The organism is Streptomyces sp. NPDC007264, from assembly GCF_042869095.1.
Lineage (GTDB): Bacteria > Actinomycetota > Actinomycetes > Streptomycetales > Streptomycetaceae > Streptomyces.
The window spans coordinates 108,855-162,768 of the sequence record NZ_JBIAFD010000016.1; the positions used below are offsets into that span (position 1 = coordinate 108,855).

At 72.8% G+C, this 53,914-nt stretch carries 57 protein-coding genes and 1 riboswitch (2 of these 58 only partly in view); of the genes, 29 read left to right on the top strand and 28 right to left on the bottom strand.

Annotation, left to right across the window (positions count from 1 at the left end; translation table 11 throughout):
• Positions 1-1,064 carry the 3' portion of an 8-amino-7-oxononanoate synthase gene (locus ACFYMU_RS25475; protein WP_388377428.1) on the top strand. It extends 64 nt beyond the left edge of the window, so only the last 1,064 of its 1,128 coding nucleotides appear in the window; the start codon falls outside the window, past its left edge; its stop codon occupies positions 1,062-1,064.
• A gap of 148 nt (positions 1,065-1,212) precedes the next feature.
• Here ACFYMU_RS25475 and ACFYMU_RS25480 read toward each other — a convergent pair whose 3' ends face one another.
• Both ACFYMU_RS25480 and ACFYMU_RS25485 read right to left on the bottom strand, forming a co-directional pair.
• Positions 1,213-1,437 carry a DUF397 domain-containing protein gene (locus tag ACFYMU_RS25480; RefSeq protein WP_388377431.1) on the bottom strand — a complete coding sequence of 75 codons (225 nt, stop codon included), beginning with the start codon at positions 1,435-1,437 and terminating at the stop codon, positions 1,213-1,215.
• A gap of 9 nt (positions 1,438-1,446) precedes the next feature.
• Positions 1,447-2,307, bottom strand: coding sequence for a helix-turn-helix domain-containing protein (locus ACFYMU_RS25485; RefSeq protein WP_388377434.1), 861 nt, complete (start codon positions 2,305-2,307; stop codon positions 1,447-1,449).
• A 251-nt stretch (positions 2,308-2,558) separates the two neighbouring features.
• Between ACFYMU_RS25485 and ACFYMU_RS25490 the strand changes: the two genes are divergently transcribed.
• A complete protein-coding gene (locus ACFYMU_RS25490; RefSeq protein ID WP_388377437.1) occupies positions 2,559-3,017 on the top strand; it encodes an ATP-binding protein in 459 nt (152 codons plus the stop codon).
• Between the two features lie 134 nt (positions 3,018-3,151).
• Here the strand turns inward: ACFYMU_RS25490 and ACFYMU_RS25495 are convergent, their stop codons facing one another.
• The 4 genes from ACFYMU_RS25495 to ACFYMU_RS25510 form a co-directional block, all read right to left on the bottom strand.
• Positions 3,152-3,688: a DUF6328 family protein gene (locus ACFYMU_RS25495; protein WP_388377440.1), complete on the bottom strand. Its 537-nt coding sequence runs from the start codon at positions 3,686-3,688 to the stop codon at positions 3,152-3,154.
• A gap of 79 nt (positions 3,689-3,767) precedes the next feature.
• On the bottom strand, positions 3,768-4,241 hold the full coding sequence (locus ACFYMU_RS25500) for a C40 family peptidase (protein ID WP_388377443.1): 474 nt from the start codon (positions 4,239-4,241) through the stop codon (positions 3,768-3,770).
• Between the two features lie 3 nt (positions 4,242-4,244).
• Positions 4,245-4,439, bottom strand: a riboswitch (cyclic di-AMP (ydaO/yuaA leader).
• A 404-nt stretch (positions 4,440-4,843) separates the two neighbouring features.
• On the bottom strand, positions 4,844-5,149 hold the full coding sequence (locus ACFYMU_RS25505; RefSeq protein WP_388377445.1) for a hypothetical protein: 306 nt from the start codon (positions 5,147-5,149) through the stop codon (positions 4,844-4,846).
• A gap of 4 nt (positions 5,150-5,153) precedes the next feature.
• Positions 5,154-5,789 (bottom strand): ATP-dependent Clp protease proteolytic subunit, encoded by a 636-nt coding sequence (locus ACFYMU_RS25510; RefSeq protein WP_388377448.1) that lies wholly within the window; start codon positions 5,787-5,789, stop codon positions 5,154-5,156.
• A gap of 162 nt (positions 5,790-5,951) precedes the next feature.
• On the opposite strand from ACFYMU_RS25510, the gene ACFYMU_RS25515 reads away from it, so the two are divergent.
• The 8 genes from ACFYMU_RS25515 to ACFYMU_RS25550 all read left to right on the top strand — a co-directional run bounded on the left by ACFYMU_RS25515 (position 5,952) and on the right by ACFYMU_RS25550 (position 12,834).
• Positions 5,952-6,227: a type II toxin-antitoxin system Phd/YefM family antitoxin gene (locus ACFYMU_RS25515; protein WP_388377451.1), complete on the top strand. Its 276-nt coding sequence runs from the start codon at positions 5,952-5,954 to the stop codon at positions 6,225-6,227.
• A gap of 300 nt (positions 6,228-6,527) precedes the next feature.
• Positions 6,528-6,830, top strand: a complete 303-nt coding sequence (locus tag ACFYMU_RS25520; RefSeq protein ID WP_388377454.1) for an urease subunit gamma — start codon at positions 6,528-6,530, stop codon at positions 6,828-6,830.
• Between the two features lie 15 nt (positions 6,831-6,845).
• Positions 6,846-7,157, top strand: a complete 312-nt coding sequence (locus ACFYMU_RS25525; protein ID WP_388377457.1) for an urease subunit beta — start codon at positions 6,846-6,848, stop codon at positions 7,155-7,157.
• Entirely contained in the window at positions 7,150-8,871 is a 1,722-nt protein-coding gene (locus ACFYMU_RS25530) for an urease subunit alpha (RefSeq protein WP_388377460.1), read from the top strand. The genes ACFYMU_RS25525 and ACFYMU_RS25530 overlap by 8 nt, the downstream gene beginning before the upstream one ends.
• Positions 8,871-9,545 (top strand): urease accessory protein UreF, encoded by a 675-nt coding sequence (locus ACFYMU_RS25535; protein WP_388377463.1) that lies wholly within the window; start codon positions 8,871-8,873, stop codon positions 9,543-9,545. The genes ACFYMU_RS25530 and ACFYMU_RS25535 overlap by 1 nt, the downstream gene beginning before the upstream one ends.
• 123 nt (positions 9,546-9,668) lie before the next feature.
• A complete protein-coding gene (ureG, locus tag ACFYMU_RS25540) occupies positions 9,669-10,346 on the top strand; it encodes an urease accessory protein UreG (RefSeq protein WP_388377465.1) in 678 nt (225 codons plus the stop codon).
• Positions 10,343-11,098 (top strand): urease accessory protein UreD, encoded by a 756-nt coding sequence (locus tag ACFYMU_RS25545; RefSeq protein WP_388377619.1) that lies wholly within the window; start codon positions 10,343-10,345, stop codon positions 11,096-11,098. Before ureG ends, ACFYMU_RS25545 begins: the two co-directional genes overlap by 4 nt.
• Positions 11,099-11,235: 137 nt before the next feature.
• Positions 11,236-12,834, top strand: coding sequence for an alpha/beta hydrolase (locus ACFYMU_RS25550; RefSeq protein ID WP_388377468.1), 1,599 nt, complete (start codon positions 11,236-11,238; stop codon positions 12,832-12,834).
• A gap of 78 nt (positions 12,835-12,912) precedes the next feature.
• Here ACFYMU_RS25550 and ACFYMU_RS25555 read toward each other — a convergent pair whose 3' ends face one another.
• The 3 genes from ACFYMU_RS25555 to ACFYMU_RS25565 all read right to left on the bottom strand — a co-directional run bounded on the left by ACFYMU_RS25555 (position 12,913) and on the right by ACFYMU_RS25565 (position 14,913).
• Complete coding sequence (locus ACFYMU_RS25555) at positions 12,913-13,638, bottom strand: lysophospholipid acyltransferase family protein (RefSeq protein ID WP_388377471.1); 726 nt, start codon at positions 13,636-13,638, stop codon at positions 12,913-12,915.
• 172 nt (positions 13,639-13,810) lie between these two features.
• Positions 13,811-14,038 carry a hypothetical protein gene (locus tag ACFYMU_RS25560; RefSeq protein WP_388377474.1) on the bottom strand — a complete coding sequence of 76 codons (228 nt, stop codon included), beginning with the start codon at positions 14,036-14,038 and terminating at the stop codon, positions 13,811-13,813.
• Between the two features lie 89 nt (positions 14,039-14,127).
• Entirely contained in the window at positions 14,128-14,913 is a 786-nt protein-coding gene (locus ACFYMU_RS25565) for an anti-sigma factor antagonist (RefSeq protein ID WP_388377477.1), read from the bottom strand.
• Positions 14,914-15,043: 130 nt separating this feature from the next.
• On the opposite strand from ACFYMU_RS25565, the gene ACFYMU_RS25570 reads away from it, so the two are divergent.
• The 3 genes from ACFYMU_RS25570 (at position 15,044) to ACFYMU_RS25580 (ending at position 19,725) form a co-directional block, all read left to right on the top strand.
• Entirely contained in the window at positions 15,044-15,373 is a 330-nt protein-coding gene (locus ACFYMU_RS25570) for a helix-turn-helix transcriptional regulator (protein WP_388377480.1), read from the top strand.
• A gap of 90 nt (positions 15,374-15,463) precedes the next feature.
• Positions 15,464-16,492 carry an SDR family oxidoreductase gene (locus ACFYMU_RS25575; RefSeq protein WP_388377482.1) on the top strand — a complete coding sequence of 343 codons (1,029 nt, stop codon included), beginning with the start codon at positions 15,464-15,466 and terminating at the stop codon, positions 16,490-16,492.
• A 140-nt stretch (positions 16,493-16,632) separates the two neighbouring features.
• A complete protein-coding gene (locus tag ACFYMU_RS25580) occupies positions 16,633-19,725 on the top strand; it encodes an FAD-binding and (Fe-S)-binding domain-containing protein (protein ID WP_388377485.1) in 3,093 nt (1,030 codons plus the stop codon).
• Between the two features lie 346 nt (positions 19,726-20,071).
• On the opposite strand, the gene rocD is transcribed toward ACFYMU_RS25580, so the two are convergent.
• The 3 genes from rocD to ACFYMU_RS25595 form a co-directional block, all read right to left on the bottom strand.
• Complete coding sequence (gene rocD, locus ACFYMU_RS25585; protein WP_388377488.1) at positions 20,072-21,292, bottom strand: ornithine--oxo-acid transaminase; 1,221 nt, start codon at positions 21,290-21,292, stop codon at positions 20,072-20,074.
• On the bottom strand, positions 21,289-22,101 hold the full coding sequence (gene ddaH / locus ACFYMU_RS25590) for a dimethylargininase (RefSeq protein WP_388377491.1): 813 nt from the start codon (positions 22,099-22,101) through the stop codon (positions 21,289-21,291). Before ddaH ends, rocD begins: the two co-directional genes overlap by 4 nt.
• A 124-nt stretch (positions 22,102-22,225) precedes the next feature.
• Positions 22,226-22,741, bottom strand: a complete 516-nt coding sequence (locus ACFYMU_RS25595) for an Lrp/AsnC family transcriptional regulator (RefSeq protein ID WP_388377494.1) — start codon at positions 22,739-22,741, stop codon at positions 22,226-22,228.
• Positions 22,742-22,818: 77 nt separating this feature from the next.
• On the opposite strand from ACFYMU_RS25595, the gene ACFYMU_RS25600 reads away from it, so the two are divergent.
• Genes ACFYMU_RS25600 through ACFYMU_RS25615 form a run of 4 tightly spaced genes read left to right on the top strand, consistent with a single transcriptional unit; the run spans position 22,819 to position 26,865 of the window.
• A complete protein-coding gene (locus ACFYMU_RS25600) occupies positions 22,819-23,577 on the top strand; it encodes a LytR/AlgR family response regulator transcription factor (protein ID WP_388377497.1) in 759 nt (252 codons plus the stop codon).
• A gap of 7 nt (positions 23,578-23,584) precedes the next feature.
• Entirely contained in the window at positions 23,585-23,941 is a 357-nt protein-coding gene (locus ACFYMU_RS25605; RefSeq protein ID WP_388377499.1) for a hypothetical protein, read from the top strand.
• A gap of 9 nt (positions 23,942-23,950) precedes the next feature.
• Positions 23,951-25,663 carry a cation acetate symporter gene (locus ACFYMU_RS25610; RefSeq protein ID WP_388377502.1) on the top strand — a complete coding sequence of 571 codons (1,713 nt, stop codon included), beginning with the start codon at positions 23,951-23,953 and terminating at the stop codon, positions 25,661-25,663.
• Positions 25,660-26,865 carry a sensor histidine kinase gene (locus ACFYMU_RS25615; RefSeq protein ID WP_388377504.1) on the top strand — a complete coding sequence of 402 codons (1,206 nt, stop codon included), beginning with the start codon at positions 25,660-25,662 and terminating at the stop codon, positions 26,863-26,865. The genes ACFYMU_RS25610 and ACFYMU_RS25615 overlap by 4 nt, the downstream gene beginning before the upstream one ends.
• 3 nt (positions 26,866-26,868) lie before the next feature.
• On the opposite strand, the gene ACFYMU_RS25620 is transcribed toward ACFYMU_RS25615, so the two are convergent.
• The 5 genes from ACFYMU_RS25620 to ACFYMU_RS25640 all read right to left on the bottom strand — a co-directional run bounded on the left by ACFYMU_RS25620 (position 26,869) and on the right by ACFYMU_RS25640 (position 31,606).
• On the bottom strand, positions 26,869-27,027 hold the full coding sequence (locus ACFYMU_RS25620; RefSeq protein ID WP_388377507.1) for a hypothetical protein: 159 nt from the start codon (positions 27,025-27,027) through the stop codon (positions 26,869-26,871).
• A gap of 160 nt (positions 27,028-27,187) precedes the next feature.
• Positions 27,188-28,138, bottom strand: a complete 951-nt coding sequence (locus ACFYMU_RS25625) for a cytochrome c oxidase assembly protein (protein ID WP_388377509.1) — start codon at positions 28,136-28,138, stop codon at positions 27,188-27,190.
• Between the two features lie 130 nt (positions 28,139-28,268).
• Positions 28,269-29,294: a 6-phosphofructokinase gene (locus ACFYMU_RS25630; RefSeq protein ID WP_388377512.1), complete on the bottom strand. Its 1,026-nt coding sequence runs from the start codon at positions 29,292-29,294 to the stop codon at positions 28,269-28,271.
• A gap of 325 nt (positions 29,295-29,619) precedes the next feature.
• Positions 29,620-30,348: a type 1 glutamine amidotransferase gene (locus tag ACFYMU_RS25635; protein WP_388377514.1), complete on the bottom strand. Its 729-nt coding sequence runs from the start codon at positions 30,346-30,348 to the stop codon at positions 29,620-29,622.
• 19 nt (positions 30,349-30,367) lie between these two features.
• Entirely contained in the window at positions 30,368-31,606 is a 1,239-nt protein-coding gene (locus ACFYMU_RS25640) for a MurT ligase domain-containing protein (RefSeq protein WP_388377517.1), read from the bottom strand.
• 142 nt (positions 31,607-31,748) lie between these two features.
• Between ACFYMU_RS25640 and def the strand changes: the two genes are divergently transcribed.
• The gene (gene def, locus ACFYMU_RS25645) at positions 31,749-32,288 is read left to right on the top strand and encodes a peptide deformylase (protein ID WP_388377518.1); all 540 of its coding nucleotides are present in this window, start codon (positions 31,749-31,751) and stop codon (positions 32,286-32,288) included.
• Positions 32,289-32,321: 33 nt separating this feature from the next.
• Here def and ACFYMU_RS25650 read toward each other — a convergent pair whose 3' ends face one another.
• Positions 32,322-32,966 carry a TetR family transcriptional regulator gene (locus ACFYMU_RS25650; RefSeq protein WP_388377521.1) on the bottom strand — a complete coding sequence of 215 codons (645 nt, stop codon included), beginning with the start codon at positions 32,964-32,966 and terminating at the stop codon, positions 32,322-32,324.
• A 184-nt stretch (positions 32,967-33,150) separates the two neighbouring features.
• Between ACFYMU_RS25650 and ACFYMU_RS25655 the strand changes: the two genes are divergently transcribed.
• Positions 33,151-34,413, top strand: coding sequence for an acyl-CoA dehydrogenase family protein (locus ACFYMU_RS25655; protein WP_388377523.1), 1,263 nt, complete (start codon positions 33,151-33,153; stop codon positions 34,411-34,413).
• A gap of 12 nt (positions 34,414-34,425) precedes the next feature.
• On the opposite strand, the gene ACFYMU_RS25660 is transcribed toward ACFYMU_RS25655, so the two are convergent.
• Both ACFYMU_RS25660 and ACFYMU_RS25665 read right to left on the bottom strand, forming a co-directional pair.
• The gene (locus tag ACFYMU_RS25660) at positions 34,426-34,965 is read right to left on the bottom strand and encodes a cupin domain-containing protein (RefSeq protein WP_388377525.1); all 540 of its coding nucleotides are present in this window, start codon (positions 34,963-34,965) and stop codon (positions 34,426-34,428) included.
• A 68-nt stretch (positions 34,966-35,033) separates the two neighbouring features.
• On the bottom strand, positions 35,034-36,155 hold the full coding sequence (locus ACFYMU_RS25665; RefSeq protein ID WP_388377622.1) for a type III polyketide synthase: 1,122 nt from the start codon (positions 36,153-36,155) through the stop codon (positions 35,034-35,036).
• A 140-nt stretch (positions 36,156-36,295) separates the two neighbouring features.
• Between ACFYMU_RS25665 and ACFYMU_RS25670 the strand changes: the two genes are divergently transcribed.
• Positions 36,296-36,970: a transcriptional regulator gene (locus ACFYMU_RS25670; protein WP_388377625.1), complete on the top strand. Its 675-nt coding sequence runs from the start codon at positions 36,296-36,298 to the stop codon at positions 36,968-36,970.
• 217 nt (positions 36,971-37,187) lie between these two features.
• Positions 37,188-37,586: a hypothetical protein gene (locus tag ACFYMU_RS25675; protein WP_388377529.1), complete on the top strand. Its 399-nt coding sequence runs from the start codon at positions 37,188-37,190 to the stop codon at positions 37,584-37,586.
• 6 nt (positions 37,587-37,592) lie between these two features.
• Here ACFYMU_RS25675 and ACFYMU_RS25680 read toward each other — a convergent pair whose 3' ends face one another.
• Genes ACFYMU_RS25680 through ACFYMU_RS25700 form a run of 5 tightly spaced genes read right to left on the bottom strand, consistent with a single transcriptional unit; the run spans position 37,593 to position 42,273 of the window.
• Entirely contained in the window at positions 37,593-37,859 is a 267-nt protein-coding gene (locus tag ACFYMU_RS25680; RefSeq protein WP_388377532.1) for a DUF6213 family protein, read from the bottom strand.
• A 25-nt stretch (positions 37,860-37,884) separates the two neighbouring features.
• The gene (locus ACFYMU_RS25685; RefSeq protein ID WP_388377535.1) at positions 37,885-39,270 is read right to left on the bottom strand and encodes an NADP-dependent succinic semialdehyde dehydrogenase; all 1,386 of its coding nucleotides are present in this window, start codon (positions 39,268-39,270) and stop codon (positions 37,885-37,887) included.
• Positions 39,252-39,773 (bottom strand): NUDIX domain-containing protein, encoded by a 522-nt coding sequence (locus tag ACFYMU_RS25690; protein WP_388377537.1) that lies wholly within the window; start codon positions 39,771-39,773, stop codon positions 39,252-39,254. Before ACFYMU_RS25690 ends, ACFYMU_RS25685 begins: the two co-directional genes overlap by 19 nt.
• Positions 39,770-41,308 (bottom strand): ATP-dependent DNA ligase, encoded by a 1,539-nt coding sequence (locus ACFYMU_RS25695; protein ID WP_388377540.1) that lies wholly within the window; start codon positions 41,306-41,308, stop codon positions 39,770-39,772. The genes ACFYMU_RS25690 and ACFYMU_RS25695 overlap by 4 nt, the downstream gene beginning before the upstream one ends.
• Positions 41,309-41,337: 29 nt before the next feature.
• Entirely contained in the window at positions 41,338-42,273 is a 936-nt protein-coding gene (locus ACFYMU_RS25700) for an NAD(P)/FAD-dependent oxidoreductase (protein WP_388377543.1), read from the bottom strand.
• Positions 42,274-42,350: 77 nt separating this feature from the next.
• Here ACFYMU_RS25700 and ACFYMU_RS25705 point away from each other — a divergent pair, with 77 nt between their 5' ends.
• The 6 genes from ACFYMU_RS25705 (at position 42,351) to ACFYMU_RS25730 (ending at position 47,643) form a co-directional block, all read left to right on the top strand.
• Positions 42,351-42,923, top strand: a complete 573-nt coding sequence (locus ACFYMU_RS25705) for a helix-turn-helix domain-containing protein (RefSeq protein ID WP_388377546.1) — start codon at positions 42,351-42,353, stop codon at positions 42,921-42,923.
• A gap of 84 nt (positions 42,924-43,007) precedes the next feature.
• Positions 43,008-43,985, top strand: coding sequence for an NADPH:quinone oxidoreductase family protein (locus ACFYMU_RS25710; protein ID WP_388377549.1), 978 nt, complete (start codon positions 43,008-43,010; stop codon positions 43,983-43,985).
• The gene (locus tag ACFYMU_RS25715; protein ID WP_388377552.1) at positions 43,982-45,166 is read left to right on the top strand and encodes an acyl-CoA dehydrogenase family protein; all 1,185 of its coding nucleotides are present in this window, start codon (positions 43,982-43,984) and stop codon (positions 45,164-45,166) included. Before ACFYMU_RS25710 ends, ACFYMU_RS25715 begins: the two co-directional genes overlap by 4 nt.
• Positions 45,163-46,251 carry an acyl-CoA dehydrogenase family protein gene (locus tag ACFYMU_RS25720; RefSeq protein WP_388377554.1) on the top strand — a complete coding sequence of 363 codons (1,089 nt, stop codon included), beginning with the start codon at positions 45,163-45,165 and terminating at the stop codon, positions 46,249-46,251. The genes ACFYMU_RS25715 and ACFYMU_RS25720 overlap by 4 nt, the downstream gene beginning before the upstream one ends.
• 182 nt (positions 46,252-46,433) lie before the next feature.
• Positions 46,434-47,327: a phosphatidylinositol-specific phospholipase C/glycerophosphodiester phosphodiesterase family protein gene (locus ACFYMU_RS25725; RefSeq protein ID WP_388377557.1), complete on the top strand. Its 894-nt coding sequence runs from the start codon at positions 46,434-46,436 to the stop codon at positions 47,325-47,327.
• A gap of 121 nt (positions 47,328-47,448) precedes the next feature.
• Positions 47,449-47,643, top strand: a complete 195-nt coding sequence (locus ACFYMU_RS25730) for a hypothetical protein (protein ID WP_388377560.1) — start codon at positions 47,449-47,451, stop codon at positions 47,641-47,643.
• A gap of 19 nt (positions 47,644-47,662) precedes the next feature.
• Here the strand turns inward: ACFYMU_RS25730 and ACFYMU_RS25735 are convergent, their stop codons facing one another.
• A complete protein-coding gene (locus ACFYMU_RS25735) occupies positions 47,663-48,892 on the bottom strand; it encodes a phosphodiester glycosidase family protein (protein ID WP_388377563.1) in 1,230 nt (409 codons plus the stop codon).
• A gap of 585 nt (positions 48,893-49,477) precedes the next feature.
• On the opposite strand from ACFYMU_RS25735, the gene ACFYMU_RS25740 reads away from it, so the two are divergent.
• Positions 49,478-50,548, top strand: a complete 1,071-nt coding sequence (locus ACFYMU_RS25740) for a maleylacetate reductase (RefSeq protein ID WP_388377566.1) — start codon at positions 49,478-49,480, stop codon at positions 50,546-50,548.
• Positions 50,549-50,788: 240 nt separating this feature from the next.
• On the opposite strand, the gene ACFYMU_RS25745 is transcribed toward ACFYMU_RS25740, so the two are convergent.
• Positions 50,789-51,676 carry an SDR family NAD(P)-dependent oxidoreductase gene (locus ACFYMU_RS25745; protein WP_388377569.1) on the bottom strand — a complete coding sequence of 296 codons (888 nt, stop codon included), beginning with the start codon at positions 51,674-51,676 and terminating at the stop codon, positions 50,789-50,791.
• A gap of 71 nt (positions 51,677-51,747) precedes the next feature.
• On the opposite strand from ACFYMU_RS25745, the gene ACFYMU_RS25750 reads away from it, so the two are divergent.
• Positions 51,748-52,668 carry a LysR family transcriptional regulator gene (locus ACFYMU_RS25750; protein WP_388377572.1) on the top strand — a complete coding sequence of 307 codons (921 nt, stop codon included), beginning with the start codon at positions 51,748-51,750 and terminating at the stop codon, positions 52,666-52,668.
• A gap of 111 nt (positions 52,669-52,779) precedes the next feature.
• Here ACFYMU_RS25750 and ACFYMU_RS25755 read toward each other — a convergent pair whose 3' ends face one another.
• Positions 52,780-53,914, bottom strand: the 3' portion of a protein-coding gene (locus tag ACFYMU_RS25755; protein WP_388377574.1) for an FAD-dependent oxidoreductase. Its footprint extends 137 nt past the window's final position; only the last 1,135 of its 1,272 coding nucleotides appear in the window; the start codon falls outside the window, past its right edge; the stop codon is at positions 52,780-52,782.

A 53,914-nucleotide genomic window follows, 5' to 3' on the forward strand; every position in this document is an offset into this window, starting at 1 on the left:
TGCGCCCGCGTGCCGCCGACTCCCCGCTCCTCGATCTCGCGAGCAACGACTACCTGGGCCTGGCCCGCCACCCGGAGATCATCGCGGGTGCCGCGCAGGCGGCCCGGGTGTGGGGCGGCGGCGCGACCGGCTCCCGCCTCGTCACCGGCACCACGGAGCTGCATGCCGAGCTGGAGCGCGAGCTGGCCGGCTTCTGCGGCTTCGAGGCGGCCCTCGTCTTCTCCTCCGGGTACGCGGCCAATCTCGCCGCGGTCACCGCGCTCGCGCCGCACGGTTCCCTGATCGTCTCCGACGCGGGCAACCACGCCTCGCTGATCGACGGCTGCCGGCTGGCCCGTGGCACCACCCAGGTGGTCCCGCACGCCGACCCGGAGGCGGTGCGCAAGGCGCTCGGCACCCGCCCGGGACCCGCCGTCGTCGTCTCGGACACCGTCTTCTCGGTGGACGGCGACGCCGCCCCGCTGGCCGAACTGGCCGCCGTCTGCCGGAGGTCCGACGCGGGGCTGCTCGTCGACGACGCGCACGGGCTCGGCGTCCTCGGGGCCGGCGGCCGGGGCGCCCCGCACGCGGCGGGGCTCGCGGGCGCGCCCGACGTGGTGGTGACGGTGACGCTGTCGAAGTCGCTGGGCAGCCAGGGCGGTGCCGTGCTGGGTCCGGCGCGGGTGGTCGACCACCTGGTCAACGCGGCCAGGACGTTCATCTTCGACACCGGGCTGGCCCCGGCGGCGGCGGGTGCGGCGCTTGCCGCCCTGCGCCTGCTGCGCCGCGAGCCGGAGCGTGCCGAGCGGGCGCGCGAGGTGGCGACGGGCCTGCACGCCCGCCTCACGGCCGAGGGCCATGAGGCGGTGCGGCCGGATGCCGCCGTCGTCTCCGTGCGCGCGCCCTCCCCCGAGCAGGCCGTGCGGTGGGCGGCGGACTGCCGGGCGGCGGGAGTCGCCGTCGGCTGCTTCCGGCCGCCGTCGGTGCCGGACGGTGTCTCCCGGCTGCGTCTGACCGCCCGTGCGGATCTCACGGACGGGCAGATCGAGCACGCCGTACGCGTGATCGGCGAGACGCGGCCGTGAGTCGGCGGAACGGCCGTGCATCGCGCGTGGTTCGGGCGGAACGGACAGGACTCGTCCGCAGCGGTGCGGGAATATTCATCTGGGAATTGACATCGACCGCGGCCGCGGAATGGCGCGCGATCGAGCCCGCCGCGCGGAATTGATCAGATCAGTGCAGCCCGTTCAGGAACTCCTTCCAGGTGTCGGGGGTGAAGAGCAGGGCCGGTCCGGCCACGTTCTTGGAATCGCGCACGGCCACCAGCCCGGCCCAGGGCCCGGGGCCCGGACGGGCGGTCTCGACACAGTTGTTCATTCCCGTACTGCGGCTGCTGCGCAGCCACCGCACGCCGTGCACGGATGCACTGGAAGGGACATGCCGAGGCGGTGCTGACATGGTGCCTCCTTACGCAACGCCTGCCAACGCGGCGATGCACTCCAACGATTCCTCGGGTGAAAGGGCGTGGATGCGGAGCGAGTTGAAGGCCTCGCTGTAGGCCTGAAGGTCTTCTTCCCCTTCGAGATAGAGGCTACTCGTCAAGTGGTCTAGAACAACCACATCCAGATCAGACCTGCTCGGAAAGGAGAAGATAACGAAAGGCCCGGTGATGCCGATGTGCGCCCCGGCTGCGAACGGCAGGACCTGGAGTCGGACGTGGGGCAGCGCGGCGGCGTCCAGGAGCCGCCTCAGCTGCCGGGCCATGACATCCGGCCCGCCGACCTCCCGGCGCAGCACCGCCTCGTCCAGGACGGCGCTCAGCCGCAGCGGAGGCTCCGAACGCAGCACTTCCTGCCGGGCCAGCCGCACCTCCACCAGGGTGTCCAGCTCGGCCTCCTCCAGGGTGCCGACGGCGGCCCGCGTCACCGCCCTCGCGTACTCGGGCGTCTGCAGCAGTCCCGGCACCACCGAGGTCTCCAGTGTGCGCATCGTGCTCGCCTGCGACTCCAGGCTGATGAAGTCGCGGTAGGTCGGCGGCAGCACTCCGCGATACGCGTGCCACCAGTTCTGCCGGCCGCCGCCGTCCTCGGAGCCCGCCAACACCAGGAGCAGTTCCCGCAGTCCGGGGTCCTCGACGGCGTACGCGTCCAACAGGAGGCGTACGTCGGCCGGCTTGACGCCGCTGGCGCCCGTCTCGATCCGGCTCACCTTCGACTGGTGCCAGCCGACGAGTGCGGCCGCCGCACCGCTCGTGAGGCCCGACCGGGCGCGCAGGGCGCGCAGCTCGGCGCCGAGCTTGCGGCGGCGCACCGCTGGTCCGTACTGCATGGCCGACTCTCCTTCCGTGCGGCGCCCGGTTCCACGGCGACGGTAGAGGATGCGCCGGGGCCGGGCCCAAATACGCTCGGTCGTCGGAGAGTTCACCGCTTCGAGCGACAGATATATGCATATCCCGGGGGAACGCACCCGTGAGAGCCCTGGTGATGGCAGTCTGGCGCGCAGCACCAAGTCCGGGACCGCACCGGAAACCAACCGCTCCGTGTCGGACTCCGGTCCCGTGGGAAAGGGACGACGTCGCCATGGCAGATCACCAGGAAGCATCCGTCACTCTGCCGAGCGATCCCGCCTCGGTCTCCGTGGCTCGAACATATGTCGCCGACGTCCTCGCGGAATGGGGCCTGCCGAGGGATTCCGAGATCGCCGACACCGTACGCCTCATCGTCTCCGAACTCACCACGAACGCCGTGCAGCACACCCTCGGGAAGTCGCCCACCTTCACGGTCGACGTCGTGCTGGACCGGGACGAGTTACTTCGGATCGGCGTCACCGACAGCCATCCCCGCTTTCCGAGACGGCTGCCCGCGGCCGTGCAGCAGGACAACGGCCGCGGCATGGTGATCATCCGCTGGTTGACCGCGGAGTGCGGCGGCACAGTGAGCGTGCGGCCCACCAGGGAGGGCGGCAAGACGGTCGCGATCGAGCTCCCGTGGAGCACGCCGGTCCAGTCGGTCGCCGCGGGCGGGCAACGGGAGCCGTGACCGCCCGCGCCGCCGGCCGCGAGAGGCGTCGGCGGCCGGTTCCGCCGCGTCGACGCGCACCGTGACCGAGGCGATGCGCGGGGTGCCCGACACCGGGGCCACCCCCTCCGGGGCGGCCGCGGACCGCGCTGCGGTCACCCGGAGTGCTCCGGCCCGTCCCGCCCCGCTTCCGCTCCCGGAGCCCGCGGAGCCGCGAGGACGCCCCGTCCCAGCAGCCAGGGCAGGACGCGCCACAGGCCCACGCAGACGACGAGCGTCCCCACGCCCGCGGCGATGCCGGCGGCCCGGTTGAGCGACACGTCCACCACCAGCAGTACCGATCCGGTCAGTGCGAGCATCAGCATGGTCATCCCGACCGTGGCGAGGCGGGAGGAGACCCGCACGATGACGGGCTTGGCGTTCTGCTGGAAGAGCGAGCGGTGCAGCGCCGCGGGCGCCGTGAACAGGGCCGCGGCCAGCACGGCGAGCAGGAGCGTCGTGACGTACGTGGCGCGCTGGACCGTGTCCAGGGACGGGAAGCGCGGGGTGAAGGCCAGGGTCAGCAGGAACGCGAACAGGATCTGGACCCCGGTCTGGGTGACGCGCAGTTCCTGCAGCAACTCGGCGAAGTTGCGGTCGGCGCGCTCCAGGGGAGTCTCGCGCCGTGCCTGAGGGGGAGCTCGGTCGGCCATGGTGCACGAGTTCCCGTTCCGGCCCTGGTCACGCCCCGGCGGGGCGGCGGCGCACCGGGCCGCCGCCCCGCCGGCCGCGTCAGCCGACCCGCCCGTACCAGACGCTCTTCGTCCAGATCTTCTGGAGCCTGACCACGTCCCCGGTCCGCGGGGAGTGCCAGATCTTTCCCTTCCCGGCGTAGATGCCGACGTGGTAGATGTTCCGGCCCGAGTGGAAGAACACCAGGTCTCCGGCCTTGCGGTGCGAGGAGGAGACGTGGTGCGTCGTGTTGTACTGCGCCGCGGCCGTACGGGGCAGCTTCTTGCCCGCCTTCTTGAAGGCGTAGAGGGTGAGCCCGGAGCAGTCGAAGCGGCGCGGTCCGGTGGCGCCCCACTTGTACGGGGCTCCCTTCTTCGACGCCGCGATCTGGAGAGCCTTGGCCGCCGGAGTCGCGGCGGCCGCGTCGGTGGAGACGCCGGGGACCGCGATGCCGCCGCCGACGGCGGCGAGGGTGAGGGCCGAGGCGGTGCCGGCCCGGGTCAGCAGCGACGGGACACGATTGAGCGCAGTCATGCGCAACCCTTCGTCAGCCGCCTGTGAAGGATGACCTGTCGGATTCGGACTGGCGAAGTAGCCCGGCCGCTCGCGCGGCTTCACCCCAAGGACCTCCGGATCTCTCCGGCGGCCCGCCTTGCCGGGTCCTCCACTCCTGCCGATCCACTCCTGTCGACCGGTCATCCGGGCGGCGGCAGGATTCGGCGTCCGCCCGGACCGCCCCGCCGCGGTGGCGGGGGCTTGTCGTCAGGAAGGGATCTTCACCTACCAGGGTCCGAAAATCACAATGGAATCGGCGATTTGTGGCGTTACTCACCACTCACTCGTTCGGGTGGACAACCGTCCTCTCGAGGGAAGTTGAGGGAGCGAACCAGGCCCCGACCTGCATCGGAGTCCCGCATCGCGCCCTGCGGGCAGGCATGTTGCGCGACTCCTGCGGGCCGGACACCGGAGCCCTCTCTACTCCGGTCCGGGGTACACCATTTGGCCCGTTTGAGCCGCGCCGGACGGACGGCCGGCCGTCCGGCATGCCCATGGAGCGGTCTGCCCGCCTCAGCCTTCCGGCCCGGGGCGCGAGGCCGTCGTCCGCCCCTCGCTCCGGCGGCTCCGGGGGTCCCGGCTCAGTCCGCCCCGGGAGGCACGGCGACGCGGTCCGCGCGGCGTTCGCCGTCGAGGGTGCGCAGGGCGCGGGCGAGGGTCGGGCCGTGCAGTTCGTGCTCCCCGCGCTGGTGCATCAGCGTCAGCGCCTCGCGCAGGGCCGCCGCCTTGCCCACCAGGGCCTGGGCGGCGCGCAGGCCCCGGTAGGTGTCACCGGAGTGCGCGGGGTTGATGCGGCCGAGCAGGTCGACGACATCGAGGTAACGGTCGATCAACTCCGCCTCCGCGCGGGTCAGCGCGGGCAGCGGCGGAAGTTCGGGCGGCAGCATCGGCTCACCTCGTGCCGGGTGCGGTGTGCGATGCCGTGCGGCCGGAGACGATGCGGTCGACCAGTCCGTACTCCACCGCGGCGCGTGAGTCGAGGATCGTGTCCCGCTCGATGTCGGCGGCGATGCGATCCGGCGCCTGCCCCGTGTGCCGCGCCAGCATCTCCTCCAGGCGCCTGCGGGTGCGCATCAACTCCTCGGCCTGGATGGCCAGATCGGTGGCCTGTCCCCGTACCGGCTCCGGCAGGGACGGCTGGTGGATCAGGACGCGCGCACCGGGCAGCGCCAGCCGCTTGCCCGGCGCGCCCGCGGCGAGCAGCACGGCCGCGGCCGACGCCGCCCGGCCGAGGCAGACCGTCTCCACGTCGCAACTGACGTACTGCATCGTGTCGTAGACCGCGGTCATGGCGGTGAACGAGCCGCCCGGGGAGTTGATGTACAGCGAGATGTCGCGGTCGGGGTCCAGATACTCCAGATGCATGAACTGCGCCATCACGTCGTTCGCCGACGTGTCGTCGATCGGCGTCCCCAGAAACACGATCCGCTCGTCCAGGAGCTTCGCGTACGGGTCAAGGGTCCGCTGTCCGTAGCCGGTGCGTTCGGTGAACTCCGGCAGGACATGGCGGGCGGACGGTCGGTGCATGACTTGCGCCTCCTCGGAATCACTCCTGTAAAAAATGTACAGGACGTACGTTCCGTACGGAGGTGAGGCATGCTGAGAGCGAAAAAGCGGGTGCGGAACCCTGGGCCGGCTGGGATCTTCCGCTCGAAGAGGCGCCTCAGGGCCGCCGTCTAAGCTGGACACATGGCCTACGAGATTCCGGTGACGCAAGCCAGGGCTGAGCTCGCCGATCTGATCAATCGCGTGGTGTACGGCGGCGAACGCGTCGTCGTGACGCGGCACGGAAAGCCTCTCGTCGCCCTGGTCTCCGCCGCCGACCTCGAGCGGCTCGCCGAACTGGACGCCGCGGAGGAGCAGGTGATCAGCTCCGTCTCCAGCGTGCGCGACGTCGCCCCCACCCCGCGCGAGCGGCGGCGCTTCGGCATCGCCGCCGAGCACCGGGGGTCCGGCACGTCCTGACGGCACTTGTGCGGGGCCGTGATGGCGGAGCGCGATGTCGTGGTGGCCGAGCGTGGTCGGCAGTGCCCACGGCGAGGGTCGTCGATCCATGGCCCGCGGCAGCCGGGCCGACGCGGACAGCGCACGCGGGACCCGCGTCCCGAGCATCGGCCCCCGCGCGCACCGCGGCCGGGCCGCGGCTCTGTTAACGCGCCGGAAACCCGCTCCAACTAGCCTGCCCCTCCACGCCACCAGCGACTTCGCCCGTGGCCGCGGCGACCGGACCCCGCACGGTCCGGAGCGAGGACGGTGAGGTGGGACGTGCACCTGACCCCGCACGAGCAGGAGAGGCTGCTGATCCACGTGGCGGCCGACGTGGCCGAGAAGCGCCGGGCCCGGGGGCTCAGGCTCAACCACCCCGAGGCGGTCGCGCTCATCACGTCACACATCCTCGAAGGCGCCCGGGACGGCCGTACGGTCGCCGAACTGATGGCCTCCGGGCGCACGGTCCTCACCCGGGACGACGTCATGGAGGGCATCCCCGAGATGATCCACGACGTCCAGGTGGAGGCGACCTTCCCGGACGGCACCAAGCTCGTCACCGTCCACGACCCGATCGTCTGAAGGGAGGAGGGCGCCGTGATCCCCGGAGAGATCCTTTTCGCGGAGGGACCCGTCGTGTACAACGAGGGCCGCGACGTCACCCGGCTGACCGTGCTCAACGCCGCCGACCGGCCCGTCCAGGTCGGCTCCCATTACCACTTCGCCGAGGCCAACCCCGGTCTGGACTTCGACCGTGCCGCCGCGCACGGCAAGCGGCTGAACGTCGCCGCCGGCACCGCCGTGCGCTTCGAGCCCGGGATCCCCGTCGACGTCGAACTCGTCCCGCTCGCCGGGGCCCGTGTCGTGCCCGGACTGCGCGGCGAGACCGGCGGTGCCCTCGATGCCTGAGATCTCCCGGGCCGCGTACGCCGACCTGTTCGGCCCGACCACCGGGGACCGCATCCGGCTCGCGGACACCGACCTGATCGTCGAGATCGAGGAGGACCGCTGCGGCGGGCCGGGACGCGCCGGGGACGAGGCGGTGTTCGGCGGCGGCAAGGTCATCCGCGAATCCATGGGGCAGTCGCGCGCCACACGCGCGGAGGGAACCCCCGACACCGTCGTCACCGGCGCGGTCGTCATCGACCACTGGGGCGTCGTCAAGGCCGACATAGGCATCCGCGACGGCCGTATCAGCGCCCTCGGCAAGGCCGGCAACCCGGACACCATGGACGGCGTCCACCCCGCCCTGGTGATCGGTCCGGAGACGGAGGTCATCGCGGGCAACGGGCGGATCGTCACCGCGGGGGCGATCGACGCGCACGTCCACTTCATCTGCCCGCAGATCGCCGACGAGGCGCTCGCCGCGGGCATCACCACGCTGATCGGCGGCGGCACCGGACCCGCCGAGGGCTCGAAGGCGACCACCGTGACACCCGGGCCCTGGCATCTGGCGCGGATGCTGGAGGCGATGGAGGGGTACCCGCTCAACGTCGGTCTGCTCGGCAAGGGCAACACCGTCTCGCACGATGCGATGCTCTCCCAGATCCGCGGCGGCGCCGTCGGTCTCAAACTGCACGAGGACTGGGGCTCCACACCCGCCGTGATCGACGCCGCGCTGACCGTCGCCGACCGCACCGGCGTGCAGATCGCCATCCACACCGACACCCTCAACGAGGCCGGGTTCGTGGGCGACACGCTCGCCGCGATCAACGGCCGCGGCATCCACGCCTATCACACCGAGGGCGCGGGCGGCGGGCACGCGCCCGACATCATGACCGTGGTGTCCGAGCCGCACGTGCTGCCCAGTTCCACCAACCCGACCCGGCCGTTCACCGTCAACACCGCCGAGGAACACCTCGACATGCTGATGGTGTGCCACCACCTGAATCCGGCCGTCCCGGAGGACCTGGCGTTCGCCGAGTCGCGGATCAGGCCCTCCACCATCGGGGCCGAGGACATCCTGCACGACCTCGGCGCCATCTCCATCATCTCGTCCGACTCCCAGGCCATGGGGCGGATCGGCGAGGTCGTCATGCGGACCTGGCAGACGGCGCACGTGATGAAGCGGCGCCGGGGCGCGCTGCCGGGCGACACATGCGCGGACAACCACCGGGTGCGCCGCTATGTCGCCAAGTACACGATCAACCCGGCGCTCGCGCAGGGCCTCGCCCACGAGATCGGCTCCGTGGAGACCGGCAAACTCGCCGATCTCGTGCTGTGGGAGCCCGCGTTCTTCGGGGTCAGGCCGCACCTCGTCCTCAAGGGCGGGCAGATCGCGTACGCGCAGATGGGCGACGCCAACGCGTCGATCCCGACCCCCCAGCCGATCCTGCCGCGGCCGATGTACGGGGCGAGCGGACGGGCGCCGGCCGCCAACTCGGTCACCTTCGTGGCGCCGCAGGCGATCGAGGACGGGCTGGCGGAGCGGCTCGCGCTCGGGAAGAGGTTCGTGGCCATCGAGTCGACGCGCGGCGTCACCAAGGCGGACATGCGCGAGAACGACGCCCGTCCGCAGGTGCGGGTCGACCCGGACAGCTTCGCCGTGCACATCGAGGGGGAACTGGTCGAGGCGGAACCGGCCGCCGAACTGCCCATGGCCCAGCGGTACTTCCTCTTCTGATGTCCAGGGCGGCGCTACTGGTCCTGGCCGACGGCCGCTTCCCCGCCGGAGGGCATGCCCACTCCGGCGGGGCAGAGGCGGCCGTCCGCGCCGGGCGGATCACCGGGGCGGCCGATCTGCGGGAGTTCTGCCGCGGCCGGCTGCACACGGCGGGACTGGTGTCCGCGTCGCTGGCCGCGGCGGCCGCACTGGGCACGGACCCCGTCGCGCTGGACGCCGCCGCGGACGCCCGCACGCCGTCGGCCGCGCTGCGCGCCGCCGCCCGCAGGCTGGGGCGGCAGCTGGTGCGGGCCGCCCGCGCGACCTGGCCCTCCGACGAACTGGAGGCGGCGGCACACCGGTTCCCCAAAGGGGCGCACCAGCCGGTGGTGCTGGGGCTGGTGGCACGGGCCGCCGGTCTGGACGCCGAGGACGCCGCCCACTGCGCCGCGTACGAGAGCGTGAGCGGGCCGGCCACGGCCGTGGTGCGGCTGCTGAGTCTCGACCCGTTCGACGCCTCGGCCGTACTGGCCCGGCTGGTGCCCGAGGTGGACCTGGTGGCCGCGCGGGCGGGCGACGCGGCCCGGCGGGCGCTCCACGACGGAGTCGACGCCCTGCCCGCGGCGTCCGCGCCGCTGCTGGAGATCGGTGGGGAGGCGCATGCGGCGTGGCCCACACGGCTGTTCGCCTCCTAGGAGGCGCGCTTGCGTTGTTCCGTCGACCGGGGGTCCGCCCCCGGACCCCGACCGGCCTGAACGGCCTCGTCCTCGAACGCCGGGCGGGCCCTGCGTGGCCGGGCCCGGCTGAAGGAGCTGACTGTGCACCTCGACCACACCCACGACGGCCCGTCCGCCGTCGGCGCCGACGCCCGCCGTCCCGACGGTTCGCGCCGTGCCCTCCGGATCGGGCTCGGCGGGCCCGTCGGGTCCGGCAAGACCGCCACCGTCGCCGCGCTCTGCCGGGCCCTGCGGCAGGAGTTCTCGCTCGCCGTCGTCACCAACGACATCTACACCCGTGAGGACGCCGCCTTCCTGCTGCGGGAGGCCGTGCTGCCGCCGGAGCGGATCACCGCCGTGGAGACGGGGGCCTGCCCGCACACCGCCATCCGGGACGACATCTCCGCCAACCTCGAAGCGGTCGAGGACCTGGAGGAGCGGGCCGGCCCGCTCGACCTGGTCCTCGTCGAGTCCGGCGGGGACAACCTCACCGCCACGTTCTCCAAGGGGCTTGTGGACGCGCAGGTCTTCGTCATCGACGTCGCGGGCGGGGACGACATTCCGCGCAAGGGCGGCCCAGGGGTCACCACCGCAGATCTGCTCGTCGTCAACAAGACCGACCTCGCGCCCCACGTCGGATCGGACCTCGCGCGGATGGCCGCCGACGCGAAGGCGCAGCGGGCCGGGCTGCCCGTCGTCTTCCAGTCGCTGCGCGGCCCGGACGGCGTCACCGAGGTCGCCGACTGGGTGCGCGACCGGCTCGCCGCGTGGTCGGCGTGACCGCGGGGGTACGGGCCACCGCGCGGATCGTGGCCCGCGCCGACGGCAGGGGTGCCACCTCCCTGCCCGTGCTCGCGGGCGAGGGACCGCTCGCACCGCGCCGTACCCGGGCCAGCGGTGACGAGGCGCGCGTCCTGCTCGTCGGCGCGATGAGCGGGCCGCTCGGCCGGGACCACTTCACCGTCGAGGCGGAGGTCGGAAGCGGCGCCCTGCTGCACCTGGGATCGGCCGCGGCCACCCTCGCCCTGCCGGGGCAGGCCAAGGGCGAGGCACGCTACGACGTCCGGCTCCGTGTCGCCGCCGGGGGTGAACTGCGCTGGCTGCCCGAACAGTTGATTTCGGCCGGGGGCAGCGAGCTGTGCGTCTCCTCGCGCGTCGACCTGGCTCCCGGCGCCCGCCTGGTGTTCCGTGAGGAGCAGGTCCTCGGTCGCGCCGGTGAGGAACCCGGACGGCTCACCAGCCGGCTGACGGTGCGGCTGGACGGGCGGCCGCTGCTGGACCAGGAAGTGGCCTGCGGGCCCGGCGCCCCCCGCGGCTGGGACGGCCCCGCCGTGCTGGCGGGGCACCGGGCTCTCGGGCAACTCCTCGTCGTGCGGCCGGAGTTCGACGCGGCGCCGGTGGCGCCACGGATACTGGGGGAGTGCGCCGCGCTCACTCCGCTCGCGGGGCCCGCCGTGCTCGTCACCGCGGTCGCGCCGGACGCGCGGCGGCTGCGCCGCCTGCTGGACGAAGCGCTGCGCGACATGGGCTGAACCGGTCTCTCCGCTTAACGGACAGCCGTGCACCGGTTATCGGATTGGCAAAGAAAGTCAAGTAACCCCTGGTGTCGGTGCCTTCACAGCAGAAAGGATCCCCGTACCCATAGCAACCATGTACGGGGAGGTCCCTCTTGAGGGGAATGAGACCGACGAGGCGAGTCACCGGGCTCGGCTCTGTTGGGGCGTTCGTCACGGCGACGCTGATAGCCGGGGCCGTGGCGGCTCCGTCGGCCACCGCCGACACGCGCCACGGCCAGGACCGGGAGGCCCGCGGCGCCGCGATCGCCGCCGCGAGGGCCGCCAAGGCCGGCGTCGACTGGCAGGACTGCCCGGCCGACTGGGGGCTCGAGAAGCCCATCCAGTGCGGCTGGGTCACGGTTCCGCTCGACTACGCCCACCCGAACGGCAAGCAGCTCAAGCTCGCCGTCGACCGCATCGGGAACACCGGCACCGCGGAGGAGCGCCAGGGCGCCCTCGTGTACAACCCGGGCGGCCCCGGCGGTTCGGGCCTGCGCTTCCCGCGCCGCGTCACCACCAAGAGCGCGGTGTGGGCCAACGTGGCGAAGGCGTACGACTTCGTGGGCTTCGACCCGCGCGGTGTCGGCCACTCGGCGCCCATCTCCTGCGCGGATCCACAGGAGTTCGTGAAGGCGCCCAAGGCGGACCCGGTCCCCGACTCCGAGGCGGACAAGCTCGCCCAGCGCAAGCTCGCCCGTGAGTACGCGCAGGGATGCCTCGAGCGCACCGGCCGCGCGATGCTGCAGCAGATGACCACGCCCAACACCGCGCGCGACCTGGACGTCATCCGTGCCGCGCTCGGCGAGAAGAAGCTCAACTACCTGGGCGTCTCGTACGGCACGTACCTCGGCGCCGTCTACGGCACCCTCTTCCCCGGCCACATCCGCCGGATGATCGTCGACAGCGTCGTCAACCCCTCGCGGGAGAAGATCTGGTACCAGGCCAACCTGGACCAGGACGTCGCCTTCGAGGGCCGCTGGAAGGACTGGCAGGACTGGGTCGCGGCGAACGACGCCGCCTTCCACCTGGGCACCACGCGGGCCGCCGTGCAGGCGAAGTGGCTGGACCTGCGCGCCACGGCGAAGAAGAACCCCATCGGCGGGGTCGTCGGACCGGCGGAACTGCTCTCCTTCTTCCAGAGCGCCCCGTACTACGACTCCGCCTGGGTGCCGGTCGCCACCGTCTTCAGCAAGTACGTCGCCGGTGACACCCAGGCCCTCGTCGACGCGGCCGCGCCCGACCTGTCGGACACGGCCGGCAACATCTCCTCGGAGAACGGCAACGCCGTCTACACGGCCGTCGAGTGCACCGACGCCAAGTGGCCCACCAGCTGGCGGAAGTGGGACCGGGACAACACCCGCCTGAACAAGGACTACCCGTTCCTGACGTGGGCGAACGCCTGGATGAACCTGCCGTGCGCCACCTGGCCGGTCAAGCAGCAGACCCCGCCGAACGTGCGGACCGGCAAGGGCCTGCCGACCGTCCTGATCGTGCAGTCCACGCGTGACGCCGCGACGCCGTTCGACGGCGCGGTCGAACTGCACAAGCGCTTCAAGGGTTCCCGCCTGATCATCGAGAAGGACGCGGGGTCCCACGGCGTGACCGGTCTGGTGAACCCCTGCATCAACAGCCGGGTGGACACCTACCTGCTCACCGGCAGGACCGACGCCTCCGATGTGACGTGCACGCCGCACGCCACGCCGAAGCCGTAGTCCCGCACACGCACGAGGGGGGCGGCCGGGACCCGGCCGCCCCCCTCGCCGTCCGTCGTCAGCCCTGGCCCTCGGTCGTCAACTCAGCGGCATGCGCGGGAACCTGCGGGTCCGCTGCGCCTTCTCCTCGGCCTCCTCGGCCTTCACGGCCGCCGCGTACCGGTCGACGTACTCCTGCTCGGACAGGGACAGGATGGCGTACATGATCTCGTCGGTGACGGCGCGCAGAATGGCCTTCTCGTTCTCCATCCCGGCGTAGCGGGAGAGGTCGAGGGGCTTGCCGAAGCGGATCACCACCGGGTGGGGGCTGGGGATGACCTGGCCCGGCGGCTGGGCCTCGAAGGTGCCGATCATGGCGCAGGGGACGACGGGGACCTGGGCCTTGAGGGCCATCACCGCGACACCGACCTTGCCCTTGTACAGGCGGCCGTCGTGGGAGCGGGTGCCCTCCGGGTAGATGCCCAGCAGCTCACCCCTGCGCAGCACGCGGAGCCCCTCGCGGATCGCCGCCTGCCCGGCGTCCTTGCCGGAGCGGTCCACCGGGATCTGGCCGATGCTGCGGAAGAACGCGGCGGTGAGGCGGCCCTTGATCCCGGGGCCCGTGAAGTACTCCGCCTTCGCGAGGAAGGTGATGCGCCGTTTGAGGATGGCGGGCATCAGGAAGTGGTCGGAGAAGGAGAGATGGTTGCCCGCGACGATGGCCGGTCCCGATGACGGCACGTGTTCGAGACCCTCGATCCGCGGCCGGAAGGTCAGACGCAACAGCGGTCCGAGAACGACGTATTTGAGCAGGTAGTAGAACAAGAGCTCGCTCCTCGGGCGGCGGATCGCCTCAACCGCCGTGTCTGGCAGCTCAACCGGCAGGGAATGAACTGTCAGTCTAGAGTCGGGCGGAGGCTGCCGGAACCGGTCCTGCCCGGATCGTGCCGGCCCGGCGCCGGCGCTCCTGCTCAGCGGCGTGCGGGGAGCGTGACGGTCACAGAAGGTCGTCGTCGGAATCCTCCGGGTAGGAGTATTCGTGGTCCGACGGACGGCCCCGCTGCTGCTGCCGCTCCTCCTGTTGGTGCCGGCCCCGCTGCTGCCGTTCCTCCTGCCGGTGCTGGCGTTCCTGACGTGCCTGCTCCTGGGCGCCGAGGGTTTCCTCGGTCATGTCCTCGACGTAGCCCGCGTCGTCCGCGTACGGGTCGCGTTCCCGGTCGGTCATGGCGGCTCACTCCTCGATGGGGCGAGGTGGACACGGCTCCGCCCCTGCTCAGCGTGGCACGAGTCGCATCCGCGCGCACATCGGTGCTCTCAGCCGAGGCCGCGGGCGCGTGCCGGGGGTTCCCGGAGCGCGGTGACGGCGGTCGCCAGTTCCGCTCGCACGGGTCCGGGCGGCGGATCGCCGGTGACGGCCTCCACCACGTTCTGGGCGACATGGTGCAGTTTCGTGTTGGTCCGCTGGGAGATGGTGACCAGCACGTTCCAGGCGTCCTGCGCGCTGAGCGCGAACGACGCCATCAGGACCCCGCGGGCCAGATCGATCACGGGCCGTGTCTGCATGGCCCGCCTGAGCTGGACCAGTTCGATGTGCAGGGCCCGGTCTCCCTCCCCGGCGGGCTCGTCCTCCTCCGAGGACCCGTGCCGTTCCCGGGGGTGTCTGTCGTGGCCGTTCACGGCGGTCGTGGCGGGCGCGGACGGCAGACCGAACAGGGATCGTGTGCCGGTCAGCGAGAGCAGCCGCTCGACGCAGGGGCCGACCGCGCGCAGCGTGAGGGTCTTGGTGTCCTCCAGGGCCCGTCGGCGGATGCCGAGCAGGACGTTGAGGCCCGAGCAGTCGCAGAAGTCCACGCCGCCCAGATCGACGTCGACACCGCTGACCGCGCGGCGCAGGGCGTCACCGAGGGCGTCCTGCAACGCCTCCTCCGTGTCGATGTCGAGCTCGCCGGACACGAGGACGGTCATCCGCTCCCCGGCGCGGTGTGCCCGTACGGTCAGGGAGGACCCCTCAGGATGCTCCTGATGCTCCTGCGGATGGGTGCCTGCCCCGCGAACGGCCTCGTCCCGGCTTCCTGGCTCGGGAAGCGGGCGCTTCACCATGACAGCCTCCCGAGCTCGTCCCTTCGCGCCCCTGTAGCAAGGCTGGGTCAGGCCCGGTCACATGTCAAGCGATGCATGAATGCTCATTCGTCTTTTTGTATTCGTGAACCAGAGAGCCTATTCTCGACCCATGGATGGAGTGCCGGAGCCGCACAACGGGTGGACGTTCCTGACCAATCACGCGCGCGTGCTGGCGTCCATCGCCGTGGACCGGACCTCCCGCATCCGTGACATCGCGGCCCGCTGCCGGCTGACGGAGCGAGCCGTCCAGAAGATCATTTCCGATCTGGAGCACGAGGGCTATCTCGTCCGCACGCGTGAGGGGCGCAGCAACACCTACCGCATCCAGCCGGACACGCCCCTGCGTCATCCCGCGGAGGCCAGCCTGAGCGTCTCCGAACTCCTCGCCCTCCTGGCCCGCCACGACGCCGAGCGCGGCAGCCGGCAGCCGAGGCCGTGACACCCCGCGCGCCCCGTCGTCGTCCGGCCGTGGGCTTCAACCGTGTGCACCGGGTACTCGCAGCTACCCGGTCACCGAGAGGAGCCCGAAGTGAGCACCGTAACAGGCAGTGAGATCGTCGTCACGGGCGCCACCGGCAATGTGGGCACCAGCCTGGTGCGGGTGCTCGCCGACGACCCGGACGTCCGTGGCGTTCGCGGCCTGGCGCGTCGGATCCCCGACCTCGGCCCGGCCGGCGTGGAGTGGTCGGAGGCCGACCTCGCGTCGGAGGAGACCGACCTGGTGCGGGAGTTCCGGGGCGCCGACGCGGTCGTGCACCTGGCGTGGGCGTTCCAGCCGACGCACGATCCGGTCACGACCTGGCGGACCAACGTCCTCGGCAGCCTCCGGGTCTTCGAGGCCGTCGCCGCGGCGAAGGTGCCGACGCTGGTGCACGCCTCGTCCGTCGGCGCGTACTCTCCCGGCCCCAAGGACCGCGCCGTGGACGAGACCTGGCCGACGCACGGCTGGCCGGACGCCGCCTACACCCGCGAAAAGGCGTACCTGGAGCGGGTGCTCGACGTCTTCGAGCACGAGCACCCCGGCGTCCGGGTCGTACGGATGCGGCCCGCCTTCCTCTTCAAACGCGAGTCGGCGAGCGAACAACGACGCATCTTCGCGGGGCGGTTCCTGCCCGGACCGCTGGTCCGCCCCGAACTGCTGCGGTTCCTGCCGGACATCCCGGGACTGCGGGTCCAGGCCCTGCACACCGACGACGCCGCCGAGGCGTACCGGCTCGCGGTGCGGGGAGAGGCGAGGGGCGCGTTCAACCTCGCCGCCGAGCCGCCCCTCGACGCGGCCGTGCTGGGCGACCTGCTCGGTGCCCGCCCGGTCCGGCTTCCCCGTACCGCCGCCCGGTCGGCGATCGCCGCGGCGTGGGGACTGCGGCTGCTCCCCGCGTCACCGCACCTCTTCGACGCCGTCCTGCGGCTGCCGCTCATGGACTGCACCCGCGCGCACACCGAGCTGGGCTGGCGGCCGGAGCACACGGCGGTCGAGGCTCTGGAGGAATTCCTGCACGGAGTGCGGGAGGGCGCCGGAGCGGCGACGGCGCCGCTGCAGGGGCGCAAGATCGGCTGAGCTGCGGTCGGCGGCGGTCGGCGGCGGCCGGCGGCACCCGGTGGCGGCCGCGCGGCCGTACCGCCCGGCGCGTTTCGGCGGTCCGGATCACGAAACCCCAGTCACAGCACCAACCGCGGGCAGGAAGGCGGTCGCGATCCATGGCCCTCTCAGCACGCAACGGCACGCCCGGACCCGCCGGCCGGCCCGGGACCACGATCGATGTGGCCGGCCTCGAGGCGGCACTGCGCGGTGCGGTCGACGCGGAGGTCCGTTTCGACGCGGGCAGCAGGGGCGCGTACGCCACGGACGGATCCAACTACCGCCAGATCCCGATCGGAGTCGTCGTCCCGCGTGGTGTGGAGGCCGGCGCCCGGACGGTCGAGGTGTGCGCGCGATTCGGCGCCCCCGTGCTGTCCCGGGGCGGCGGGACCAGCCTCGCCGGCCAGGCGACCAACACCGCGGTGATCATCGACTGGACCAAGTACTGCCACGCGCTCGTGTCGGTCGATCCCGACGCACGCACCTGCGTCGTGGAACCCGGGCTGGTGCTGGACGAGCTCAACCGCCGACTGGCCGACCACCGCCTCCAGTTCGGGCCCAAGCCGTCCACACACAGCCACTGCGCGCTGGGCGGCATGATCGGCAACAACTCCTGCGGGGCGTCCGCGCAGGCGTACGGCAAGACCGTGGACAACGTACGCCGTCTCGAAGTCCTCGCCTACGACGGCACCCGCATGTGGGTGGGCCCCACCTCGAAGGCCGAGCGGGCGCAGATCGCCGCCGAGGGCGGCCGCCGGGGCGAGATCTACGACGGCCTCGACCGGATCGTCGGCGCGTACCTGGGAGACGTGCGGCGCGGCTATCCGAAGATCCCGCGCCGCGTCTCCGGCTACAACCTGGACGCACTGCTGCCGGAGAACGGGTTCGACGTGGCCAAGGCGCTGGTGGGCAGCGAGGGCACCCTCGTGACCGTGCTGCGTGCCGAACTCGGCCTCGTTCCCGTGCCCCCCTGCCAGTCGCTGCTGGTCCTCGGGTACGACGACATCTGCTCGGCCGCCGACGACGTCCCCGGCATCCTGGAGCACTGCTCGCCCGGCCGACTCGAGGCCCTGGACGGGCGGATGGCGCAGCTGATGCGCGAGGAGCACGCCTATCTCGACTCCCTCAGGTCCCTTCCGGAGGGCGACAGCTGGCTGCTGGTGCAGTTCGGCGGTGAGACGCAGGACGACGTCGACGAACAGGCCCACGCCCTGCTGCGCGCGATGGGCCGCGCCGAGAAGGAGCCCACGGTGGCCTTCTCGGACGACCCGCGACGCGAGCAGGAGATGCTCAAGGCCCGTGAGGCCGGCCTCGGCGTGACCGCGCGGCCCCCCGACGACCGCGAGACATGGGAGGGCTGGGAGGACTCGGCCGTGCCGCCCGAGAGCCTGGGCGGCTATCTGCGCGACCTGAGGGGGCTGTTCGACGACTTCGGGTACGACCGTCCCTCGCTGTACGGCCACTTCGGGCAGGGCTGCGTGCACACCCGCATCCCCTTCGGGCTGAAGACCGCCGCCGGCGTGGCCGACTTCCGCCGCTTCCTGGAGCGCGCCGCCGACCTCGTGGCCTCGTACGGCGGATCCCTGTCGGGGGAGCACGGCGACGGGCAGGCACGGGGCGAGCCGCTGCGCCGCATGTTCGGGGACCGCCTGGTGACCGCCTTCGGGGAGCTCAAGGCACTCTTCGACCCGGACAACCGGATGAACCCGGGCAAGGTCGTCGAGCCCAACCCGGTGGACGGGCAACTGCGGCTGGGCTCCGGCTGGCGGCCCGCCGCGGGCCCGACGCACTTCGGCTACCCGGAGGACGACCACTCCTTCGCCCGTGCCGTGATGCGCTGCGTCGGGATCGGCAACTGCCGCAGCCACCACGGCGGCGTGATGTGCCCGTCCTACCGGGCCACCAAGGAGGAGGAGCACTCCACGCGGGGCCGGGCGCGACTGCTGTTCGAAATGCTCGACGGCCACCCGGACTCGGCGGTCACGGACGGCTGGCGCTCCACGGAGGTCCGTGACGCCCTGGACCTCTGCCTGGCATGCAAGGGATGCAGGTCGGACTGTCCCACCGGCGTGGACATGGCCACCTACAAGGCCGAGTTCCTCGCCCACCACTACGCCCGCAGGCCGCGGCCCGCCGCCCACTACTCCCTGGGCTGGCTGCCCCTGTGGGCCCTGCTCTCCCGTGTCGCCCCGCCCCTGGTCAACAGCGTGCTCCGGGCCCCCGGTCTGGCCGCGGCCGGCAAACGGCTGGCGGGAGTCGACGGCGCCCGCGAGGCTCCCCTGTTCGCGTCCGAGTCCTTTCTGCAGTGGTGGCGGGCCCGCGGCACCGAGGAGCCCGACCCGGGCGACGCACGCGCGGTGGTGCTGTGGCCCGACACCTTCAGCACCTTCTTCCACCCCTCGGTCGCGAGGTCCGCGGTGCGGGTCCTGGAGGACGCGGGCTTCCGTGTCGCCGTACCGGACAAGCCGGTGTGCTGCGGACTGACCTGGATCTCCACCGGTCAGCCGACCGTGGCGAAGAGGGTGCTGCGGCGCACGCTCGACGTGCTGCGGCCGTGGACGGAGGCGGGCACCCCCGTCGTCGGCCTGGAACCGTCCTGCACCGCCGTGTTCCGGGCGGACGCACCGGAACTGATGCCGGCCGACCAGGACGTGCAGCGCCTGGCCGGGCAGTTCCGCACCTTCGCCGAGCACCTCGTGCACCACGCGCCCGCGGACTGGCGGCCGCCCGCCCTGGCGCGGCGGGCGACCGTGCAGACCCACTGTCACCAGCACGCGATCATGCGCTTCGACGCCGACCGCGAACTGATGCGCCGCGCCCACATGGACGCCGACGTCCTCGACGAGGGCTGCTGCGGACTCGCCGGCAACTTCGGGTTCGAACGCGGCCACCACGAGGTGTCCATGGCCGTCGCGGAACAGGGCGTGCTCCCCGCCGTCCGGGCGACCCCGCACTCCGGCCTGCTCCTGGCGGACGGCTTCAGCTGCCGCACCCAGATCGAACAGGGTGACACCGGCCGACGGGCCCTGCACCTGGCCGAGGCCCTGGCCCTGGCCCTGGACGGGCCCTTGCCCGCCGACCTGCCGGAATGCCTGGCGCAGCGCCCCGAGGCGCCCTCGCGCCTGCACACCTGGACGGCCTCGGCCGTCGCCGCTGCCGCGGCGGCGGTGCCCGCCGCGGCACTCGGCCGCCGCGTGCGGCGCCGCCCGTGACGCCCTCCGGCAGCGGCAGCGGTACCGCAGCCCGTGTCGGGGTACGCCGCCCCGGCAGCGGCAGCGGCAGCGGCAGCGGCAGCGGTACCGCAGCCCGTGTCGGGGTACGCCGCCCCGGCAGCGGCCCCGGGGAGGCCCCGGGAGGCCCCGGCAGCGGCAGCGCGGCTCGGCAGCGCGGCCCGTCTCCGGGTACGCCGCCCCGGCCGTGCCCGTCGCGCGCCCCGACCCGCGGGGAAGCGGCCGGGCCGGGCCTCTCCCCGGCAGAGGCCCGGCCCGACCGCCTCCCCGGGGCCGCCCAGGGCCGCCCGGGGGAGGCGGTCGGGGCCGCGCCGCCGGGCGGACGGTGTCAGCCCGCCAGCACCTTCTCCAGTGCCCCGAGCGCCGACCGCAGCTCTCCGTCCGTGATCGTCAGCGGCGGGGCCAGCCGGACCGTCGAGCCGTGGGTGTCCTTGACCAGGACGCCCTCCCGCATCAGGCGCTCGCTGATCTCGCGGCCCGTGCCGATCGCCGGGTCGATGTCGACGCCCGCCCACAGCCCGCGCGAGCGGAAGCCCACGACGCCCCTGCCGACGAGCGCGGCGAGTCCGTCCCGCAGCACCACGCCCGCCTCGGCCGCCCTGCGCTGGAACACGCCCGTCTCCAGGAGACGGACGACCGCGGTGCCGACGGCCGCGGCGAGCGGGTTGCCGCCGAACGTCGACCCGTGCTCGCCCGGGTGCAGAACACCCAGGACGTCGCGGCGCGCGACCACCGCGGACACCGGCACGATGCCGCCCCCGAGCGCCTTGCCGAGCAGCAGCACGTCCGGCACGACCCCCTCGTGCTCCACCGCCAGCGTCCTGCCCGTGCGGCCGAGGCCCGACTGGATCTCGTCGGCGACGAACAGGCACCCGGCGCGGCGGGTGAGGTCGCGGACCCCGGTGAGGTAGCCCTCGTCGGGGATGATCACGCCCGCCTCGCCCTGGATCGGCTCGATCAGCACCGCGGCGGTCGTCTCGTCGACGGCCGCCTCCAGCGCGGGCAGATCGTTGTACGGCACGACGCGGAAACCGGGCGTGAAGGGCCCGAACCCCGACCGCGCCGTCTCGTCCGTCGAGAAGCTGACGATCGTCGTCGTACGGCCGTGGAAGTTCCCTGCCGCCACCACGATCGTCGCCCGGTCGGCCGGCACGCCCTTGACCTCGTACGCCCACTTCCGGGCCACCTTGACGGCGCTCTCCACCGCCTCCGCGCCCGTGTTCATGGGCAGCACCATGTCCAGGCCCGTCAGCGCGGCCAGCGCCTCGGCGAACTCCGCCAGCCGGTCGTTGTGGAAGGCGCGGGAGGTGAGGGTCAGCAGGTCCAGCTGACGGTGGGCCGCCTCGATCAGCACCGGGTTGCGGTGCCCGAAGTTGAGTGCGGAGTAGCCGGCGAGCATGTCGAGGTAGCGACGGCCCTCGACGTCCTCCACCCAGGTGCCCTCGGCGCGGGCGACGACCACGGGCAGCGGGTGGTAGTTGTGCGCGAGGACCGGTTCCTCGGCGTGGATCAGCTCGTCGGAGGAACGCGTACGGACGGGTGCGGTCATGAACGGATCTCCTGGGTGCAGCACTTGATGCCTCCGCCGGCCTTGTGGAACTCGGAGAGGTCGACGGGGACGGGAACGTAGCCGCGGCGTGCGAGCTGCCCGGCGAGGGCCGTCGCCCCCGGCGCGATGAAGACGTGCCGGCCGTCCGAGACGGAGTTGAGACCGAAGGCCAGGGCGTCCTCACGGGTGGCGAGCACGGCGTCCGGGTACAGCCGGGTCAGCACCTCGCGGCTGCCCGGCGAGAACGCCTCCGGGTAGTACGCGACGGTGTCGTCGTCGAGGACGAACAGCGCCGTGTCGAGGTGGTAGAAGTACGGGTCCACCAGCTGGAGGCCGATCACCGGGACGCCGAAGAACTCCTGCACCTCGCGGTGCGCCTCCCGCGTCGTACGGAATCCGGTGCCGGCCAGGACGTACCGTCCCGCCGGGACCAGATCGCCCTCGCCCTCGCACACCGACTCGGGGCGGTAGACGTCGAAGCCCGCCGCCTTGAACCAGGTGTCGTAGGCGGTGGACTCGGGGCGGCGCTGCGGTGCGTGGAACTGCGCGCCGAAGACCCGGCCCTCCAGGACGAGCGCGGAGTTCGCCGCGAACACCATGTCCGGGAGTCCGGCCACCGGCTCCACGCTCTCCACCGTGTGGCCGTGGGCGCGGTACGCGCCGATCAGCGCCTGCCACTGTGCGCGGGCGAGATCGACGTCGACCTGTGTGTCGGGGTGCATCCAGGGATTGATCGCGTACTGCACGGCGAAGTGTCTGGGTTCGCAGACGAGAAAGCGCCGAGGGCGCGGCACACGGCTTTCGGGCACAGAAAGGGTCCTCCGCTTCCTGCGGTGTCAAAAAGGGGGTGCCACCACGGTAGGAAGGGACCCGGACACTCGACAAGCGACGAAAGTTGCGCATGTACGCAGGATTGCTGCGTCGTAGCCCTGGTCAGCGCACGTCTGGTGCGTGCCTCGGCGTGTCCGCCGGTGCGGGCTGGCTGGCGCCCGCTTCCGGGCTCTCCGGGAGGAGATGGGACAGCACCATGTAGCTGATCGTCTTCCGGATGAACGGCTCGGTGCGGATGCGCTCCAGCACCTCCTCGAAGTGCTCCACGTCCGTCGCCCGCACATGCAGCAGCGCGTCCGCGCCGCCGGTCACCGTCATCGCCGCGGTGATCTCCGGATGGTTGCGCACGACCTCCGCCAGCCGCCGGGGCGGCGCCGCCCCCTCGCAGTACACCTCGACGTACGCCTCCGTGCGCCAGCCCAGCGCCGACGGCTTGACCGTGGCGGTGAACCCGGTGATCACACCCGTCTCACGCAGCCGGTCCACGCGCCGCTTGACCGCGGTCGCGGACAGGCCGATCGTCGCGCCGATCTCCGCGAAGCTGCTGCGGGCATTCGCCGTGAGCGCGGTGACGATCTTCCGGTCGAGTTCGTCGAACGTGGCTGGCCTGCTGTTCATGCGGGCACTGTATCCAGCGATAACGTCTCGGCTCCGGACATGTCCAGGGATGCGGAATCCTCCTACACTCCACCTTCATGCTGCGCGCCCTCGCCGTCGACGACGAACGCCCCTCGCTCGGGGAACTCCTCTATCTGCTGAACGCCGACCCGCGGATCAGCAGCGTGGAGGGCGCGAGCGACGCGACCGAGGCACTGCGCCGCATCAACCGCGCGCTGGAGTGCGGCCCCGACGGCCCCGACGCCATCGACGTGGTCTTCCTCGACATCCACATGCCGGGACTCGACGGGCTGGAGATGGCCCGGCTGCTGACCGGGTTCTCCCGGCCGCCGCTCGTCGTCTTCGTCACCGCCCACGAGGGGTTCGCGGTGCAGGCCTTCGACCTCAAGGCCGTCGACTACGTCCTCAAGCCGGTGCGCCGCGAGCGGCTCGCGGAAGCGGTGCGCCGCGTCGCGCTGCTACGGGAGACCGCACCGCCCATCCCGGTGCACGAGCCCGATCCCGATCACATATCCGTGGAACTGGGCGGTGTGACGCGCTTCGTCCCCGTCGAGGAGATCACCCATGTCGAGGCCCAGGGCGACTACGCCCGCCTGCACACCGCCCAGGGCAGCCACCTCGTGCGGATCCCGCTGTCGACCCTGGAGGAGCGCTGGCGCTCGCGCGGGTTCGTCCGCATCCACCGCCGCCACCTCGTCGCCCTGCGCCACATCGACGAACTGCGGCTGGACGCCGGCACGGTGAGCGTCCTCATCGACTCCGTCGAACTCCAGGTCAGCCGCCGGCACGCCCGTGAACTGCGGGACCTGCTGATGCACCGGACGACGGGACAGTGAGGCGGACATGGCACAGGACCACACGGAACGCCGCGTCGTCGTCACCGGGCCGCCCCGGCGCACCCGCCGCGCCTTCGGGTACTACCGCCCGCAGACCGAGATCGACGAACAGACCACGCTCGGGCACACCTATGTGCGCTCCCTCATGCGCAGCCAGCTCCGCGCCGCCCTGCTCGTGGTCACGATCCTCGTGCTCCTCATCGGGCCGCTGCCCCTGGTCTTCCTCACCGTCCGCAACAGCGGCCTGGAATGGGCCGTCCTCGGCTTCTGCCTCTATCCGCCGCTGGTCCTGCTGGCCGCCTGGTACGTGCGCCGCGCCGAACGCAACGAGAAGGACTTCGTCCATCTCGTCCAGGACCGCTGAGGGCCGGCCGTGAACCAGAACTACTCCGTCCCGGCCGTCGCCCTCGTCGTCCTCGCGACCGTCCTCGTCGGCGCCTTCGGGCTGCGCATCTCCCGCACCACCTCCGACTTCTACGTCGCCTCCCGCACCGTCGGCCCGCGCCTGAACGCGGCCGCCATCAGCGGCGAGTACCTGTCCGCCGCCTCGTTCCTCGGCATCGCCGGACTGGTCCTCGTCCAGGGCCCCGACATGCTGTGGTACCCGGTCGGCTACACCGCCGGCTATCTCGTCCTGCTCCTGTTCGTCGCCGCCCCGCTGCGCCGCTCCGGCGCGTACACCCTCCCCGACTTCGCCGAGGCCCGGCTCGCCTCGCAGCACGTGCGACGGCTCGCCGGCGCCTTCGTCGTCGGGATCGGCTGGCTGTACCTGCTGCCCCAGCTGCAGGGCGCCGGGCTCACTCTGGCCGTGCTGACCGGTGCGCCCGACTGGCTCGGCGGGATCATCGTCGCCGTCGTGGTGGTCGCGACCGTCGCCGCGGGCGGCATGCGCAGCATCACCTTCGTCCAGGCGTTCCAGTACTGGCTCAAACTCACCGCCCTGCTGGTCCCGGCCCTCTTCCTGCTGCTGGCCTGGCAGGGCGACGGAGCGCCGCGCGGCGCCTTCGCCGAACCGGCGACCTTCCGCGACCACCACGTCGTACGGATCGACGAGGCGCTCGACCTGAGACTCGCCCGCCCGCTCGACGTCACGGCGACGGGCACGGTCGACGGCCGGGACTACACGGGGCAGCGCCTGGCCCTGGCCGCCGGGGTCCATCACGTCGAGAGCGGCACCCGGCTGACCTTCGCCGGGGGCGATCCCGTCCCCGCCGTCGACCGCGGCAGCGGCGGCGCCATGTCGTCCTCGCTGGAATCCGGCCGGGAGGAGCGCCCGCTGTACGCCACCTACGGACTGATCCTCGCCACCTTCCTGGGCACGATGGGCCTGCCGCACGTCGTCGTCCGCTTCTACACCAGCCCGCACGGCGTCGCCGCGCGCCGTACCACCGTCGCGGTCCTCGGCCTGATCGGCGCGTTCTACCTGCTGCCCCCCGTCTACGGGGCGCTCGGCCGGCTGTACGCCCCCGACCTCACCCTCGCGGGCGACGCCGATGCCGCCGTCCTGCTGCTGCCCGACCGCGTGATCGGCGGGCTCGGCGCCGACCTGCTCGGGGCGCTGGTCGCGGGCGGGGCCTTCGCCGCGTTCCTGTCCACCGCGTCGGGGCTGACCATGGCGGTGGCCGGGGTGCTCACCCAGGACGTGCTGCCGTCGCGGGGCGTGCGGCACTTCCGGCTCGGCACCGTGCTGTCGATGCTGGTGCCGCTCGCGGCCAGCGTGCTGGTGGGCGGGCTGCCGGTGGCCGACGCGGTGGGGCTCGCGTTCGCGGTGTCCGCGTCGTCGTTCTGCCCGCTGCTCGTGCTGGGCATCTGGTGGCGGCGGCTGACCCCGCCCGGCGCGGCGGCCGGGATGCTGCTGGGCGGCGGGTCGGCGTTCGCCGCGGTGGCGGCGACCATGGCGGGCTGCCCGGTCACCGGCTTCCTGCACGCCCTGCTCGCCTGGCCCGCGCTCTGGTCGGTGCCGCTCGGATTCCTGACCATGCTGCTGGTGTCCCTGGCCACACCGGGGCGGGTGCCGGCCGGCACGGCGGCGATCCTGGCGCGCTTCCATCTGCCGGAGGAACTGCGGGCGGAGGTCAAGGCGTGAGCGGCTTCATCGCGGGCCTGTGCGTGGCGGTGCTGCCGCTGCTGGCCGTCGGGTTCTGGCTGGGCCGGCGCACCGCGCGTCCGGACAACCTCGGCGGGCTCGGCACCCCCGTCGAGCATGCCACCTTCCAGACCCTGCACACCGCGTCCCTGGCCGCGCCGCCCCTGCGGGCCGGGCTCACCGAGGAGACGGCCCGCAAGTCCGCGCGCCGGCTGCGCACCCTGCTCGGCACCGACGCGCTCTGCCTCACCGACCGGGACGCCGTGCTGGTCTGGGACGGCGCGGGGGAGCACCACCGCGACGAGGTGCTGGAGCGGCTCGCGGGACCGCTGGAGACCGGCCGCGGCGAGGCGTTCCGCCTCCGGTGCGACGTCCCCGACTGCCCGCTGCGCTGGGCGGTCGTCGCCCCGCTCACCGTCGACGACCGGGTGCACGGGGCGCTCGTGGCCTGCGCGCCCCGTGAGTCCGCCGTCCTCGTCCGGGCCGCCGGGGAGGTCGCCCGCTGGGTCTCCGTGCAGCTGGAACTGGTGGACCTCGACCAGTCCCGCACCCGGCTCATCGAGGCGGAGATCAAGGCACTGCGTGCCCAGATCTCCCCTCACTTCATCTTCAACTCGCTCGCGGTGATCGCCTCGTTCGTGCGCACCGACCCGGAACGGGCGCGCGAACTGCTCCTGGAGTTCGCGGACTTCACCCGGTACTCGTTCCGCCGGCACGGCGACTTCACCACGCTCGCGGACGAACTCCACGCCATCGACCAGTACCTGGCGCTCGTGCGGGCCCGCTTCGGCGACCGGCTCTCCGTCACCCTGCAGATCGCGCCCGAGGTGCTGCCCGTGGCCCTGCCGTACCTCTGCCTGCAGCCGCTCGTGGAGAACGCCGTCAAGCACGGGCTCGAGGGCACCACCGACAAGCGGCACATCAGCATCACCGCACGGGACGCGGGCGCCGAGGCCAAGGTCGTCATCGAGGACGACGGCGCGGGCATGGATCCCGAGCTGCTGCGCCGCATCCTCGCCGGGGAGACCAGTCCCTCGGGCGGCATCGGGCTGTCCAACGTGGACGACCGGCTCCGCCAGGTCTACGGCGACGACCACGGGCTCGTCATCGAGACCGCGGTGGGAGCGGGCATGAAGATCACCGCTCGGCTGCCGAAGTACCAGCCGGGGGTGCACTCGGCGAGGCGGCTGCCCCGGGAGTGAGCGTCAGGTGTTGCGGGAGACCACCATGCCGAGGGTGATCAGGACGAGGACGACCCAGCCGAACCACAGCCAGCCGTTGCTGCCGAGCGCCACCGTGTAGGCCGTCACGACGACGAGCCCGCCCACGGTGATCACCCCCATCGTCTTCGTGGAACCGGGCATCGCGGCACCCTCCTCATGTCCGTCCTTCCCCATGGTGCCCCGGGTTCACCTCGGGCACGGTGCGGAAGACCGGACGAGTTCCGGACATCCGGGTACGCGGACGCCCGGGCCGGGGCCCGGTGAGGGCCTGAGGAGCGCCCCCGGCCCCAGGACCTCGGACTCAGCGGCCGCGTGCGTTGAGCGCGGCCAGATAGGCGTTGTACGCCTCGAGTTCCTTGTCGCCGTTGCGCTCCGCGGCCCGGTCCGTGCGCCTGGCCTGCCGCTGTTCCGAGCCGTACCACTGGAAGAGCAGCGCGACCAGCACCAGCACGGAGGGGATCTCGCTGAACGCCCAGGCGATGCCGCCCGCCGAGGTCTGGTCCGACAGGGCGTCGATGCCGAGGGAGGCGGGCGGGTGCATGTACGTGCCGATCATCGGCTCGGTCGCCATCATCAGGGCGATGCCGAAGAACGCGTGGAAGGGCATGCCCGCGAACAGTTCCAGCATCCGCATCACATGACTGGGGCGGTGCGGTCCCGGGTCCACGCCCATGATCGGCCAGAAGAACGACAGGCCGGTGACGAGGAAGTGCACCATCATCACGATGTGCCCGGTCCTCGACTCCATCAGGAAGTCGAAGAGCGGCGTGAAGTACAGCGCGTACAGGCTCGCGATGAACATGGGGATGGTGAACACCGGGTGTGTGATCACCCGCATGTAGTGGCTGTGCAGCAGCATCAGCAGCAGTTCGCGCGGCCCCTTGTGGCCGCGGGCCGCGGGCCGCATCGAGCGCAGCGCGAGGGTGACCGGGGCGCCGAGGAGGATCAGGATCGGCGACAGCATGCTGATCACCATGTGCTGGACCATGTGCACGCTGAACATGACCATGCCGTAGTCGTTGAGCCCCGTGCACATGACCAGCATCACCGTCAGCACGCCGACGACGAACGTCGCGGTCCGGCCGACGGGCCACTTGTCCCCGCGCCGCACGAGCCGGACGACGCCCCACCCGTACAGCCCGAGCCCGAGCAGACAGGCGACGAGGAAGAACGGGTCCGCGGACCACTCCAGACCGCGGCCCAGGGTGAACGGCGGAAGATCCATCGTCGTGCCGTGCCCGCTGTGGTCCATCCGCCGGCTCCTGTTTCGTGGGGGTTGTGCGCTGTCTGTCCGCACCAGACTAGAACCGCCCCGGGCCGCGGCTGCGACCGGGGGCGGGACTCCTCACCGCGCGCCGCGGGCGCGATCGGTGCTCGGCGCGCTACAGGACGCACTCCGCCTCGGCGTAGCGCTCGTCCGGCACCGTCTTCAGCGTCTCCACCGCCTCGGCCAGCGACACCATCACGATGTCCGTGCCGCGCAGCGCCGTCATCCGGCCGAACTCCCCGCGGTGCACGGCCTCCACCGCGTGCCAGCCGAAGCGGGTGGCGAGCACGCGGTCGTACGCCGTCGGTGTGCCGCCGCGCTGGACATGCCCGAGGATCACCGGACGGGCCTCCTTGCCGAGGCGCTGCTCCAGCTCCAGGGAGAGCTGGCGGGCGATGCCGGCGAAGCGCTCGTGGCCGTAGACGTCCTTGCCGCCCTCGTCGAAGTCCATGGTGCCCGGCCTGGGCTTGGCGCCCTCCGCGGCCACGACGATCGCGAACCGCTTGCCGGCGGAGAACCGCTCGCCGACCCGGGCCGCCAACTCCTCGATGTCGAAGGGGCGTTCGGGTACGACGATGGCGTGGGCACCGGCCGCCATGCCGGAGTGCAGGGCGATCCAGCCGGTGTGGCGGCCCATGACCTCCACGATCAGCACCCGCTGGTGGGACTCGGCGGTGGTCTTGAGCCGGTCCAGCGCCTCGGTGGCCACGCCCACGGCCGTGTCGAAGCCGAAGGTGACGTCGGTGACGGCGATGTCGTTGTCGATGGTCTTGGGCACGCCGACGATCGGCAGACCGTTGTCCGACAGCAGACGGGCGGCCTTGAGCGTGCCCTCACCGCCGATCGGGATGATCGCGTCGAGTCCCAGTTCCGCGACGTGGCCCTTGGCCCGCTCCACACCGTCCCGCAGATGCTCGGGACGGACCCGCGAGGAGCCGAGGATGGTGCCGCCGCGAGCCAGGATGCCGCTCACCGCGTCCAGGTCGAGCTTGAGGTAGTCGCACTCCAGAAGGCCCTTCCAGCCGTCCCGGAAGCCGATGACCTCGTCGCCGTGGTCGGCGACGGCGCGGTGCACGACGGACCGGATGACGGCGTTCAGGCCGGGGCAGTCGCCGCCGGACGTGAGGACACCAATGCGCATAGCCGGTAATACCTTCTCAACGTCGGCCGGGGACCGGACCACGTTGTCCGGCTCGATCCCCGTCACCCTACCGGCGGCGGGGGGCCGGTACGTACCGTGCGTCCGATTGCTGGACGTCCCCGCTCAGCTGTGCGGATGTGCCGTCAGACGGGCTGGTCGCCGCAGGCGAAGAGCCGGTGCACGGCCGTCGGGCGGGCTCTGCCCGAACCGTTGCGGGCGGTGTCACCCGGGCCGCCGGCCCGGCCGCAGCCCGAAGGGGCGCGGGGAACCGCGCGCCCGGCCACGACGCACCCGCGGGTGATGCGCGGGGCTTCCCGCGGAGCGCTCAGGCGGGCTGCTGCGCGGCCGCGATGCGCTCGTTGCGCAGCGCCTCGTACCAGTGGTCGTCGACCGGCGGCAGCGCGTTGACGTCGAGCGCCAGCTTCAGCAGCAGGTCGGCGATCTGCGGGTTGCGCGCGAGCACGGGACCGTGCATGTACGTGCCGAAGACCGTGTCGTTGTAGGCGCCCTCCGTGCCGTCGCCCGTGCCGTTGCCCCGGCCGAGGCGCACCTGCGCGAAGGGGCGCGCGGTCGGGCCGAGGCGGGTGACGCCCTGGTGGTTCTCGAAGCCGGTGAGCGGCGGCAGGTTCAGGCGCGGGTCGATGTCCGCGAGGACGTCGCCGACGCACCGCTCGCCCTCGCCGCGCACCGAGACCACGTCGAGGAGGCCGAGGCCCGGCTCGCGCTGCCCCAGGTCGTTGATGAACTCGTGGCCGAGGATCTGGTAACCGGCGCAGACGGAGAAGACGATCGCGCCGTTCTCCACGGCCCGGTACAGGTGCCCGTCGCGGCGCAGCCGCTCGGCCGCGAGCCGCTGCGGGCGGTCCTCACCGCCGCCGATCAGGTAGATGTCGCCGGAGGTCGGGATCGGCTGGTCGCTGCGCACGTCGAGGCGGGCCACGTCGAGGCCGCGCTGCCGGGCCCGGCGCTCCACGACGAGCGCGTTGCCCTGGTCGCCGTAGGTGCTCAGCAGGTCCGGGTAGATCCACACCAGACGCAGGCTGTTGTCACTCATCGAAGATCGTCCTTAGTGGTCAGTTGCCGACACGACGGCGCAGGTCCTGGAACGCGGTGTAGTTCGCGATGACCTCGATCCGGCCCGCCGGGGCGAGCTGCACGGCCTGGTCGAGGCTCTCGCAGACCTGGAAGGTCTGGTTGGCGACCTCCAGGCGCACGGCGAGGTCCAGTTTCCGGTCGCCGACGACGAAGATCGGGTGGCCGGTCAGCCGTGTGTAGTCGACGTCCCACAGCCAGGAGGTGTCGGTGCCGTCCGCGCCGCGCGCGTTCACCGAGAGGATCACCGGGGCCGGCGGCGGGTCGATCAGGGAGAACGTCTCCAGCCAGCCGGCCGGGTTCTTCGCGAGCAGCAGGCGCAGGTCGCGGCCCTGGAACTGGACGACGTCGTAGCGCCCCGCCACCGCCTGCACCTGGTGCATGCGCTCCAGGGCGACCTGCGGGGGCACGCCGAAGACGGCGGCGACGGCGGCCGAGGAGGCGGCGTTGGCCTTGTTGGCGCGGCCCGGCAGCTGGAGGTGGATCGGCCAGGCGGAGCCGTGCGGGTCGAGGACGTGGTCGCCGGACAGCGCCCAGCTGGGGACCGGGCGGCGGAAGCCGCACTCGCCGCAGTACCAGTCGTCGCCGGGGCGTTGCATCACACCGCCGCAGGACGGGCAGGACCAGGCGTCGTCCTTCCACATCTGGCCGGCGGCGACCCAGATCACGTTGGGGGAGGAGGACGCGGCCCACACGACGAGCGGGTCGTCCGCGTTGGCGACGACGACGGCCTTGGAACCGGAGAGGCCCTCGCGCCAGTTCTCGGCGAGCATACGGGTCTCGGCGGCGCGGTCGAGCTGGTCGCGGGAGAGGTTGAGCAGGGCGATGCACTTCGGGTCGGTGTCCCGGGCCACCCCGGCGAGGTACTTCTCGTCGACCTCGATGACGGCGAACTTGGCGTCCGAGCCGCCGGCGAGCGCCGAGGTGATGCCGGCGGGCATGTTGGCGCCCAGCGCGTTGGAGACGACCGGCCCCGCGGCGCGCAGCGCCTCGGCGATCAGCCGGGTGGTCGTGGTCTTGCCGTTGGTCGCCGAGACCAGGACGACGTCCAGGTTCTGGGCGAGCCGGGCGAGGAGGTCGGGGTCGAGTTTGAGCGCCACTCGGCCGCCGATCACCGAACCGCTGCCGCGCCCGGCTGCGCGCGATGCCGCAGCGACCGCCTTGCCCGCGGTCACGGCCAGCTTGGCCCGCGGCGTCAGCGGGTCCGAGGTGCCTGCCATCAGTTCTCGATCCTCCTTGCGTACGGCGCCGCGCCCTGTCCCGGCAACGTGTGACCCTCAGCCTATCGAGATCCGTTCACGCTCCCGAATCGCGGCACCGCCCCGGCGCCCGGGCGGCATTGAGGACCGTACCCTTGCCGCCATGCGACATCGCTCGATCCCGGGCGCCCGAGGGCGCGTGAGGCCCATCACCCTGCTCGGCGACGGGGTACTGCGCACGCCGTGCGCGGAGGTCACCGGCTTCGGACCCGAACTGGCCGGGCTCGTCGAGGACATGTTCGCCACGATGTACGCGGCGCGGGGCGTGGGCCTTGCGGCGAACCAGGTCGGGCAGCCGCTGCGGGTGTTCGTGTACGACTGCCCGGACGACGAGGACCTGCGCCACCGGGGGCACGTGGTGAATCCGCGTCTGGTGGCGGCGGACGGGCTGGTGCTGCGGGGCCCGGAGGGATGTCTGTCGCTGCCGGGTCTGGAGGCGGGCACCGAGCGGTACGACCGCGCGGTCGTCGAGGGCTTCACCGCGCACGGGGAGCCGGTCCGTGTGGAGGGGACCGGCTGGTTCGCGCGGTGCCTGCAGCATGAGTGCGACCATCTGGAGGGCGGCCTGTACGTGGACCGGCTCGGCGGCCTGCGCCGGCGCAGGGTGATGCGGCGGGCGTCCCGGGCGCCCTGGAGCCGGTAGTCGCGCCTCGGAGCCTGTGCCGTACACAGGCTCTCAGAACCCCGGCCCACCGACCCGGTCCCCGGCCGCGGCCAGCCGTCCCCACAGCAGATCGGCCAGGCTGCGTACCAACTCGGCGCGTGAGCAGGGTCGTTCGCCCAGCCACCAGTCTCCGGCGGCGTGCATCATGCCGACGATGCCGTGTCCCCACACCCGGGCGAGCTGGTGGCTGTCCGGTCCGAGGTCCAGCCGCTCCTCGATGACCTGGGCGAGTTCCTCGCCCATGCGGCGCAGCAGCGGGATGGAGTGCCGGCCCGTGTCGAATCCCTGGTCGCTCTGCGAGCCGCCCTCCGCCGGATGCATCAGGAAGCGGTACACCTGCGGGCGTGCCTCGATCGCGGCGAGGTAGGTGTCCAGCGTGGACGCGACGCGCTCCCGTCGGTCCGCGGGAGCGTCGAGCGCCGCCCGCAGCGAGTCGAGCAGTGCGTCCGTGTGGCGCGTGGCGAGCGCGGCGTACAGTCCGCCCTTGTCACCGAAGTGGCGGTAGAGGATCGGTTTGGTGATGCCGGCTTCGGCGGCGATGGCGTTCATCGAGGCCCCGGGCCCGTCGCGCAGCACCACTCTGTCGGCGGCCTCCAGCAGCTCGCGCCGTCGGCGGTCGGCGGACCGCTGCTGGTCGGCCCGCTGCGTGGTGTCCATGATCTCTCCCCACCCGTGCTCTGTCGTGCCTGCGCAAACTAACACTGAAACGCAGCTGTGTATCGAACGAGAGGCCGACCTCTCAGGGAGGCGGTTCGCCCCGGTCCGGGAGTTGACTTTCCTACTCACGAGTAACATACTTCCGTTACCGCAAGTAACAGGCTAGCGCAGTGCTGGAGGGAACATGGCCGAGTTCACCATGGAGCTCAACGACGAACAGAAGGAGGTCCGGGACTGGCTGCACGGGTTCGCCGCCGATGTGATCCGCCCCGCGGCCGCCGAATGGGACGAGCGTGAGGAGACTCCCTGGCCGGTCATCCAGGAGGCCGCCAAGGTCGGAATCTACTCCCTCGACTTCTATGCGCAGCAGTATTTCGACCCCACCGGCCTGGGCATCCCGATGGCCATGGAGGAGCTGTTCTGGGGCGACGCGGGCATCGCCCTGTCGATCGTCGGCACCGGCCTCGCCGCCGTGGGCGTCCTCGCCAACGGCACCGAGGAGCAGATCGGCACCTGGATCCCCCAGATGTACGGCGACGCCAGTGACGTGAAGGTGGCGGCCTTCTGCTCCTCCGAGCCCGACGCCGGCTCGGACGTCGCCTCGATGCGTACGCGCGCCGTGTACGACGAGGCCAAGGACGAGTGGGTGCTCAACGGCACCAAGACCTGGGCGACCAACGGCGGCATCGCCAACGTCCACGTCGTCGTCGCGGTGGTCGACCCCGAGCTGGGCTCCAAGGGGCACGCCTCCTTCATCGTCCCGCCGAACACGCCGGGCCTCGCCCAGGGCCAGAAGTTCAAGAAGCACGGCATCCGCGCCTCGCACACCGCCGAGGTCGTCCTCGACAACGTGCGGGTGCCCGGCTCCTGTCTGCTCGGCGGCAAGGAGAAGCTGGACGAGCGCCTGGCCCGGGCCCGGGAGAGGGCCAGGACGGGCGGGATGGGGGTCCCCCCGCTCGAGCGAAGCCGAGAGTGGGGGAGGGTGAAGAACGCGGCCATGGCCACGTTCGAGGCCTCCCGCCCGGCCGTGGGCGCGATGGCCGTGGGCACGGCCCGGGCCGCCTACGAGGTGGCGCTGGACTACGCGAAGACCCGCGAGCAGTTCGGGCGGCCGATCATCGACAACCAGGGCGTCGCCTTCCAGCTCGCGGACATGCGCACGCAGATCGACGCGGCCCGGCTGCTGGTGTGGCGCGCCTCCTGGATGGCGGTCAACGGCAAGCCGTTCACGGCGGCCGAGGGCTCCATGTCGAAGCTGTTCGCCAGCGAGACGGCCAAGAAGGTCACCGCCCAGGCCATACAGATCCTCGGCGGCAACGGATACACGCGCGAGTACCCGGTGGAGCGTATGCACCGCGACGCGGCCATCTACACGATCTTCGAAGGCACGAGCGAGATCCAGCGCCTGGTGATCGCGCGGACGCTGTCCGGGATGCCCCTCCGGTAGCGCCGTCGGGCGTCAGCGGTGCTTCAGGGGTGTCAGTTGCTCGATGTCGTACCGCCTGCGCAGCTCCTCGATCGCCGCGTGGTCCGGCGGTCCCCCGTCGGCGAGGATCTCCAGCAGCTCCTCGAAGTAGCGCTCGTGGTCCGGCGGGGGTGACGCCTGGAAGAACACCTTCGCGGGCGTACGGGTCGGGTTCGCGAACGCGTGCGGGCAGCCGGGCGGTACGAGGATGACCGTGCCCGGCGTGGCCCGTACCACCCGGCCGCCCGACCGGGACTCCCACGTCTGCCAGTGGTCGGGGGTCCGCACCCGCGGCTCGAAGGCGAGCACGTCCAGCTCGCCCTCGAGCACGTAGAACAGCTCCTCGCTGCGCGTGTGCACGTGCGCGCCGACATCGAAGCCCGGCGGCACGACCACCTCGAACGTGGACGCCGTGCGCGAGTGCGCGCCGGTCACCTTGAACGTCACGTGCTGGGCCGGTGTCCGTACGACGCGTCCCTGGCCCGGCGGCACCAGCAGCCCCTCGGTCGCCGCTCCCTCTTCCGTGGTCGTCATCGGCCGCTCACCACCACCGGCGGCGGGCCGGGCGCGGCGGCCCGACGACGCTCTCGTCGCTCGTCATCTCACTTCCTCCCGTCCGGGGAGGCGTGCCAGCGGCCCAGCGTCATCTCCGCGGTGATGCCCGGTCCGAAGCCGGCCAGCAGACCGCGCGCGCTGTGCTCGGCGCCGCCCGCCTCGAAGAACCGGCGCAGCGCGTCCAGGACGACGGCGCTCGCGATGTTGCCGTACTCGGTCAGCGTGGCCCGGCTGAACCGGAACGCCTCCGACGGCACGTCCAGGAACGTGCTGAGGTCGTCCAGAATCCGTGGGCCGCCCGCGTGCACGATGTAGAAGTCCAGGTCGGAGGCGTCCCAGCCGTGCTGCTTCGCCAGCTCCTGGAGCGCTGGGGCGAGCGGTTCCATCGTGGTCGGCACCCGCTTGTCCAGGAGGAAGTGGAAACCGGTGGCGCGGACGTCGTAGGCGATCCACTCCTCCGTCTTGGGAATCAGGTACGAGCCGTTGCGTTCCAGGGTGACGCCGGTGCCGCCGCTGCCGCGGACGACCGCGGCGGCCACGCCGTCGCCGAACAGTCCGTTGGACAGCAGCGAGCCGACGCCGAGGTCGGTGGGCTGGTAGCACAGCGAGCAGAACTCGCAGGCCACGATGAGCGCGTTGGCGTCCGGGTAGGCCGAGCAGAAATCGTGCGCCCGGTTGATGGCCGCGCCGCCCGCGGCGCAGCCCAGCTGGGCTATGGGCACCTGCCGGGTGTCGGACTTGAAGCCCATCGTGTTGATCAGCCACGCGGTCAGCGAGGGCATCATGAAACCGGTGCACGACACATAGATGATCATGTCGATGTCGGTGGTGAGCAACTCGGCGTCGTCCAGTGCCCGCTGGACGACCGGCGGGACGCGGGTCTTGGCCTCGGCCTCGTAGAGGTTGTTGCGCTCCTCGAAACCGGGATGCCTCAGGGTCTCCTCGATGGGCTGCACGATGTGCCGGGTGCGGACCCCGGTGTTCTCGATCAGGCGCAGGGCGAGCGGCAGTTGAGGGTGGTCCGGGTGGCGCGAGCGCGCCAGGTCGAGGGTGTCCTCCATCGTGAGCACGTGTTCCGGCACGGATACCGCGGGTCGGCACAGGGTCGCCATGGAACGCGCCTTCTTTCGCCTTGGCGGGAGACTCGTCGTCCCCCGGCGGAAGGGGATTCACCCGTCTGCGGGCTGTTCCCCCCACGATCACCCGGCGCCGCGGGGATCTCGCGGCGGACTACTCCACTCCAGCGATGGCGGAGCGTGAGAACATGGGCACGCACGGTGAGGAATCCGAGGTGGGAGAAGGAGCGCCGATGACCCGGACGGCCAGGGAACTGCTGGAGACGACCACGGCGGAACTCGCCCCCGATCCGCACGCCAACCGGCTGCTGCCGCTGATCGCCCGCGGCGCGGCCCGCTCGGGCACCCTCGCGGCCCTCGCCCTGGAGCAGCGCCGGGTGATCGCCTCGGACCGCCGGGCGTTCCGGCACCTGGCCGGGCGGTCGTCACGGGACGAGCCCGCGTGCGCGGCCTTCTTCACCCTGCTCGCGGAGGGCGAGGCGGTCGCCCGGGACCGGCTCGACGCGTACGCCGCCGCCTGTGGAGCGGACGATGCGCGGGAGGCCGCCCAGGAGCCGGCGGCGGACTGCCAGATGTACCCCGCGTACGTCGCCTGGCTGGCCCTGAACGGGGAACCGGCCGACGTCGCCCTGGCCCTGAGCGCCAACTTCGCGGCCTGGGGCGACTACTGCACGACGATCGCCCAGGCGCTCCGTCACCACTACGGCTACGACGACACGGCCTGCGGCTTCTTCGACTTCTTCGCCGAGCCGTCCCCCGAACTCCGGCAGAGGGCGCAGGTGGCGGTTCAGGAGGGCCTGGACACCGGACGCCTGGACGAGGCCCTGGCCCGCCGCTACGGCCGACTGCTGCAGGGCTACGAGGCCCGCTTCTGGCACGCCCTGTGGGAACTGGACGCCCGGGGCTGAGCGCCCGAAGCGGCGAAGCGACTTTCGGGGCTTCCCCCGAAGACATCATCCCGGACGTCGTCTCTGCTGGTCAGAGCGTGTCCCGTCCCGTCGTGTCGTCACCTGCGGGGCGGGCGTTGCCGGTGCCGAAGCCCGCCCCGCAGGCTCGTCGTACCCCCGGTGGCAACGCCGCCGGCGGGAGCGAACAGCACTCCTCACACCAGATCGGAGAACTGACATGCGGACGATCGGCACGCGTTTCGGAGTCCTCGCCGGCATCACCACCCTCGCCCTCGGCGTCCTCGCCGGCCCCGTTGCCCATGCGGCGACCGCCGACACCACCACCACCGCGGCGGCGGCGTGCAAGTCGGGGCACGGCGAGGGTGAACTGTGGTCCCCCAAGGGCCTGAACATCGGCGTGGACAAGAGCTGGAAGTGCGACGGGCACGGCGGCTACAACGGCAAGTTCCGCTGGGGGAAGAGGGACGACGGCGTGTGGGCCCAGATGCTCGTCAAGTGGGAGTCCGGCCGGAAGGAGCAGAAGAAGATGAAGTTCGGGAAGCAGTACACGTACAAGGGGGCCTACGGCGTCTACATGCGTGCCTGCGACTCGAGCGGCTGCGGCGGCTGGTGGTGAGCCGTCTCAGCTGTCCCAGCCGCCGGGGCTGTCCTGGCTGTCCTGGCGGCGCGAACTGTGCGCGATGCAGGCCACGTCGATCCGGTCGGCGAGCTTCGCCAGTTCGATGGTGAGCGCCGCCACCGTGTCCTCGTCGAGCCCGTCCTCACCGGCCTCCACCAGGTGCAGCCACCGGCCGCCGAGCGTGCGCAGCAGCTTGCTGACGTCGGCGGCCGCCACCTGCAACGTGCCGCGGTCGTCGACGATCAGAGGCAGGGTCACTTCGCGGTTCACAGGGGCGATCGTAACTGCGGAACGCTCACGCCCCGTGCCACACGGTGGTGATGTTGCAGAACTCGCGGATCCCGTGCCCGGACAGTTCGCGGCCGTGACCGGACCGCTTGACCCCGCCGAACGGGAACGCCGGATGGGACGCCGTCATCCCGTTGACATACACGCCGCCGGCCTCCAGATCCCGGACGAAGCGGTCGACCTCGGTCTCGTCGCGCGTCCAGACGTTCGAACTCAGTCCGAATGGCGAGTCGTTGGCGATCTCCACCGCCTCGTCGAGACCGGCGGCCCGGTACAGCGTGGCGACCGGGCCGAACGCCTCCTCGCGGTGGATGCGCATCTCGGGGGTGATGTCGGCGAGGACGGTCGGCGGGTAGTACCAGCCGGGCCGGTCGGGGCGCTCGCCGCCGCACAGCACGGTCGCGCCGCTCTCGACCGCGTCGTCGACGAGTTCCTCCAGGCCGGCCCGGCCCTCCTCGCTGGACAGCGGCCCGACCTCGGTTTCCTCGTCCATCGGGTCGCCCACCGTCAGCGCCGTCATGCCGGCCGTGAACCGCTCGGCGAAGGCGTCGAACACCTCCGTGTGCACGATGAACCGCTTGGCGGCGATGCACGACTGCCCGTTGTTCTGCACACGTGCCGTCACCGCCACCCGGGCGGCGCGGTCGAGGTCCGCGGAGGGCATGACGACGAACGGATCGCTGCCGCCCAGCTCCAGGACCGTCTTCTTGATCTCGTCGCCGGCGACGGACGCGACGGCCCGCCCCGCCGGTTCGCTGCCGGTGAGCGTGGCGGCCCCGATCCGCGGGTCGCGCAGCACCTTCTCGACCGCGCCGGAGCCGATGAGCAGGGTCTGGAAGCAGCCCTCGGGGAAGCCCGCCCGGCGGAAGAGGTCCTCCAGGTAGAGGGCGGTGCCCGGGACGTTCGAGGCGTGCTTGAGCAGCCCCACGTTGCCCGCCATCAGCGCGGGGGCGGCGAACCGGATCACCTGCCACAGCGGGAAGTTCCACGGCATCACGGCGAGCACCGGGCCGAGCGGCCGGTAGCGCACGATCACCCGGGAGGCGCCGGAGTCCTTCACATCGGCCTCGGCGGGCTCCTCGTCGGCGAGCAGTTCCGCGGCGTGGTCGGCGTACCAGCGCATCGCCTTGGCGCACTTCGCCGCCTCCGCGCGCGCCTGCCTGACGGGCTTGCCCATCTCGGTGGTCATCAGCCGGGCGATGTCCCGCTGGTCCTCGTCGAGCAGGCCGGCCGCCCGGTGCATGAGCCGTGCCCGCTCGGCGAACGAGGTCGTGCGATGGGTGCGGAACGCGGTCTCGGCGGCGGCGAGCCTGCGCTCGATCGCCTCCGCGTCCAGGGCGTCGTACGTCTTGAGCGTCTCGCCGGTCGCCGGGTTCACGGTCGCGATGGCCATGACGGACCTCCTGGGTGACGGGCTGTGTCCCGGCCCTCCGAGTGCTCCGGAAGCCGGTCGAGAAACGCCGCCTGCGCCTTCACGATCACGTCCCGGGCCCGGTCCAGGCCGACCCACTCCACACGGTCCAGCTCGGGGAACTCACGGACACGTCCCGACCTCGGCGGCCACTCCATGGTGAAGGTGCCCGGCTCGACCGTCGCCGGGTCGAGATCGGCCTCGACCGCCCAGACCGTGACGGTCTTGCCGCCGGCCTGCCGCACCTCGCCCAGCGGGACGGCCTCACCCTCGGGCGGCGGCAGCCCCAGCTCCTCCTGGAACTCGCGGCGGGCGGCGTCCCAGGGGTGCTCGCCGTCCTCGTACTCGCCCTTGGGCACGGTCCACGCGCCGGCGTCACGGCGGGCGAAGAACGGGCCGCCCATGTGGCCGAGCAGCACCTCGAGGCCGTGGTCGGTGCGCCGGAACAGCAGGATGCCCGCGCTGTGCCGTCCCCGCGCGCTCACGGCGCCGCCTCGGGGTGCGCGGCCAGCAGCGACTCCACGGTGTCGGCCTCCTCCGGACGCTTGTCCTCGCGGTAGCGCACCACCCGGGCGAACCGCAGGGTGACACCGGCCGGGTACCGGGAGGACCGCTGGAGTCCGTCGTAGGCGATCTCCACCACGAGTTCGGGGCGTACGGTCACCACCCAGCCGTCGTCCTCGACGGCCAGCTCCCGCAGCCGCCCGGTCTGCCAGCCGAGCATCGCGTCCGTCATCCCCTTGAACGTCTTGCCGAGCATGGTGAAGGAGCCGTCCGGGTTACGGGCGCCGAGGTGCAGGTTGGACAGCTTGCCGGTGCGGCGGCCGTGTCCCCACTCGGCGGCCAGCACCACCAGGTCGCGCGTGTGCACGGGCTTGACCTTGAGCCAGGAGGCACCGCGCCGGCCCGCGCCGTAGGGCGAGTCGAGGGCCTTGACCACCACGCCCTCGTGCCCGCGGCGCAGGGTCTCGGCGAGGAACGCCTCTGCGGCCGCCACGTCCCCGGGCCCGTTCACGAGCGCGCGCCGCACCCGCATCGGTTCCGGCACGAGCCGGGCCAGCTCGGCATGGCGGTCCGTGAGCGGCAGGTCCAGCAGGTCCCGGCCGTCCACGGACAGCGCGTCGAAGAAGACGGGGGAGACCGGAACGGCCGCGGCGGCCGTCGCCACGTCCAGCCGGGAGCCCACCCGCCCCGAGGTCTCCTGGAAGGAGCGCGGCCGCCCGTCCTCGTCCAGGGCGATGACCTCGCCGTCCAGGACGAACCGCTCACCCGCCAGCCGGAGGGCCGTGGAGGTCAGCTCCGGCAGCCGGGCGGTGATGTCGTCGAGGGTGCGGGTGTGGACCCGTACGACGTCGCCGTCGCGGTGGACCTGGACGCGGATGCCGTCGAGTTTCTCCTCGACGGCGCACGCGCCCAGTTTCCCGACGGCCTCGGCCACCGAGGACGCGGTGTGCGCGAGCATCGGCAGCACGGGCCGGCCGACCGTGAGCCGGAAGGCGCCCAGGGCTCCCGGGCCGTCCGCCAGCACGGCCTGCGCGACGGTCTGGAGCGACCCGGCGAGCATGACGGCCCGCCGCACGTCCGCCGGGACCGCCCCCGTGGCCGCGGCCAGCCCCTCGACGGCCAGGGCGTCCAGCGCGCCCTGCCGCACCTCACCGGCGAGCAGCGCGACCAGGAACCGCTGCTCCTCGTCGGTGGCGGCCGCGAGCAACTCGCCCACCAGCCGCTTGCGTTCGGCCTGCGAGCCGGCGCCGGTGACGGCACCGAGCCGGGTCAGCCGGGCGTCCACGGCGCGCACGGTGAGCGTCGGCTCGGCGGCGGGCGGGACCGCCTGGGCCAGGACCTTCCACCCGACGCCGAGCCGCCCCTGGGGAAGGCGCCCGGCCAGATACGGGATGACGATCGGCGCGTCGTCCGGGTCGGCGTCCCGGAACAGCCCGCCGAGCAGCGCGATCTTCCGGGACCGCGCCGACGTGGCGGCGACCTCGCGAGACACATGGGCGAGCCGGCTCAGCAGCATGCAGCCATGGTGCAACGGCGGCGGCCGCCTCACACCCCCGAGGCGGCGTCCAGATCGGTCATCAGCAGTTCCCCGTTGATCGCGGCGCCCGCCCGGTAGCCACGGCTCGCCGAGTTCACCACCTGCTCCGCGAACCCGGTGGCGTTGCCCGCCGCCCACACGCCCGGCACGGTCGTCAGACCCGTCTCGTCCACCACGGCATACGCGCCGAACGGCGTCTCGCGCAGCTCGGCGCCCAGCCGCTCCAGCAGCCCGGTGCGCGGGACGGCGCGGGGCGCGACGAACAGCACGGCGCGCTCGTGCGCCGTGCCGTCCGCGAGCCGCACCCCCGTGAGCCGGTCCCCGTCGACCACCAGCCCCGCCACCTCGCCGGGCACCACGGCGACCCCGGCGGCGGCGAGCCTGCGCAGATCCTGGTCCGAGAGCTCCTCCTCGGCGACCGTGTGCAGGAAGAGGGTCACGTCCTCGGACCACTGGGAGACCATCAGCGCCTGGTGCACGCTCATCGGTGTCGAGGCGAGCACCCCGAAGGCCCGGTCGCGCACCTCCCAGCCGTGGCAGTACGGGCAGTGCAGCACATCGCGCCCGAAACGCTCGGCGACGCCGGGAACGGCCGGCAGCTCGTCCCTCAGGCCCGTGGCGATCAGGAGCCGCCGGGCATGCACGCTCGCGCCTCCCGCGAGCGTCATGTCGAACTCCCCGTCCGCGCCCCGCACGGCGTCCACCGCCCGGTCCCGGACGAGTGCCACGCCGTAGCGTGCGATCTCCTCGCGTCCGGAGGCGAGGAACTCGGCGGGCGGCATGCCGTCGCGCGACAGATAGCCGTGCATGTGCCCGGCGGGCGCGTTGCGCGGTTCGCCCGCGTCGACGACGAGCGTGCGGCGCCTGGCCCGTCCGAGGACCAGGGCCGCGGACAGGCCGGCCGCGCCGCCTCCGACGACGGCCACTTCGTATGTCTCGGTCATGGTGACCACCTCCACCGAGACCGTCGCCCGATCACTGCCGGATTGACAAACGACTTTGCTGGAACTGCAATACGGTCATGAGTACCGACGACGTTCTGGCGGGTGTGGGCCCCAGGCTGCGGCAGATCCGCAAGGAGCGGGAGGTGACCCTGGCGGGTCTGTCCGAGGTGACCGGCATCTCCGTCAGCACCCTCTCGCGCCTGGAGTCGGGGCTGCGCAAGCCCAGCCTGGAGCTGCTGCTGCCGATCGCGCGGGCCCACCAGGTGCCGCTGGACGAGCTGGTCGGCGCCCCGTCGGCGGGGGACCCGCGGGTGCGCGCCAAGCCGATCGTGCGCCACGGCCGGACGTACTGGCCGCTCACCCGGCAGCCCGGCGGCCTCCAGGCGTTCAAGGTCCTCGAACCGCAGCGGAACCTCGAGCCGGACCCGCGCTCGCACGAGGGCTATGAGTGGCTCTATGTGCTGTCCGGGCGGCTGCGGGTCGTGCTGGGCGAGCACGACGTGGTGCTGACCGCGGGCGAGGCGGCCGAGTTCGACACCCGGGTACCGCACTGGTTCGGGTCGACGGGGGAGGGGCCCGCGGAGTTCCTCAGTCTGTTCGGTCCGCAGGGCGAGCGGATGCACGTCCGCGCGCGGCCCGCCCGCGCGTGACGCACCCGACTGTTCCCTGATCGGCAAGCGACCGCTTAGTATGCGACCGACCCGGTCAGACGACGCAGTCCGTGGAGGGCCCGCATGCAGGCATGGCACGTGCACGAGAACGGCGAACCGAGCGAGGTGATGCGGCTGGAGGAGGCGGAGCCGCCCACGCCCGGCGACGGCCAGGTGCTGCTGAGGGTGCGGGCCGCCGACATCAACTTCCCGGACGCGCTGCTGTGCCGCGGCCAGTACCAGGTCAGGCCCCCGCTGCCGTTCACACCGGGCGTGGAGATCTGCGCCGAGACCGAGGACGGGCGACGGGTGATCGCCAATCCCGCCCTGCCGTACGGCGGTTTCGCCGAGTACGCCGTCGCCGACGCCGCGGCCGTGCTGCCCGCGCCCGACGCCCTCGACGACGCGGAGGCCGCCGCCCTGCACATCGGCTACCAGACGGGCTGGTTCGGCCTGCACCGCCGGGCCGGTCTCCAGGCGGGCGAGACGCTGCTCGTCCACGCTGCCGCCGGAGGGGTCGGCAGCGCGGCCGTGCAGCTCGGCAAGGCGGCGGGCGCCACGGTCATCGGCGTCGTCGGCGGCGCCGCCAAGGCCGCCGTGGCCCGTGAACTGGGCTGCGACGTGGTGATCGACCGGCGGGACGAGGACGTCGTCGCCGCCGTGAAGGCGGCCACCGGCGGCCGGGGCGCCGACGTGATCTACGACCCGGTGGGCGGCGAGGCGTACGCGCAGTCCGCGAAGGCCGTCGCCTTCGAGGGACGGATCGTCGTCGTGGGCTTCGCGAGCGGGTCCATTCCCAGCCCCGCGCTCAACCACGCCCTCGTCAAGAACTACTCGATCCTCGGCCTGCACTGGGGCCTGTACAACACCAAGAACCCGAAGCTGATCCGGCACTGCCACGAACAGCTCACCGAACTGGCGGCCCGGGGCGTCATCAAGCCCCTGGTGAGCGAGCGCGTGCCGCTGGGCGGTGCCGCGGCCGCGGTGCAGCGGGTCGCCGACGGTGTCACCACGGGGCGCGTCGTCGTGATCCCCGGTCTCGACGAAGGAGGAGCGGCATGACCGACGCCGCCGAACTGCGCAGCCGCACACGGGAACTGCTCGCCGCGCATCCCCCCGCCGACACCGACCGCCTCGACTTCCTCAGGGCCCGCTTCGACGCCGGGCTCGCCTGGGTGCACTACCCCGAGGGCCTCGGCGGCCTCGGCGCCCCGCGCTCGCTCCAGGCGGTCGTCGACGCCGAGCTGGAGGCCGCGGGGGCCCCCGACAACGACCCGCGGCGCATCGGCATCGGCCTCGGCATGGCCGCGCCCACGATCCTGCGCTACGGCACCGAGGAGCAGAAGCGCCGCTACCTCAGGCCCCTGTGGGTGGGCGAGGAGGTGTGGTGCCAGCTGTTCAGCGAGCCGGGCGCCGGATCCGACCTCGCGGCACTCGGCACCCGCGCCGTCCGGGAGGACGGCGGAGCGTGGGTGGTCAACGGCCAGAAGGTGTGGACCTCGAGCGCCCATCTCGCCCGCTGGGCGATCCTGATCGCCCGCACCGACCCGGACGTGCCCAAGCACCAGGGCATCACCTACTTCATCTGCGACATGACCGACCCCGGCGTCGAGGTCCGGCCGCTGCGGCAGATCACCGGTGAGGCCGAGTTCAACGAGGTCTTCCTCACCGACGTCCGCATCCCCGACTCCCGCCGCCTCGGTGAGGTCGGCGACGGCTGGCGCGTCGCCCAGACCACGCTGATGAACGAGCGCGTGTCCATCGGCGGAATGCGCATTCCCCGCGAGGGCGGCATGATCGGGCCGGTCGCCAGGACCTGGCGGGAGCGCCCCGAACTGCGCACCCACGACCTGCACCAGCGGCTGCTGAAGCTGTGGGTGGAGGCCGAGGTCGGCCGCCTCACCGGTGAGCGGCTGCGGCAGCAGCTCGTCGCGGGCCAGCCCGGCCCCGAGGGGTCCGGGATGAAGCTCGGCTTCGCCCGCCTCAACCAGGAGATCAGCGGTCTGGAGGTCGAACTCCTCGGCGAGGAGGGCCTGCTGTACGACGACTGGACCATGCGCCGTCCCGAGCTGGTCGACTTCACCGGCCGTGACGCCGGCTACCGCTACCTCCGCGCCAAGGGCAACAGCATCGAGGGCGGGACCAGCGAGGTCCTGCTGAACATCGTCGCCGAGCGCGTCCTGGGCCTGCCCTCGGAGCCGCGCACCGACAAGGACGTCGCCTGGAAGGACCTCGCCCGATGACCGACCTGCTGTACTCGGAGGAGGAAGAAGCGCTGCGCTCCGCCGTCCGGGACCTGCTCACCGACCACTGCGACGCGGCAGGGGTGATCACCCGGACCGAGTCCGACGCCCCGCACGACCTCGCGCTGTGGAAGGCGCTGGGGGACGACATGGGCCTCGCGGGCCTCCTGGTGCCCGAGGACCGGGGCGGCCAGGGCGCCACGCACCGCGAAGCCGCCGTCGTCCTGGAGGAGCTGGGGCGCGCGGTGGCGCCGGTGCCCTATCTGACGAGCGCCGTCGTCGCCACCGAGGCCCTGCTGGCCTGCACCGGCGACGAGGCCGCCGACCTGCTCGCCCGGCTGGCGTCCGGCCGGACGATCGGCGCCCTGGCGGTCTCCCTGAACGTCGCCCCGGGCGCCGCCTTCACGACCGTGGCAGTCGAAGGCACCACCCTGCGCGGCGAGCTGACCGCGATCGCGGACGCGGCTGCCGCGGACGTGCTGCTGGTCCCCGCCGAGGACGGCGGGCTGTACGCGGTGGACGCGGACACCGTGACCATCACCCCGCAGGTGCCCCTGGACCTGACCCGTCCCCTCGCTGCGGTCACCCTCACCGGGGCCCCTGGACGCTGGCTGGGTGCCGCGGAGCCGGCCGTACGACGGGCCCTGCGCGCCGGAGCCGGGCTGCTCGCCTCCGAGCAACTCGGCGTCGCCGACTGGTGCCTGACCGAAACCGTGCGCTACCTCTCCCAGCGCAAGCAGTTCAACCGGCCCGTCGGCGGATTCCAGTCGCTCAAGCACCGGCTCGCCCAACTGTGGCTGGACGTCGTCGGCCTGCGCGCCGCCGCACGCAACGCCGCCGACGCGCTCGCCACCGGCAGCGAGGACACCGGGGTCTGCGTCGCCGTCGCCCAGGCGTACGCGGCGCCCGTCGCCGTCCGGGCCGCCGAGGAGGCCCTGCAACTGCACGGCGGCATCGGCATGACCTGGGAACACCCGGTCCACCTCCACCTGAAGCGGGCGAAGGCGGACTCGATCGCCTACGGCACCGCGGGCACCCACCGGGAGGCACTGGCCGAGCTGGTCGACCTGCGCCCCCCGTCGTAACACCCCCCGCGAGTGAGGCCCGTCCCCGGCTCCGTCCGTGGGCGGGCCTCGCCCGTGCCCGGCGCCGACGGAGGTGAACGAGGGGCGGCGGTCCGGCCAACTCCGCGCACCACAGCGCTCCGTGCGCCGCCGACGGCGCATACTCCCTGAGGTCCGGTACGGCCCTTCAAGGGAGGCAGAGCATGGCCCTCACCACCCGTCGCAGAGCCCTCACCACCCTCGGCGCCGCCCTGGCGGGCTCGTTCGCCCTGCCCGCCGCCCGCGCGGCGGCGAGGGAGGACAGGCACGGCCCGCGCCCCCTCCGGCGCGCCCACGCGCACAACGACTACGAGCACCCGCGTCCCCTCCTCGACGCCCTCGACCACCGCTTCGGCAGTGTCGAGGCCGACATCCACCTGGTCGGCGACCAGCTCCTCGTCGCCCACGACGCCTCAGCCCTCGACCCGCGGCGCACCCTGGAGTCCCTCTACCTGGACCCGCTCGCCGCCCGGGTCAGGGCCAACCGCGGCTCGGTCTACCGAGGTTGGCGCAGCCCCCTGCAACTCCTCGTCGACATCAAGACCGAGGGCGCGTCGACCTACCTCGAACTGGACCGCCATCTGCGCCGCCACCGGCACCTGTTCACGACGTACGCCCACGGGCACGTCCACCCGGGAGCGGTCACCGCCGTCGTCTCCGGTGACCGCGCGGCCCGCGCGCCGATGGAGGCGCAGACCGTGCGGCACGCCTTCTACGACGGTCGCCTCGGCGACCTCGGCGGCCCCGCGGACGCCACCTTCGCCCCGCTGATCAGCGACAACTGGACGCCGGCATTCACCTGGCTCGGCGACGGACCGTTCCCCGGCACCGAGCGGCAGCGGCTGCGCGGCATCGTCTCCGAGGCGCACGCACGACGGCAGAGCGTGCGCTTCTGGGCCACGCCCGACACGCCGGGGCCGGCCCGCGACGCACTGTGGAACGAACTGGTCGCCGCCGGAGTCGACTACATCAACACCGACGACCTGGCCGGCCTCGAGGCGTTCCTCGACGCCCACCAGCGGTCGGCCGGAAGGCGCCGGGACCCACAGCCGGCCTGATCCAGACGACAGGGCCCAGAACCACACGATCGGGGGACACGTCAGCCGCCCGGGTGAGCCCTCCGCTACGCCACACTTGCGGCCGAAAGCCGCGAAGTGGGCGTGGCGGAGGAGGTTGACGATGGCCGTTTCCATCTCGGTGGTGCTGCTGCTCCTGATCCCTGCGGTGATCTTCCTGCGCAACGGCGCGCTGAAGATCTCACACGCGCTGGTCTGCGTCCTGCTCGGCTTCTACCTCGCCAGCAGCAGCATGGCCCCGACCATCCACCAGGGCCTGGCCGCGACCGCCGACATCGTCAGCGGCCTGCGTCCCTGACCCTCGCCCGGCGCCCCGCTCAGGAGGACGCGAAGACCCCGATGCCTTCCGGCACCGGACGTTCGGCGCCCCCACTCGGATGGTTGCGCACGGTGACCGTGCTCGCGCCCGGCCCCCGGGAGACCAGGGTCGAGGAGCCGCCGCCGTCCAGGTCGACACCGTCCGTGGCGCCCATCGTCCGCAGGGCCGAGGCGAGTTCGGCGACGGTGAGTCCGGTGCGGTAGGCGGACGCGCCGTCGAGGGCGAGGAGCAGCAACCGGTGGCCGCCGTCCCCGATGCCGACGGCGGTGCGCACGGCGGACGTCGCGTTGTCGAGGCCGGACAGCGGGGCGCCGTGGCGCAGCACCGGGAAGCCGCCGACCGCGAAGACGTAGGGGACCCCGGACGAGGCCGCCACCAGACGGCTGCCGACCGCGACGGCCTCGCCCTTGACCAGATGGCGCAGCGCCTGCGCCCCCGCCTCCCGGCCGACCAGGACCGTGGTGCCGGCGGCGATGGCACCGGTGCCGGGCGTGCCGGCCGTGGCGGCGACCCGGCCGTCCCTGATCGTCACCTCGTAGGTGTCCGGACTGCACGGCGCGCCCCGGTCGGTGTCGGTGCCGCAGACGGCCCGCAGCCGCGAGGCGGCGCCCCACTCCGCCGTGTACGCCCCGATCGAACCCTGGGGCAGCGCGTACTGGTTGAGACCGCGCAGCGCGAGCCGCTCCCGTGCGGTGCTCACGGTGCCGGCGAGGGCCAGCCGGTCGAGACGGGCCGTGCGGTCGGTGCCCACCCCGAGCACGTCCTCGGTGGTGGTGCCGGGCGGCAGTGCGGGCCCGAAGCGCTGCCCGGGCGGCACGGCCGCCTTCAGCGCGTGCCCGTTCGCGACGGCCGGGCCGACGGCCGAGCCGGTGGCCTCCACCCCCGGGTGCTGGGTCTCGCTGATGTTGAAGAAGTCGCCGTTGATCCCGGCCAGGGCGTGCCGCGCGTCGGCGAGCCGTGAGACGGTGGCCCGCGCGGCCACGGCTCCCGGATACAGCAGGTCGACCCGTACGTTCCGGTTGCGCAGGTCGACGCTGAGCAGGTGCGCGCGGGCCACCCCGTGGGACGCGGAGAGATCGAACTCGCTGTACTCGACGCCCGGCGCGATCGCCCTGGCTCTCGGCACACCGTCGGCCGGCGCCGCCCCCGCCAGGGCCGCACCGGCCAGCGCACTCCACGCAACGAGAGCCGTGACGACCTTTCTGAGCCGTCTGTCGCGACGTGTCACGCTTCCCCCTGATGTCTCGTCAACTTCGGCAGGATTCAGGGGAAGTGCACCAGACCCCGGGGGCCTGTACGGTGCTCGGTCGCCGACGACGCGGGAACGGACGAGAAAACGCACTCCTTCGGGTGCTCTTCGACCGCGGCGCCGTCGCACGGCGAACACATCGTGCTCCACGGCAGGTTGGGCACCGCACCGCTGCTCGGCACCGCACAACTGCTCGGCTCCGGGCCGCTTCTCGGCACCGGGCCGGCGGGGGCGGCGGGGCGCCGGGCCGGCGTAGCGCTGGGGGTGACGGAGGCGGGGACGCGAGGACGCGAGGACGCACGACGGCACCCGCGGCCCGGTGTGCGCCCGGTCCCGAGCCGGGCCGTCCGCCGTGCCACCGCCGGGCCACCGCACGCCACGCTCGCCCCGCGGCACCCGCACCGCCGGCCCGGTGCCGCGCCACCCGGCCCGTCGCCACCGGCGGCCCCGGCAGGCCAGGGGCCCGGGGCGCGGCCGGCCGACGGGTCCGCGAAGACGCCCGGGCGCGGGATCATGGAAGAAGCGGAACCCAGCCGCCGACGATCCCCACCTGGAGCGTGCGACATGACCGTTTCCGACGACTTCTCGTACGAGACCCGGCCCGTACGGGTCGTCTTCCGGCCCGGCGCCTCCGTGACCGCGACCCCGGACGAGGCCGACCGCCTGGGGCTGCGGCGGCTCCTGGTGCTGTGCGGCAGCCGGGGTGAGACCGCCGCACGGAGCGTCGCGGACGCCCTCGGCGACGCCTGCGCGGGACTGTACGCGGAGGCCCGTATGCACGTGCCCGTCGAGATCGCCGACCATGCCGTCGAGGTGGTGCGGGCGGCCGGGGCCGACGGGTGCGTCGCGGTGGGCGGCGGCTCCGCGATCGGCCTCGGCAAGGCGATCGCCCTGCGCACCGGGCTGCCGCTGATCGCCGTTCCCTCGACGTACTCCGGCTCGGAGATGACGCCCGTCTGGGGCCTGACGGAACACGGGATCAAGCGCACCGGCCGCGACCCGGTGGTCCAGCCCCGCAGCGTCGTCTACGACCCCGAGCTGACCCTCTCGCTGCCCGTACCGCTCACCGTGACCAGCGGCATGAACGCGCTCGCGCACGTCGCGGAGGCGCTGTACGCCCCGGACACCTCCCCGCTGGTCTCGCTGATGGCGGAGGAGGGCGCCCGGGCGATGGCGGAGGCGCTGCCGCGGCTGGCCGCCGAACCGGAGGACCTCCAGGCCCGCAGCCGGGCCCTGTACGCGGCGTGGCTGTGCGGTGCCTGCCTCGGCTCCACCACCATGGGACTGCACCACAAGCTGTGCCACGTGCTGGGCGGCACGTTCGGCCTGCCGCACGCGGACACGCACGCGGTGGTCCTCCCGCACGCCCTCGCCTACAACGCCTCCGCGGCACCCGGGGCGATGACCGCACTGGGCCGGGCCCTCGGCGCGGAGGACGTCCCGCGCGCCCTGTGGGAACTGGCGGCACGGCTCGGCGCGCCGCGGTCGCTCGCCGAGCTCGGCCTGGGGGAGGGTGACCTGGCGGACGCGGCGGCACAGGTGACGGGACAGCCGTACCGCAACCCACGCCGGCTGACGACGGAGGGCGTGCTCGGCGTGCTGAGGGCGGCCTACGAGGGGCGGGAGCCGGAGTAGGACGACAGGGACCGGACCGGAGGGCCCCGGCCGGCCCCGGCGAGAGCGGAGGTGCCGCGGCGGCTAGGCCCTGTCGTCACATTCGCGTCGTCCGCCCGAAGGGCGGGCCGCGCGGCGTCAGGTGCGTGCTCTCGGCGTGCCGGGCCCTGACCCACGTACTGGATGTACTTGGGTCCGGGCCCGGGGCGGCGAGAGTGCGTGCATGGCGTCGCACGGCAGACGGGAATTTGACGACAGGGCCTAGGGGAGGAGCAACCCCTCGGGAAGCCGCGGCGGTGTCCCCCCGTGCCAGTCCAGCACCTGCCCGAACCGGACCAGCTCCCCGTACGCCGCCGGATCCGTCCGCTCGGTGAGCAGCAGGTCGAGGACGGCGACGGCCGCCTGCGCGGGTGTCTGCGCCCCGCTGAAGTCGGTGAACCAGGGCCGGGACAGGGCCGTGTCGATCAGCCCGGGGCAGACGGAGGCGATCAGCCGGTTCGCCGGCAGGTCGACGTCCCGGCGCTCGGCCGCCACCGCGCGCACGGCGGCCACCTGGGCGACCTTGGACGGCACGTTGATCCAGCGCGGCCAGCCCAGGTCCTCCGCCGAGCCGGTGCTCAGGGCCGTGCGCCATGACGCGACGGCCTTCTCGACGTCGTCGAGTGAGGCACCGTCGAACAGGGAGTGCAGCCGGGGGTCGAGGTTCCCGAGCGTGCCCAGGGAGCTGGCGACCACGAGCAGCCGCCCGCCCGGGCGCAGCACGGGCGCGAACGAGCGGAGCATCGCGACCGTGCCCCCGTTGGCGACGCCGACGAAGTCGTCGGCCTGCTCCGACTGCGACCGCTCGGGGGTGAGCATGGCACTGGCGTTGGACACCACGAGGTCCACCCCGCCGTGGCGCTGGGAGAGTTCGGCGGCCAGCAGGGCCACGGCGCCCGCGTCGGAGACGTCGAGCACCCGACCCTCCACCCGGCTCCTGGTACCGGGCTCCGCGGTGACGCGCCCGGCGGCCTCCGCGACCCGGTCGGCGTTCCGTCCGGTGAGCAGGACCTGGTCGTCCGGTCCCAGACGGGCGGCCAGCCCTTCGACGAGAGCGCGGCCGAGTCCCTGGTTGGCGCCGGTGACGAGAGCGATGCGTGCAGAAGTCATGACCGTCACGCTAGGAACACCCGGGCCATGAGTCCAACGAAAGTAACTCACGCCTGGTATGCATAAGAGTCATGGACTTCACGGACGTCTCGCTCGTCGGGCTGCGGGTGTTCCACGAGGTGGCCGAGCGCGGCACGCTCACGGCCGCGGCCGCCGCCCTCGGCTACACCCAGTCCGCGGTCTCCCGGCAGATCGCCTCCCTGGAACGGGCCGCCCGGTCGCCGCTGCTTGAGCGCCGCCGGGAAGGGGTGCGGCTGACCGCCGCCGGACACGTCGTGCTGCGCAGGGCGGTCACCGTGCTCGAAGAGATCGACGCCACCGCGCGCGAACTCGCCGGGCTGCCCGCCGCGGGCGGCACCGTGCGCCTGGGCTGGTTCGCCAGCGCGGGCGCCGTCCTGCTGCCGCGGGCGGTCGCCGCGCTGCGCCGTACGCACCCGGCCCTCACGGTCGTCTCCCGGGAGGGCAGCACTCCCGCGCTCGTACGGGCCCTGCGTGCCGGCACCCTGGACATCGCCCTGCTGGCGATGGAGCCGCCCTACCGCCCGCTGGACACGGAGTCGCCCCCGCTGGCGGCGCAGACGCTGAGCGAACGCAGCCTGATGGTCGCGGTGCCCGCCACCGACCCCCTCGCCCGGGCCGACTCGGTCGACGTCGCCGAACTGCGCGGCCGGCGCTGGATCGCGGCCCCCTCCTCCTCCGGCAGGGAGAAACTGCTGGGCGTGTGGCCGGGCCTGGACGAACGGCCCGAGACCGTGCACACGGCCCGCGACTGGCTGGCCAAGCTGCATCTGGTCGCGGCGGGTTGCGGCATCACCACGATCCCGGCCTCGCTCGCCCCGGCGGCGCCCGCGGGCGTACGGGTCGTGTCCGTGCGCGGTGGTCCCGAGGAACGGCGCCGCCTGGTCCTGGCCCACCTCCCGCATCCCCTGCCGGAACCGGCGGCCCGAGTGGCGGAGGCCCTGCGCACCGCGGCCGCGGGGACGGACGGGTGACACCCTCCCCGGCACCCCGCCGAGCCCGCGACACCGCGCCCGTCGGTTCGGCGCGCGCGTCGCAGGCGAGGCGCGCGCCGTAGGCGCCCTGCCGGGGCCGTCGAGGCGCCCTCAGCGAAGCGCCGCGGACGGTGGCCGTTCGCGTACGGCGCCGTAGGCGAGGAAGTACGCCGGTACGCGTCTGAGCCACCGCGAGGTGGTGAGCAGCTCGGCCAGGCGCTGCGCCCGTCCGGGGTCGCCGAAGGGAGGACGGCCCGCCAGCAGCGGTTCGATGACGCGTGCGTGGGCGGTCCGCTGCAAGGCCTGCGTCGCGACCGTGGTGGGCCGGCGGCGGCGCTGCACGCGGCGTACGTCACGCGGTCCCACCGCGCCCGCGCGCAGCGGCCCGACCAGGTACCGTGCGGCGGCCACGGCGTCCTCCACGGCGAGGTTGATGCCGATGCCGAAGACCGGCGACATCGCGTGTGCGGCGTCGCCGATGCACAGCAGACCCGGGCGGTGCCAGCGGCGGAGGCGGTCGAGGCGTACGTCGAGCAGCTTCACCTGGTCCCACGACCGCAGCGTGTGCACCCGGTCGGCGAGCCACGGGACGGCGGCCGCGACGGCGGCCGTGAACGGCTCGAGGCCGGCCGCACGGCGCCCGCCGTCGGAACCCTTGGGGATCAGCACGGCGCACTGCCAGTAGTCCCCGCGGTCGATCAGGGCCGTGAGGAACCGGTCACCGACGCCTCCCACGAGCCCGTGCGGGTCCTCCTCCCGCCGCGGCAGCCGGAACCACCAGGCGTCCATCGGGCAGGGGAACCGCCGCAGCCGCAGTTCGGGCAGCGACCTGGCCAGCGAGCCCCGGCCGTCGCAGGCGACGGTGAGGGTGGCGCGCAGCTCACCACTGCGGCCGTCGGGCGTGCGGTACCGCACCCCGGTGACCCTCCCCGGAGCTCCCGCCCTCGCTCCGGCAGGGTGGGCCGCCACGGGCTCCACCAGGAAGGACGTCGCCTCGGTGTTCATCCGCAGGGAGAAGGACGGCTCCCGCCGGGCCTCGTCCGCCAGGAGGTCGAGCAGGTCCCACTGCGGCACCATGGCGATGTAGTCGTACCTGCCGTGCAGCGCGCCGATGTCCCCGACGGTGACCAGGGACCGGTCCCGGCCGATCGGCAGCTGGATTGTCGTCACCCGCCGTTGCGGCAGACGGGCGAACCGCTCGGCGAGGCCCAGGTCGTCCAGCAGGGCGAGGGTCGAGGGATGCACG

What these genes read in the sequence shown, in the direction of transcription:
- ACFYMU_RS25740 (WP_388377566.1), top strand. Translation starts at nt 49,478, where the DNA reads ATGACCGTTTCCGACGACTTCTCGTACGAGACCCGGCCCGTACGGGTC.
- ACFYMU_RS25560 (WP_388377474.1), bottom strand. Translation starts at nt 14,038, where the DNA reads ATGACCGACCGGGAACGCGACCCGTACGCGGACGACGCGGGCTACGTC.
- ACFYMU_RS25580 (WP_388377485.1), top strand. Translation starts at nt 16,633, where the DNA reads ATGGCCCTCTCAGCACGCAACGGCACGCCCGGACCCGCCGGCCGGCCC.
- ACFYMU_RS25670 (WP_388377625.1), top strand. Translation starts at nt 36,296, where the DNA reads ATGACCCGGACGGCCAGGGAACTGCTGGAGACGACCACGGCGGAACTC.
- ACFYMU_RS25635 (WP_388377514.1), bottom strand. Translation starts at nt 30,348, where the DNA reads ATGAGTGACAACAGCCTGCGTCTGGTGTGGATCTACCCGGACCTGCTG.
- ACFYMU_RS25685 (WP_388377535.1), bottom strand. Translation starts at nt 39,270, where the DNA reads ATGGCCATCGCGACCGTGAACCCGGCGACCGGCGAGACGCTCAAGACG.
- ACFYMU_RS25480 (WP_388377431.1), bottom strand. Translation starts at nt 1,437, where the DNA reads ATGTCAGCACCGCCTCGGCATGTCCCTTCCAGTGCATCCGTGCACGGC.
- ACFYMU_RS25675 (WP_388377529.1), top strand. Translation starts at nt 37,188, where the DNA reads ATGCGGACGATCGGCACGCGTTTCGGAGTCCTCGCCGGCATCACCACC.
- ACFYMU_RS25605 (WP_388377499.1), top strand. Translation starts at nt 23,585, where the DNA reads ATGGCACAGGACCACACGGAACGCCGCGTCGTCGTCACCGGGCCGCCC.
- ACFYMU_RS25505 (WP_388377445.1), bottom strand. Translation starts at nt 5,149, where the DNA reads ATGCTGCCGCCCGAACTTCCGCCGCTGCCCGCGCTGACCCGCGCGGAG.
- ACFYMU_RS25490 (WP_388377437.1), top strand. Translation starts at nt 2,559, where the DNA reads ATGGCAGATCACCAGGAAGCATCCGTCACTCTGCCGAGCGATCCCGCC.
- ACFYMU_RS25495 (WP_388377440.1), bottom strand. Translation starts at nt 3,688, where the DNA reads ATGGCCGACCGAGCTCCCCCTCAGGCACGGCGCGAGACTCCCCTGGAG.
- ACFYMU_RS25705 (WP_388377546.1), top strand. Translation starts at nt 42,351, where the DNA reads ATGAGTACCGACGACGTTCTGGCGGGTGTGGGCCCCAGGCTGCGGCAG.
- ACFYMU_RS25625 (WP_388377509.1), bottom strand. Translation starts at nt 28,138, where the DNA reads ATGGACCACAGCGGGCACGGCACGACGATGGATCTTCCGCCGTTCACC.
- ACFYMU_RS25720 (WP_388377554.1), top strand. Translation starts at nt 45,163, where the DNA reads ATGACCGACCTGCTGTACTCGGAGGAGGAAGAAGCGCTGCGCTCCGCC.
- ACFYMU_RS25650 (WP_388377521.1), bottom strand. Translation starts at nt 32,966, where the DNA reads ATGGACACCACGCAGCGGGCCGACCAGCAGCGGTCCGCCGACCGCCGA.
- ACFYMU_RS25515 (WP_388377451.1), top strand. Translation starts at nt 5,952, where the DNA reads ATGGCCTACGAGATTCCGGTGACGCAAGCCAGGGCTGAGCTCGCCGAT.
- ACFYMU_RS25570 (WP_388377480.1), top strand. Translation starts at nt 15,044, where the DNA reads ATGGATGGAGTGCCGGAGCCGCACAACGGGTGGACGTTCCTGACCAAT.
- ACFYMU_RS25640 (WP_388377517.1), bottom strand. Translation starts at nt 31,606, where the DNA reads ATGGCAGGCACCTCGGACCCGCTGACGCCGCGGGCCAAGCTGGCCGTG.
- ACFYMU_RS25715 (WP_388377552.1), top strand. Translation starts at nt 43,982, where the DNA reads ATGACCGACGCCGCCGAACTGCGCAGCCGCACACGGGAACTGCTCGCC.
- rocD (WP_388377488.1), bottom strand. Translation starts at nt 21,292, where the DNA reads ATGACCGCACCCGTCCGTACGCGTTCCTCCGACGAGCTGATCCACGCC.
- def (WP_388377518.1), top strand. Translation starts at nt 31,749, where the DNA reads ATGCGACATCGCTCGATCCCGGGCGCCCGAGGGCGCGTGAGGCCCATC.
- ACFYMU_RS25620 (WP_388377507.1), bottom strand. Translation starts at nt 27,027, where the DNA reads ATGCCCGGTTCCACGAAGACGATGGGGGTGATCACCGTGGGCGGGCTC.
- ACFYMU_RS25695 (WP_388377540.1), bottom strand. Translation starts at nt 41,308, where the DNA reads ATGCTGCTGAGCCGGCTCGCCCATGTGTCTCGCGAGGTCGCCGCCACG.
- ACFYMU_RS25500 (WP_388377443.1), bottom strand. Translation starts at nt 4,241, where the DNA reads ATGACTGCGCTCAATCGTGTCCCGTCGCTGCTGACCCGGGCCGGCACC.
- ACFYMU_RS25485 (WP_388377434.1), bottom strand. Translation starts at nt 2,307, where the DNA reads ATGCAGTACGGACCAGCGGTGCGCCGCCGCAAGCTCGGCGCCGAGCTG.
- ACFYMU_RS25600 (WP_388377497.1), top strand. Translation starts at nt 22,819, where the DNA reads ATGCTGCGCGCCCTCGCCGTCGACGACGAACGCCCCTCGCTCGGGGAA.
- ACFYMU_RS25700 (WP_388377543.1), bottom strand. Translation starts at nt 42,273, where the DNA reads ATGACCGAGACATACGAAGTGGCCGTCGTCGGAGGCGGCGCGGCCGGC.
- ACFYMU_RS25565 (WP_388377477.1), bottom strand. Translation starts at nt 14,913, where the DNA reads ATGGTGAAGCGCCCGCTTCCCGAGCCAGGAAGCCGGGACGAGGCCGTT.
- ACFYMU_RS25745 (WP_388377569.1), bottom strand. Translation starts at nt 51,676, where the DNA reads ATGACTTCTGCACGCATCGCTCTCGTCACCGGCGCCAACCAGGGACTC.
- ACFYMU_RS25725 (WP_388377557.1), top strand. Translation starts at nt 46,434, where the DNA reads ATGGCCCTCACCACCCGTCGCAGAGCCCTCACCACCCTCGGCGCCGCC.
- ACFYMU_RS25660 (WP_388377525.1), bottom strand. Translation starts at nt 34,965, where the DNA reads ATGACGACCACGGAAGAGGGAGCGGCGACCGAGGGGCTGCTGGTGCCG.
- ACFYMU_RS25530 (WP_388377460.1), top strand. Translation starts at nt 7,150, where the DNA reads ATGCCTGAGATCTCCCGGGCCGCGTACGCCGACCTGTTCGGCCCGACC.
- ACFYMU_RS25510 (WP_388377448.1), bottom strand. Translation starts at nt 5,789, where the DNA reads ATGCACCGACCGTCCGCCCGCCATGTCCTGCCGGAGTTCACCGAACGC.
- ACFYMU_RS25595 (WP_388377494.1), bottom strand. Translation starts at nt 22,741, where the DNA reads ATGAACAGCAGGCCAGCCACGTTCGACGAACTCGACCGGAAGATCGTC.
- ACFYMU_RS25730 (WP_388377560.1), top strand. Translation starts at nt 47,449, where the DNA reads ATGGCCGTTTCCATCTCGGTGGTGCTGCTGCTCCTGATCCCTGCGGTG.
- ACFYMU_RS25710 (WP_388377549.1), top strand. Translation starts at nt 43,008, where the DNA reads ATGCAGGCATGGCACGTGCACGAGAACGGCGAACCGAGCGAGGTGATG.
- ACFYMU_RS25750 (WP_388377572.1), top strand. Translation starts at nt 51,748, where the DNA reads ATGGACTTCACGGACGTCTCGCTCGTCGGGCTGCGGGTGTTCCACGAG.
- ACFYMU_RS25535 (WP_388377463.1), top strand. Translation starts at nt 8,871, where the DNA reads ATGTCCAGGGCGGCGCTACTGGTCCTGGCCGACGGCCGCTTCCCCGCC.
- ACFYMU_RS25630 (WP_388377512.1), bottom strand. Translation starts at nt 29,294, where the DNA reads ATGCGCATTGGTGTCCTCACGTCCGGCGGCGACTGCCCCGGCCTGAAC.
- ACFYMU_RS25655 (WP_388377523.1), top strand. Translation starts at nt 33,151, where the DNA reads ATGGCCGAGTTCACCATGGAGCTCAACGACGAACAGAAGGAGGTCCGG.